Genomic DNA, 57671 nt, shown 5'->3' with positions numbered 1-57671 from the left:
AACCACGTGCGGATCCGCAGCGCGAGTCCGGGCGGCGGATCCCATACCGACAGCGTCTCGAACGCATCGGGGTCGATCACGAGGCCCGTCTCTTCGTGCGTCTCACGCGCGCCCGCGCGTCGCGCTGTCGCCTCTTCCGGCTCGTCGGGCTCGCGTCGGTCCTCGCCCTCGAGCTTGCCGCCCGGGAACACCCACGCCCCCGCGAACGAGCCGCGGTCCGGCCGCTCGATCATGAGCACCTCGAGTCCGTCGTCGGCGTCCCGCAGCAGCACGACGGTCGCGGCGACGGGGATCGACGAGTCGGCGATGTCCTCGGGCCGGCGCGGCCTCGAGCCCGTCACGGAGTCGGCGACCGCACGCAGGGCGCGGTCGGCGGGCGTCGGGTGCGGCATCCGCTCGTCCCGGTGTGCCGAGGACTCAGTTCCGGTCATTCGCTGTCCACGGGCTCGCCGGATGTCGTGTCGAATCGTCCCTGTTTCGTGCGCGGCTGCTTCGTCGCATGCGCGTCATCAGACCTCGATCCGAGCGTCGCGCGCTGCAGCTCACGTCGGAGCTTCGCGGCACGCTCCGCTGCGTGGTCGACGATGAGTGCCGCGAACGCAGCGTCATCGCCGGTGAGGCCTATCGCGGCGGCCGCATCGGAGTACGCGTCTGCGACGCCGTCGACGATCGCCGATGCTCGATCGTGTGCCCAGACCGGGTCGAACCCGAGCGCTTCAGCATCGGCGATGATGTGGCGGGCTTCGATCTCGTACTGTCGGTAGTGGCGCCCGAACGACATCGCGAGTTTTGCCGAACGAACATTGATCGCGGGATACGGCAGGGCAGTCGCCACGTCGTACAACGGAGCGAGGCGAGGTCCTTCGACCGCATCGTGCAACAGCGAATAGTTCTTGGCGTGAGCGTCCGTGCCCAGGATCGCCCAATTGAACAGGGTCGCCTCGAAGAACCTCTGGTCACTGGTGCGTTCCTTGCCGTGGGCACGACGGATGACACGCACTATCTGCTCGATGCCGGGACCGCCTTGGTTCTGGTACTTCCCCACGGGATGCACGCCGGCTGCCTGCGCCATGTCCTCCTGGTGGTGCCGTTTGACGATGCCGTCGTCCGCAATGGTGCGGTCATAGCGGGTGACGACGATGACCGTCTCGTCCTCGAATTGCTCCACTGTCGACGCCGCAGTCTTCAAGCCGAGGTTGGCCGCCGCGCTGAGCGACAGATGCTCGTTGACATCGCTGTGATCCAGGCCCCTGATTCCCGGCTTCAAGATGTGCGTCGAGGCCGCACGCCCGGTCGGCACCAGCCAGTCGCCTGCGGTGCTCCGCGCAAGAGCGAACTTCGACTGGGCACCGGCGAGGGAGAAGTAACCGTCATCGTGGCCCGGAATGAGCCAGGCTTCGGGATCTGCACGCAACTGGCGAATGTGCGCGGCGATCGCCTGCAGACTGATCGGCTCCCCTCCGGATGGGCCGGAGAGGACGGCCGCGTCCTCGGGTGACAGCTGTATCGCTCCAGCGGTGTCAAGGCCGACGTGTGCGAGCAGCGCCATGGGATTGCGCGGGCTGACCCCGAACATCGACCCCCACCGTTCGAGCACCGGCTCGCTGTCGGGCAGCAGATTCCACAAGTAGTTTGCCGGCTCCGATCCGTTGTGCGTGCGGCGCGACTTCGGCATCGACAGAGTCAGTTCCATGCGGCCCGAACTCGACCGCCAGTCGTCGTCGAACTCGAACGAGATGGGGCCTCCACCCTCCTGTGCGAACCACCCCACCCGCCTGCCGTCGAGATACGCCGTGAGCCGCGCGTTCACAGTCCTGTCACCTCGATGTCGAGGTCGAGGGCTTCCGCGATCCGAAGAATGTGATCGAAGGTCGCGGTCGCGGCATGTCCGTTCTCGAAGCGCACGATCCACTGGCGGCTCATCTCGACCCTCTCGCCGAGTTCCTTCTGCGAGAGCCCGAGGTCGTTGCGGCGGTCCCGGACGATGTTTCCGAAGTCTTCAGCCCTGATGACAAGCATCGAAGCTCCTATTCGCTGGCTCGCCGACCGCAATTGTGTCCGTCAACTCTGACACGTGATCGCATGTCCGTCAACTCTGACACACACGTCTTTGTCCGTCAACTCTGACACACTCGACCCGCATCACCGTGTCACAGCTCGTCGATCGCCGCCTCCAGGCGCTCGATCTTGGCGTCGAGCTCGCCCGAGTAGCCGGGACGGATGTCGGCCTTCAGCACGAGCGACACCCGCGACCCGTACGGGGCGACGGCGTCGGTGGCGCGCTTGACGACGTCCATGACCTCGTCCCACTCCCCCTCGATCTCGGTGAACATCGACGTCGTCCGGTGCGGCAGGCCGCTGTCGCGCACGATTTTCACGGCGGCGGCGACCGCATCGTGCACCGAGCCGTCGGCACGGCCCGTGCCGCTGGGAGCGACCGAGAACGCCACGAGCATGAGCAACCTCCGAACAGCGGAACCGATCCCGAGAGGCGAGGGATGCCGCCGCCCGAGGCTTCTACTCTGTCACGCCCCGCGGGGCGGTCGGGGCCGGCGCGTCGGGCACGCTGCGGTGCGGGCGCAACGGGACGCGCGCCAGGCGCACGAGGGTCCAGGCGAACAGCGCCACCAGCAGGACGTTGCGCAGCACGAGCAGCCCGACGGCGGCGGGCACCAGCGTGAGGATCGCGTCGTAGAAGAACGGGAAGATGAGCTGCGTCAGCGCGAGGATCAGCACCGCCAGCATCGCCGGCCGCCGCCAGTCCCGGCGCATGAGCACGAGCCCGGCGACCAGCGGCACGATGACCCACGTCATGTACTGGGGCGAGCCGACCTTGTTGAGCACGATGAAGCCGAGGACGAGCGCACCGGCGAGCGCCGGGAACAGGGCCGCGAACCCTGCGCCGCGCCACGCCTTGACCGTCCCGAAGGCGGCGATCGCCAGCATCCCGATCATGAGCACGGGCGTCATCACGGCGACCACGCCGTCGACGCCCGGCCCGGAGACCTGGAATGTGATGAGATCCTCGTCGTACTGCACCACGGCGCCGGGGACGCCGGCCGCCGCCATCAGCATGTACACCGTGCTGACCGGCGCCTCGATCTGCAGGCCGCGCGTCGTCTGGTCGCCGATGAAGCCGAACAGGTGCTCGGCACCGCCCAGTGCGACCACGATCCCGACCGCGAGGGCCGACACGATCGCCGCGCCGGCCACGATCACCAGGCGTCTGCGCACCGCGATGACGGCGGCGGCGAGGAGCGCCGCGGGCCACACCTTGATCCACGTCGCGACGGCCAGCAGCGCCGACGCGAGCCACGGGCGCCCGACGAGCCACAGCGAGCCGAGGATCGCGAGCGGCACGGTCACCGCGTCGAGCCGGAACATCCCGACGCCGCCCAGCGCGAGGATCGCGGCGAGCCAGAACCACGCCGCCGCAAGGCGCCCGCGCGAGCGGCCGCGGCCGACGAGCACGGCGAAGGCGACGGCATCCATCGCGGTCACGAGCAGTCCCCACGCGAGCGTGAAGTCGACGACCGACGTCAACGCGCCCACGAGCAGGATCGGCAGGTGCGCGAGGATCGGGTAGACCCAGCCCTCGGTGATGCCCGGGATCGCCTGCCCCGACCAGGTGCGCCACGCCCACCAGCGGTACAGCTGGTCGACATCCCACGAGGCGGCGTGGTCGCCGGCGAACCCGAGCCAGATCACCACCGCGTGGACGAGGGCGAACGCGATCCACACCCACGACCGCCGAGACACCCCACCATCCTAGGCAAGGGGGCGGCCCGGCCCCGGCGCCTCAGCCGCCGAGAGTCTCCGCCACTGCGCGCGGCAGCGCCTCGGCGGCGTCCAGCGCGGTGATCGGGCCGTTACCGAAGGGCGGCATGCTCGGCAGTCGCGCGATGCTCGCCCCGGATGCCGCGATCACGCCGGCGCGGCCGTGCAGCCAGGCGCCGGACGCCGCCAGGGCTGCGAGCGACGCGGCGTCGAGAACGCCGCCCGAGGCGGCCGCTCCCGCCACGAGTGCGCCGATCACGCCGGCGAGGACATCGCCGGTGCCGGCGGTCGCGAGCCACGGCGTGCCGGCCTCGACCGTCGCGGCCCACCCGCCGGGCGCCGCCACGACGGTCACCGCACCTTTGAGCAGCACGACGGCACCGGTCGCCTCGGCGGTGCGCGCCGCGGCGGCCACGCGGTCCGAGCCTGCGGGCCCGAGCCCGAGGGCGGCGCGCAGACGCGCATGCTCGCGGTCGTGCGGCGTCAGGATGCGGGGCGCCGTCGCCTCATCCGCCACGGCGAGGTCGAGGGCGCCGGCATCGGCCACGACCGGATCGGTGTCGCTCAGCAGGGCCCGCATCGCCGCCGTCTCGTCGAGGCCGCGGGTGGCGGCATCCTGACCCGATCCGATCACCCACGCCTGCACACGACCGTCCGCGGTCACCGTCTCGGGTCGCCGCGCGAGGACGAGGTCGGCCGCCCGCGACGGACCGAGGTAGCGGACCATGCCGAGCCCCGTCCTCCAGGCCGCCTCGACGCCGAGCACCGCCGCGCCCGGATACGCCGCCGACCCGGTCCGCATGCCCAGCACGCCTCGGGAATACTTGTCGTCGGCGGCCGTGGGCCTGCGCAGCGCGTGCGCGGTGTCCTCTCGCGTCCATTGCCGGGCCATGCCGTCACAGTACCGCCGTCCCCCTCGCGAAGGATCCCCATGAGCCGCCTGTTCACGCCCCTTACACTGCGCGACGTCACGGTGCGCAACCGACTGTGGGTGTCGCCCATGTGCCAGTACAGCGCTGTCGACGGCGTGCCGCAGGAATGGCACCACACCCACCTCGCCCAGTTCGCGTCGGGCGGCGCGGGGCTGGTCGTGGCCGAGGCCACGGCGGTCGTTCCGGAGGGGCGCATCTCGCCCGACGACACCGGGCTGTGGAGCGACGAGCAGCGCGACGCGTGGGCGCCGATCGTCGCGGCGATCCGTGCGCGCGGAGCGGTCGCGGGCGTGCAGCTCGCCCACGCCGGCCGCAAGGCCTCGACCTGGCCGCCCTTCTCAGGCCGCCGCGGCACGGTGTCGGCCGACGAGGGCGGGTGGACCACCGTCGCCCCGTCGGCGATCGCGTTCGAGGGCTTCGCCGAACCCGTCGCCCTCGACCGCGCCGGCATCGACCGCGTGGTGGACGCCTTCGCCGCCGCGGCCCGACGCGCCGTCGACGCCGGCTTCGAGGTGCTGGAGCTGCACGCCGCGCACGGCTACCTGCTGCATCAGTTCCTCTCGCCGCTGTCGAACCGCCGCGACGACGAGTACGGCGGGTCGCTCGAGAACCGCGCCCGGCTGCTGCTGCGGGTGCTGGACGCGGTGAGGGATGCCGCACCGTCTGCCGCGGTCATCGTGCGCTTCTCGGCCACCGACTGGGCGGACGGCGGCTGGAGCGCCGATGAGACGGTGACCGTCGCGCGCTGGACGGCGGAGCGCGGCGCGGACTTCTTCGACATCTCCAGCGGCGGCCTCGTCGCCCACCAGCAGATCACCACCGGCCCGGGCTACCAGGTGCACCTCGCCGAGCGGGTGCGCCGCGACGCCGGCGTGCCCGTCAACGCGGTGGGCATGATCGACGACGCGGCCCAGGCCGAGCAGGTCCTCGCCGAGGGGCGCGCCGACGCCGTCATGGCAGGACGCGAGTGGCTGCGCGACCCGCACTACGCCCTGCGCGCGTCGGTCGAGCTCGGCGCCGACATCGACTACTGGCCGGCGCAGTACCTGCGGGCCCGGCCGGCCGGCCGCTGATGCCGCGCGCGGTTCGGCGCACGTGATGAGTGGATGCCGGCGGCCGCGGCCGCCGGCATCCACCGGTCATTCAGTACCCGCGGCGACGAGTCGCGTCCTGCACCTCGCCGATGAGCTCCTCGATGATGTCCTCCAGGAACAGCACCGCGGTGGTGCGGCCGGCGTCGTCGCGCACCTGGGCGAGGTGGCGGCCGGCGCGGCGCATCACGGCCAGCGCGTCTTCGAGGTCGGTCGACTCGAGCACCGGCACCATGTGGTGGATGCGCTTGGTCGGGATCTGACGCGCGACGTCGGTCGCGGCATCCGGCCCCTCCGCGGCACGCAGGATGTCCTTCAGGTGCACGTAGCCCACCGGCTCACTCGCCTCGTCGACGATCACATACCGCGAGAAGCCGTGCTTCGCGACCGCGCGCTCGATCTCGTCGGGCGTGGTCGTCTCGGGGAGCGTGACGAGGTCCGACAGTGGCACCGCCACGTCGGCGGCCTTCTTGTCGGTGAACTCGACGGCTGCCGCGACCGTGCCGGCGGTGTCCTGCAGGACGCCCTCGATCCGCGACTGGTTGACGATCGTCGCGACCTCTTCGAGCGTGAAGGTCGAGGCGGCCTCGTTCTTCGGCTCGATGCGGAACAGGCGCACGGCGTGGTTGGCGATCCAGTTGAGCGTCACGATCACGGGGTGGAACACCTTCGAGATCCACACCAGCGGCGTCGCGAGCATGAGCACGGCGCGATCGGGCACCGAGAACGCGAGGTTCTTCGGCACCATCTCGCCGAAGACGACGTGCAGGTACGACACCAGCACGAGCGTCACGGCGAACGCCACGCCGTCCACCAGCGCCTCGGACCATCCGGTCAGGCCCAGCGGCACCGCGAGCAGGTGGTGGATCGCCGGCTCCGACACGTTCAGGATCAGCAGCGAGCAGATCGTGATGCCGAGCTGGCTCGTCGCGAGCATGAGCGTCGCGTGCTCCATGGCGTACAGCGCGGTCTTGGCCGACCGCGAGCCCTTCTCGGCCAGCGGCTCGATCTGCGAGCGGCGCGCGGAGATGACGGCGAACTCCGCCCCGACGAAGAAGGCGTTCGCGACGAGCAGCACGACCAGCCATGCGATTCCGGCCCAGTCGTTCATCGGGCGCCTCCCTCGGCGGCATCGACGTCGTGGGGCATCGGCCTCGGCAGGAAGCGGACGCGATCCACGCGGCGTGCGTCCATGCGCTGCACCTCGAGCGTGCCGTCCTCGATCTCGACGCTGTCGCCGACAACCGGGATGCGCTCGAGCACGCTCATGATGAAGCCGCCGACCGTGTCGTACACGTCCCCCTCGGGGATCCGGATGCCGGCGCGGTCGCGCACCTCGTCGGGCCGCAGCTCACCGGGGAACAGCACGGTGTCGTCGACGCGCACGATGCCGGCGCGGCGGCGATCGTGCTCGTCGAGCACCTCTCCCACGATCTCTTCCACGAGGTCTTCGAGGGTGACGACGCCGGCGGTGCCGCCGTACTCGTCGACGACGATCGCCATCTGGTAGCCGCGGGCGCGCAGCTCGGCGACCAGCGCGTCGAGGTGCACCGCCTCGGGGAAGCGCAGCGGCTCGGTGGCCAGCGCCGCCGCCGGCACGTCGGCGCGGCGCTCGCGCGGCACGCCGACCGCCGCCTTCAGATGCACGATCCCGGTGATGTCGTCCATCGACTCGTCGTAGACCGGGAACCGGCTGTGCCCGGTGCGGCGGGCGAGCTGGATGACATCCTCCGCGGAGTCCTGGGCGGCGAGCGCGTGGATGCTGGGCCTCGGGGTCATGACATCGGCCGCGGTGAGCCGGGCGAAGGTGAGGCTGCGGTCCAGGAGCGACGCGGTGTCCTCCTCCAGGACCCCGGCGCTGGCCGAGCGGCGGACGAGGCTCGACAGCTCCTCGGCCGTGCGCGCGCCCGACAGCTCTTCCTTGGGCTCGACGCCCATGGCCCGCAGCACGCCGTTGGCGCTGCCGTTGAGCACCACGATCGCCGGGCGGAACACCGTCGTGAAGGCCACCTGGAAGGGCATCACGAGCTTGGCGGTCTGCCGCGGCACCGCCAGCGCGAAGTTCTTCGGCACGAGCTCGCCGAGGATCATCGAGAACACGGTGGCGATCGCCACGCCTATGACGGCGGCGAGCGGGCGCGAGACGCCCGCAGGCACGCCCCACGCGTCGAACACGGGGGCGAGCAGGTTCGAGATCGCCGGCTCCATCGTGTAACCGGTGAGGAGCGTCGTCAGAGTGATGCCCAGCTGCGCGCTCGACAGATGGGTCGAGGTGATCCGCAGCGCGCTGATCGTCAGCGACAGGCGGGACTCTCCGGCGGCCTGGCGGGCCTCGAGGTCGGCACGGTCCAGGTTCACGAGCGCGAACTCGCTCGCGACGAACAAGCCGGTGCCGATGGTGAGCAGGAGCCCCACGCCCAGCATGACGTAATCCATCACACACTCCTCTGGCGCTGACGGGCGTCTGGCCCTGTCAGGCGGGAGTCGGGTCGGTGGGGCGAGGGTCTACAACTAGGGGGGTCGTCCATCGTGCCGAACAGTCTACGGCAGACTCTGCCCGCCCGACCTGGACCGGCGCGGATGCCGGGCGCCCGGCATCCATTCATCCGACGCCGCAGCGGTGACACCATGGCGGCATGGCACTCGACAGGATCAGCGTCGTCATCCCCCCGGTCGGCTCGTGGCGCGAGCAGGGGCGGTGGTACCGCTGGGCGGAGCAGACCGGCTACGACGTCGCCTACACCTACGACCACCTGACACACGCGACCGCGCCGGGGATGTGGCTGAGCGAGGCCTTCACGACCCTCACTGCGGCGGCAGGCACGACCGAGCGCATCCGGCTCGGCACCCTCGTCGCGTCGGCGGTGTTCCGCACACCGGTCACGCTCGCGCGCATCGCGATGACCGTGCAGGACATCTCCGGCGCGCGCCTGGTGCTCGGACTCGGAGCAGGCGCACCGACGTGCGCGCTCGCCGATCACGGGGTGCGCGAGCGGCCGCGCGACATGTCGGCGCGGTTCGCCGACGTCGTGCGCGGGTACACGGCCGTGCTCGACGGGGCCACCGAGTGGCAGGGTGCGACGCTGTCGTTCCGCGGTCTCGAAACCACCTCGGCACCCGACGGGACCCTCCGGCCCGAACTGCTGCTGGCCGCCCATGGACCCCGCGCGCTCGCACTCGCCGCCGAGTTCGCCGACACCTGGAACACGTACGGCGGACCGGGCTCGACGACACTCGACCCCGACGACTACTGGGCGCTGCTCGCACGCCAGGCGCAGGGCTTCGACCGCGCGTGCGAGGACGCCGGGCGCGCACCCGGCGCCGTCCGCCGATCGCTGCTGCTCGGCTTCGGGCAGGTGCGGCCGACGACGAGCGTCGACGACTACCTCGCGGCGGCCGAGCGCGCCGAAGCGCTCGGCTTCGACGAGCTCGTGGTCTACGCGCCCGACTCCCCCGCCGGCATGGACTCCGACCCCGTCGTGCACGAGCGGGCGCTCGCCCGCCTGCGCTGACCCGCGCGCGCGGCCCGGCCCTGCGCTGACCGCCGCGCCTTCTCCGGTGCGCGCTGCCCCGGTCTCCGGTCCGCGCTGCCCCGTCTCCAGGGTGTTGGCCGGCTCCTTCCCTCGTGCGCCGCGGCTCCTTCTCCCGAGCGCCCCGGCTCCTTCTCCCGAGCGCCCCGGCTCCTTCTCGGTTCGCGCTGTCGAAATCGGCATCCGCGCTCGAAACAAACAGCAGCGGATGCCGATTTCGACAGCGCGAAGGAAGGTCTTCGCGCCAGATCGACAGCGCATGCCGATTTCGACAGCGCGCGGATGAAGCAACGCCGGTGGCGACGACCTCGCGGCACGCGGATCGATGCGCGGCCCGGGCCCTTGCGGCGGTTCCTTCCGAGAGGCAGCGGTTCCTCCCCACTGGGCGCCCGGAGGAGTTTGCCCACAGATCGTGAGTGGACGCGCCCTGGCAGGCGGTCGGCGATGCATCGTGGCGTGATGTCGTCCACAACCGCACCGCCGGCGCCCGAGCTCGTCGTCGTGCGCCGGCGCGACCACCTCGATGTGGTCGACGATCGGCGTCTGCGCCGGAATCTCGCATCCGGCGCGTGGACGCGCGTCACGGCGGGCTCGTACGTCGTGACCGCCGACTGGCGTCGACTCCGCCCGATCCAGCAGCACCGGCTCCTGGTCGATGAGGTCGCGCAGCGGCTCGAACCGGGTGCGGTCATCTCGCACTTCGCGGCGGCCGCCGAGCACGGCATCGACATCCTCGGCGCGTGGCCGCGGCGCGTCGACGTGACGATCGAGCGCGCGACGGGCGGGCGATCCGGTGGTGCCGTGAAACGACGCGCCATCGGGCTCGAGGGAGTGCAGCGCGCGCCGTTCGGCGTGCATGAACTCACGACTCCCGCCCAGACCGCACTCGACATCGCCCGGACATCACCGTTCCTGGTGGCCGCGAGCGCCGTCGACCAAGCGATCTGGGCGGATCGTGACGGCGGGCCCCTGACGACCATCGAAGAGCTGACGTCGCTCCTGGATGCGGAACCCCGGCGGCGGGGCGACGTGCGTGCCCGTCGGATTCTCGACGCCGCCGATCCGGGCGCGGCGAATCCACGCGAGACGAAGGCCGCACACGTGCTGCGCAGTCTCGGTTTTCCGTCGTCCCGATCACAGGAACGACGGATGCTCCGCAGCGGAAGACTGGTGTTCGGCGACCGCTACTTCCCCGAGCACGACCACTGGCTCGAGATCGATGGGCGCGGCAAGTACCTCAGTCCCGACTTCGGCGACGACCGCGATCCGGCCGAGATCGTCATCGACGAGAAGAATCGCGAGAACGAGATCCGCCGCGAAGTCCGCGGGTTCTCTCGGCTCGAGGCCACCGATTTCGACGCCCCGCGGCTCGTCTACGACGTGCTCACCGCCGACGGACTGCCCAGCACGAAGCCACGGCCGTAGCCTGCGCCACGCGCCCGCCCCATCGCGCCGAGACGAGCGACGTCGCCAACGCCGGCGCATGCGGCCCGCCCGCGTCCGGCCGCTCGGCGCCCGGCGCCGCGACTAATCCCGCGCCCGACCGCTCGGCGCCCAGCGCCCAGCGCCCGCCCCATCGGCGCATGCGACCCATCCCGCGCCCGACCGCTCGGCGTCACGCGACCCATCCCGCGCCCGACCGCTCGGCGCCCCGCGCCTGCGACCCATCCCGCCTCCGGCCGCTCGGCGCCCCGTGCCCGCGACCCATCCCGCGCCCGACCGCTCGGCGCCCGGCGCCCGGGGCTGCCGTCTGGCGCCGGCGAGCGGGGCCGGACACCCGCCTCGCCCGCGCGCGCGGGCACGAGCATCCACTCGGCGTGGACCGCACGTCGCCGGCGATCGCGGGCACGGCTATCCCGTTCGCGCTGTCGAAATCGGCATCCGCGCCCAGAACAAGCAGCAGCGCACGCCGATTTCGACAGCGCAAAGGAATACGCTCGCGAAACTCCCGCAGCGGGTGCCGATGTCGACAGCGCAAAGGGATGCGCTCGCGAAGTCCCTGCAGCCCAGGCCGATGTCAGCAGCAGGAGGAGATGCGCTCGCGCACGTCCGACGACGCAGCCGGAATTCAGCGGCGGAGCGGGGGTGGATGCCGGCGGCCGCGGCCGCCGGCATCCACCCCGCATCACCAGCTGACGGGGAGCGCCTTGCCCTCTTCGTACCCGGCGGCCGACTGCAGGCCGACGCGCGCGCGCTCGTGGAACTCGGCGACCGTCGAGGCGCCCGCGTACGTGAACGAGGACCGCACGCCCGACGTGATCATGTCGAGCAGGTCCTCGAGTCCGGGGCGCAGCGGGTCGAGGTAGATCTTCGACGACGAGATCCCCTCGGCGAAGAGCTCTTTGCGGGCGAGCTCGTACGGGTCGAGCCGGCCGAAGCGCTCGTGCACGGCCTTGGTCGAGGCCATGCCCCAGGACTCCTTGTAGGCGCGGCCGGACTCGTCCACCTGCAGCTCGCCCGGCGCCTCGATGGTGCCCGCGAACCAGGATCCGATCATGACCGACGCGGCGCCTGCCGCGAGCGCGAGCGCGACGTCGCGCGGGTAGCGCACCCCGCCGTCGGCCCACACGTGGGCGCCCATCATGCGCGCAGCTTCGGCGGTCTCGAGCACCGCCGAGAACTGCGGGCGTCCCACGGCCGTCATCATGCGCGTCGTGCACATGGCGCCCGGTCCCACGCCGACCTTGAGGATCGTCGCTCCGGCGGTCACGAGGTCGTGCACACCCTCGGCGCTGACGATGTTGCCGGCGGCGATCGGGATCCCGAGGTCGAGGTCCGCGACGGCGCGCAGGGCGCGCAGCATCCCCTCCTGGTGTCCGTGGGCGGTGTCGACGACGAGGACGTCGACACCGGCGGCGGCGAGGGCCTGCGCCTTGGCGGCGACGTCGCCGTTGATGCCGACGGCGGCCGCGACGATGAGGCGTCCGGATGCGTCGACGGCGGGACGGTAGAGCGTCGAGCGCAGTGCGCTGCGACGCGACAGGGTGCCGACGAGGTGCCCGTGATGCAGCACGCATACCGTCTCGGCGTCGGCGGCGACGATGACGTCGAACGCGTGGCGCGCGCTCTCGATGTCGTCCGCATCGACGGATGCCGCCCGCCCGCGTGCGAGGTCGCCCAGTCGCGCATCGGGCAGGGCAGTGCCCAGGCGCGTGGCAGGGACGATGCCCAGGATGTCGTCGGCGTCCACGTGGCCGGAAGAGGCGTCGGCGACGACGATGGCGTGTCCCTCGGTCGGCGGCAGCAGCCTCGCGGCGTCGGCGACGGTCGCGTCGGGCGGCAGCACGAGCGGCGTGTCCCACGCGACGGGCTGCGCCTTGACCCACCGGATCGCGGCATCCAGCTCCTGCAGCGCCATGTCCTGCGGCAGCACGCCGAGGCCGCCCCGGCGGGCGAGCGTGGCGGCCAGCCGCGCGCCGGTGACGGAGTTCATGTTGGCCGAGACGAGCGGCAGCGTCGCGGTCGTGCCGTCGCCGGGCGCGAGGTCGACGTCGAGGCGGCTCGTGATCGCCGAGCGGCGTGGCACGAGGAAGACATCCGAGTACGTCAGGTCGACATCGGGGGTTTCGCCGTAGAACTCCATGACTGCCAAGGGTAGTGACAGTTGCTGTGTGGCGAATGTCCCGGGTTTTTTCAGGTTCGCGCCGCCCCGGAGCCGGGACCGGGCCCACTGACTGGGCTAGGCTTAACCGATGCGTGTCGAGGTGTCAGCACCCTGGACGCGACCCACAACATCACCGATGAAAGCAGGCGATTCAGCGTGTCGAGCCAGGTGACGGGCGTCGGGGTTTCGAACGAAGGAGAGTTCGGAGCCAACGAGTGGCTCGTCGAGGAGCTGTACGAGCAGTTCAAGATCGACCGGAACTCCGTCGACAAGGCGTGGTGGCCCGTGCTCGAGGCCTACCACCCCGCCGACGGCACAGCACCGGCGGCGGCCGCCGCGACACCGGCATCGACGCCGCCCGCGGCGCCCGTGTCGGAGGGCGCGCACCCCGCCACGACGCAGCCTGCGGCGGCCGAGCCCCGCCCGGTGACGGCGCCGATCCCGGTGATCGGCGCACAGCCCGTGGCCCGCACGACCGCGCGTCCGGCGGCACCGCAGCCGATCCCGGCGCAGGCGCCCAAGGCGCAGCCGTCGTCCGCTGCCGATGCGCCGGCACCCGAGGCCGACGTCGTCACGACGCTTCGCGGCATGCCCAAGACGCTCGCCGCCAATATGGACGAGTCGCTCACGGTGCCCACCGCGACGAGCGTGCGCACGGTGCCGGCGAAGCTGATGATCGACAACCGCATCGTCATCAACAACCACATGGCCCGCAGCCGCGGCGGCAAGGTCAGCTTCACGCATCTCATCGGGTGGGCGCTCATCCAGGCGCTCAAGGAGTTCCCGAGCCAGAACGTGTTCTACGCCGAGATCGACGGCAAGCCGTCTGTGGTGGCGCCCGCGCACGTCAACCTCGGCATCGCGATCGACCTGCCCAAGCCGGACGGCACGCGCGCCCTGCTCGTGCCGAGCATCAAGCGCGCCGAGCAGCTCACGTTCAACGAGTACCTCACCACGTACGAAGACCTGGTGACGCGCGCCCGCAACAACAAGCTGACGGCGGCGGACTTCCAGGGCACGACGCTCTCGCTCACCAACCCGGGCGGCATCGGCACGGTCCACTCGGTTCCGCGCCTGATGAAGGGCCAGGGCTGCATCGTCGGCGCCGGCGCGCTCGAGTACCCGGCCGAGTTCCAGGGCGCGAGCGACAAGACGCTCAACGAGCTCGCGATCGGCAAGACGATCACGCTGACGAGCACCTACGACCACCGCGTCATCCAGGGCGCCGGGTCGGGCGAGTTCCTCAAGAAGGTGCACGAGCTGCTCATCGGGCAGCGCGGCTTCTACGAGGACATCTTCCGCGCCCTGCGCATCCCGTACGCACCCATCCACTGGGGCGCCGACATCAACGTCGACCTGGCCGAGCGCGTCGACAAGCAGGCTCGCGTGCAGGAGCTCATCAACTCCTTCCGCGTGCGCGGCCACCTCATGGCCGACGTCGACCCGCTCGAGTACGTGCAGCGCACGCACCCCGACCTCGAGATCGAGAGCCACGGCCTGACGTTCTGGGACCTCGACCGCGAGTTCGTCACGGGCGGATTCGGCGGCAAGCGCCAGATGAAGCTGCGCGACATCCTCGGCGTGCTGCGCGACTCGTACTGCCGCACGATCGGCATCGAGTACATGCACATCCAGGATCCGGGCCAGCGCGCCTGGTTCCAGCAGAACGTCGAGGTCAAGTACCAGAAGCCGGGCCACGACGAGCAGCTGCGCATCCTCGACAAGCTCAACCAGGCCGAGGCGTTCGAGACGTTCCTGCAGACGAAGTACGTCGGCCAGAAGCGCTTCAGCCTCGAAGGCGGCGAGTCGCTCATCCCGCTGCTCGACGAGATCCTCCAGGGCGCCGCCCAGGCAGGTCTCGACGGAGCCGCGATCGGCATGGCCCACCGCGGCCGGCTGAACGTGCTGACGAACATCGCCGGCAAGACCTACAGCCAGATCTTCCGCGAGTTCGAGGGATCTGTCGCGATCGGCTCCAAGAGCGGATCGGGCGACGTCAAGTACCACCTCGGCACCGAGGGCACCTTCGTCGCCGACAACCAGTCCGAGCTGCCGGTCTACCTCGCCGCGAACCCGTCTCACCTCGAGACCGTCGACGGCGTGCTCGAAGGCATCGTCCGGGCGAAGCAGGACCGCAAGCCCATCGGCACCTTCACGTGGCTGCCGATCCTCGTCCACGGCGACGCGGCCTTCGCCGGCCAGGGCGTCGTGTTCGAGACGCTGCAGATGTCGCAGCTGCGCGGCTACCGCACCGGCGGCACCGTGCACATCGTGGTCAACAACCAGGTGGGCTTCACGACGACCCCCACCGACGCGCGCACCTCGGTGTACGCCACGGATGTCGCCAAGACCATCCAGGCGCCCATCTTCCACGTGAACGGCGACGATCCCGAGGCGGTCACGCGCGTCGCGCAGCTCGCGTTCGCGTATCGCGAGGAGTTCCACCGCGACGTCGTGGTCGACCTCGTGTGCTACCGCCGCCGCGGTCACAACGAGGGCGACGACCCGTCGATGACGCAGCCCCTGATGACGAACCTCATCGAGGCGAAGCGCTCGGTCCGCCGCCTCTACACCGAGGCACTGGTCGGTCGCGGCGACATCACCGAGGAAGAGTACGAGAAGGCTAAGCAGGACTTCCAGAACCGCCTCGAGATCGCGTTCGCCGAGACCCACGCGGCCGAGACCGGCTCGTCGCCGATCGTCGTGCCCGATGCCGCCGCCGAGCCGGTCGCCGGCGAGCCCGAGACCACGGGCGTCTCTCGCGAGGCGATCAACCTCATCGGCGACACGTTCGTGAACAAGCCCGAGGGCTTCACGGTCCACAACAAGCTGCAGCAGCTCCTCGAGAAGCGCCTCGACATGAGCCGCAACGGCTCGATCGACTGGGGGTTCGGCGAGCTGCTGGCATTCGGCTCTCTGCTGCTGGAGAAGACGAACGTGCGCCTGGCAGGTCAGGACTCGCGACGCGGCACGTTCGTGCAGCGCCACGCCGTCCTGCACGACCGCGCCAACGGCCAGGAGTGGATCCCGCTCACCAACCTCGGCGAGGACCAGGGACGGTTCTACGTCTACGACTCGCTGCTCAGCGAGTACGCGGCGATAGCGTTCGAGTACGGCTACTCGGTCGAGCGGGCGGACTCTCTCGTCTTGTGGGAGGCCCAGTTCGGCGACTTCGCCAACGGCGCGCAGTCGGTCATCGACGAGTTCATCTCGTCGGCCGACCAGAAGTGGGGCCAGCAGTCGAGCGTCGTGCTGCTGCTCCCCCACGGCTATGAGGGCCAGGGACCCGACCACTCGTCGGCCCGCATCGAGCGCTACCTGCAGCTGTGCGCGCAAGACAACATGACGGTCGCCCGCCCGTCGACGCCCGCGTCGTACTTCCACCTGCTGCGCCGTCAGGCCTACGCGCGCCCGCGGCGTCCGCTCGTCGTGTTCACGCCGAAGGCGATGCTGCGTCTGCGCGGCGCGACCAGCCCTGTCGAGGACTTCCTCACCGGCAGGTTCGAGCCCGTGCTGGACGACAACCGCGGCATCGACACCTCGGCCGTCACGCGCGTGCTGCTGCACGCCGGCAAGATCCACTGGGATCTGCGCGCCGAGCTCGACAAGAACCCGAACCCGGCCGTCGCTCTGGTGCGCCTGGAGCAGTTCTACCCGGCGCCGATCGACGAGCTCAACGCCGTCGTGGACCAGTACCCGAACGCCGAGCTGGTGTGGGTGCAGGACGAGCCCGAGAACCAGGGCGCGTGGCCGTTCATCGCCCTCGAGGTCGTGAAGCACCTGAACGGTCGCACGATCCGACGCATCTCGCGCGCCGCGGCGGCCTCGACCGCCACCGGCTCGCCGAAGGTGCACGCGGCTGAGCAGGCCGCCATCATCCAGGAGGCGCTGGCGGTCTCCTGACCTCACGTCGCGAATCGGCCCCGGTCTTCCCGTCTCGTGCGGGGGTCCGGGGCCGATCCGCGTGTGCCGGTACCGCTGTCGCCTTCACCCCGACAGGCGGCCCGGGGTCTGCCGGACGGGTCCGCTCTCGGCCGCGGCATCCATCCCCTCCGGTTCCGGCGTCGTGACCGCGGTCATCCGACGCGCGCGCCGCCACACCGTCACGGCGATCGCCGCGAGAGCGAGCAGTGCAGCAGGAAGCAGATTCGCCCCGGCCAGCAGCAGCAGTCCGATCGAGAGCGCCGCGGCGACGACAGCCATGAACCAGCCCGCGGTGAACCGGGGCAGGATGAGGGTCGCGGCGATCATGCCGGCCGCATAGATCGACACCATGTTGCTGGTGTGGATCAGGATGAACGTCTGCAGGTCGCCGCCGGTGAGCAGCGCGATCGTCGAGTAGATCAGCGCGATCCCGAGCGTCACCAGCAGGGCGCGTCGCGGCACGCCGCCGGCCTCGGCGCCCGGCGCCAGAACGCGGGGCAGGTCGCCGTTCGCGGCGAGCGAGGCGCCGAGCTTGCCGAACGCGGCGAGATACGAGTTCATGACGCCCAGCACGACGATGGCGGCGACCGCGCCGACCGCGGTGGGCCCGTACCCCGGCGCGACCGCGTCGGCCAGCGACAGCAGCGGCACCGCACCCGCACCGGCGTCCTCGCCGAGCACGCCGACCGTGACGATCTGCAGCAGCAGGTACGCGAGGCCGGTGACGACGAGCGCGATCGCGGTCGCGACGGGGATGCTGCGCCGCGGGTCCCGGAACTCCCCCGAGATGTGCGTGCCGACCTCCCACCCCGCGAATGCCCAGACGAACAGGCTCACGGCGGTGCCGACGCCCGCCCAGCCGTGGGGCAGGAACGGCTCGAACCGGGATGCCGTCACGTGCGGGAACGCGGCCGCCACGACGAACACCACGATGGCCACGAGCAGCCCGGTGAGCACGAACTGCACCCACCCGGCCACCCGGACGCCCAGCATGTTCACGAGGAACGGCGGCACGAGGATGGCGAACACCAGCACGGTCACGGCGGCGCGGTCGATGTGGAGGATCGCGGTGAGGTACTCGCTGCCGAGGATCGCGAGCACCGGGAATCCGGCAGCGACGCCGAAGTAGAACCAATAGCCGGTGGCGCGAGCGGCGGTGGGCCCGAGGGCGCGACGCACGTAGCTCGCGACGCCGCCCGGATCGGGGTAGCGCGCGGCGAGCGCCGCGAAGGTGCCCGCCAGCGGAACGGTCAGCACGATCACGGCGAGCACCGACACGATCGAGGCCGGGCCGGCGACATCGGCGGCCAACCCCGGCAGCACGAGCAGACCGGTGCCGAGCACCGACGCGATGTAGAGCGCCGTGCCCTGCACGATGCCGAGTCCGCCGCGGGCGTGGGTCGAGGTCACCGTCCCAGTGTGACGGGGGGCCGCGACGCGCGCAGCCCGCACACCGGACGTTCCGGAGCGCTTTCCTGCCATCCGCCCTAAGGAGAATCGCCAGTATCACGCAGGCGGCGCGCGGCTCTACGATCACAGGGGTTCGCCACAGCGCCACCGGGGATCATCGCGACACCGATCCACGAACCCCGGGGGGGGAACACATGTCCATCAAGCGCATCTCGATCGCCCTGGCTGCCGCCGCCGGCGTCGTCCTGCTCGCCGCGTCGCCGGCGTTCGCCGGCAACGCGCACTTCATCGACCACCACACCGGTGCGTCGCTGAGTGGCACCAGCCTCGTCGTGTCGTTCAAGGAGGCGGGCCTGGAGTCCGGCTCGGTCGAGACCGTGACGGCCTCGGCGCACCTCATGGCGATGTACCAGTGCATCAACAACGGCGGATCGAACCCCGCCGATCCGAAGAAGACGACGGTCGACAGCGAGGTCTCGCAGAGCGGCCAGTTCACCGCGAACAAGAACGGGCAGCTCGTCGGGTCGCTCATGCTGGCGACGCCCGCCGCCGCGTCGGTGCTCGACTGCCCGAACGGGCAGAAGGCGATGCTCACGGCCGGCACGTGGTCGAGCATCGAGCTCACCGACGAGACCAGCGGCGCGTGGACCGCGATCGACGGCACGTTCTCGTTCGGCGCGCCCGTCGGCCACGGCCACAAGTGACCCGCGCGCTCGTCTTCTGAACATGTTCACTTGCGCTGTTCGTACGCAGAATCGCGGTTCTCGCGTACGTTCAGCGCAAGTGAAACCATTCAGGGGGAGCATGGAGGGGGATGCCGGCGGCCGCGGCGGGGCGCCGGGTCAGACGTCGATGGGGTCGACCCCGGCGCGGGCGAAGGCGGCGGTGGCGGCATCCCTCGACTCTGCGGCATCGGCGGGCACCAGCCCGAGCCGCGTACGACGGTCGAGCAGGTCGTCGATGCTGAGGGCGCCCTCGGCGCGCACGCCCCACTCCAGCTCCTGCGCGGTGACCCCGTGCGCGGCGGCCGGACCGGCGGCGAGCCGGGCGACGTACGGCGCCTCGGCCCCGTAGCGACGCACCAGTCGCGGGGCGGCCGCGATCTCGCCCAGCCGCCTCCGCGGCCACGCGCCCACCAGCGGCAGCGTGCCTGTCGGCGACGGGTGGGACGGGAACGACGGGTCGCGGCGGATGACGGCGTCGACGGCGTCCTCGGCCATGCGGCGGTAGGTCGTGAGCTTGCCGCCGACGACGCTCAGCACGCCGGCCTCGGACTCCAGGATCGCGTGGCGGCGCGACAGGTCGCTCGTCTCGTCGTCGTCCTCGGCGGCCAGCAGCGGCCGCAGGCCGGCGTAGGTCGCGAGGACGTCGCCGCGCGTGAGGGGTTTCTCCAGCACCGTGTTGACCACGTCGAGCAGCTGATCGACCTCGTCGTCGCTCGCATGGGCGACATCGGGCACCGGTCCGTCGACCGGCACGTCGGTGAGGCCGATGTAGGTGCGTCCGTGCAGCGCGGGCAGCGTGAACACGAACCGGCTCGACGAGCCCGGGATCGGCACCGTGAGCGAGACGTCCGACCCACCGAGACGCGCCGTCGACACGACCAGATGCGTGCCCCGGCTCGGCCGCAGCCGCACGTCCGGATCGAGCTCTCCCGCCCACACCCCTGTCGCGTTCACCACGGCGCGCGCCTGCACGCCGAGCGTCTCGCCCGAGACGAGATCGTTCAGCCGGGCGCCGCGGCCGGTGACCGACACCGCCTCGACCCGGGTGAGGATGGATGCTCCGTGCCCGGCCGCCGTGCGCGCCACCGCGACGACCAGCCGGGCGTCGTCGATGAGCTGCCCGTCCCAGCCGCGCACGCCGCCGCGCAGCTGCTCATGGCGGATGGACGGCGCGAGCCCGCGCGTCGCCTCGGGGCCGATCAGCCCCGGTGGCGGCAGCACCCGGCCGGGTGTGCGGACCGCGCGGCGCAGGCCGTCGCCCAGCTCGTAGCCGAACCCGATGTAGGCGCCGCGACCGAGCGCACCGGGGTCGTAGAGCGGCACGACCTGCGCGAGCGCGCGTGTCAGGTGCGGTGCGGTGCGGGTCAGCAGGATGTGCCGTTCCACCGCGCTCTCGCGGGCGATCCCGATCTGCCGCGACGCGAGGTAGCGCAGACCGCCGTGCACGAGCTTCGAGCTGAACCGGCTGGTGCCGTGGGCGAGGTCGTGACGCTCGACCAGCACCGTCCGCAGGCCGCGGGCCGCGGCATCCAGCGCGATCCCGACGCCGGTGATCCCGCCGCCGACGACCAGCACATCGACCTCGGCGTCGTCGCCCAGGACCTCCAGTTCGCGGGCGCGCCGCGCGGCCGACAGCGCCGACGACCGCGGCGTCCGTCCGATGATGCGGGTGGGCACGTCCCCATGATGCCGGAAACCCCCTTCGTTCGTCCGGCACCTCAGCACGCCCCCGGGATCGCGTTCACACATGACGGACGAACGAGAACGCCGGTGCGATACTGGCCGGATGCCGACGACGTCCGCCTCCGACCCCTTGCCCGCGTCGCCCGCTCCCCGCGAGCGCGGACCGTGGGACGGGTGGGATCCCGAGCCTGCGCGACTGCCTGCGGCGGCGAAGGCGATCGTCGCGACCGTGGTGCCGGGCAAGGCGCATCCGGTGCCCCGCCGCGCGCGACCGACGCTCACGCCGTCGCTGCTCGCCGACGACGATCTCACGGCCCTCGCGGCCATCGTCGGGACGGACCACGCGACCCGCGACGACGATGTGCGCGCCCTGCACCTCGGCGGCAAGAGCACACCGGATCTGCTGCGCCGGCGCCTCGACGATCCGCAGGAGGCACCCGACGCGGTGGTGGCGCCGGCCGGCCACGCCGAGGTCGCCGCCGTGCTGCGCGCGTGCGACGAGCGACGCATCGCAGTCGTGCCGTTCGGCGGCGGGACGTCGGTCGTCGGGGGCGTCGACCCCGTCCGCGGCTCGCAGCGCGCGGTGATCGCCCTCGACCTCGCCCGGACGGCGTCGCTGCGCGCGCTCGACGAGGTGTCGCTGCTCGCGACCTTCGGAGCCGGCACCACCGGCCCGCAGGCCGAAGAGATGCTCGGCGCCCGCGGCTACACGCTGGGCCACTTCCCGCAGAGCTACCTCTACGCGTCCCTCGGCGGCTTCGCGGCGACGCGGTCGAGCGGCCAGGCCTCGCGCGGCTACGGCCGCTTCGACGACCTCGTGCACGCGCTGCGGGTCGCGACGCCCCGCGGCGACCTGGACCTCGGCCGGGCGCCGGCGAGCGCCGCGGGCCCCGACCTGCGCGAGCTGTTCCTCGGCTCGGAAGGCGCGTTCGGCGTGCTCACCGAGGTCACCGTGCGGATCCGGCCCCTGCCCGCCGCGACGGCCTATCGGGCATGGACGTTCCCCGACTTCGCGTCGGGGGCGGCGGCGTTCCGCGAAGCGACGCAGCGCGGGATCCGCCCCACCGTGCTGCGGCTGAGCGACGAGACCGAGACCCGCGTGAACGCCGCGATGGGCGGTCACCTGACACGGCTGCGCGGTTGCCTGGCGGTGGCGACGTTCGAGGGCGCGTCGCCTGCCGAGGCCGAGCACACCCGCGACGCGCTCGAGGCGGTGTTCGCCGCGCACGGCGCCAAGTCCCGCGGCGAGGACCCGGCCCGGTCGTGGGAGCGTGGCCGCTTCGCGTCCCCGGGGCTGCGCGACACGCTCCTGGACATCGGCGTGCTCGCCGAGACGCTCGAGACCGCGGCCACCTGGGCGAACCTGCAGGCTCTCAAGACGGCGGTGACCGAGGCGCTCAGCGCGAGCCTCACGGCGGCCGGCACCAAGCCCATCGTCATGTGCCACATCTCGCACGTCTACCCCGCCGGCGCCTCGCTGTACTTCACGGTCGTGGCCGCGTTGACCGAGGATCCCCGGGCCCAGTGGGCGGGGGCGAAGGATGCCGCCTCCCGGGCGATCGGCGAGGCCCACGGCACGATCACGCACCACCATGCGGTGGGGCGCGACCATCGCGCCTATCTCGAGACCGAGATCGGCCCGCTCGGCGTCGAGGTGCTGCGTGCCGTCAAGGCGACGCTCGATCCGAACGGGATCATGAACCCCGGCGCGCTGGTGACGCCGGCAGCGCCGGCCACCCCTCCCGCCGCAACCGGCGCCCCCGCATGAGAGTGGCGCTGCTCGTCAATCCGGCCGCGCGTGCCGGCGCCCACACCGGCGCGGCGACGCACGCGGCCGAGCGTCTGCGCGCCCACGGCGTGCAGACGTCGATCCTGAGCGGCGGCAGCGCCGCGGAGTCCTCCGAGCTGCTGCGCGCGGCCCTCGAGGTCGGCGTCGACGCGGTGGCGGTGGCCGGCGGCGACGGCACCGTGAACCTCGCGCTGCAGGAGCTCGCGGGCACCGGCATCCCGCTCGGCATCGTCCCCGCCGGAACCGGCAACGACTTCGCGGCGACCCTCGGTCTGCGCGAGCTCGACGTCGCGGCGGCCGCCGACGCGATCGCCGCCGGGGTCACGCGCACCATCGACCTCGCCCGTGTCACCCGCGACGACGGCTCGACCCGGTACTTCGGGTCGGTGCTCGCGAGCGGCTTCGACTCGAAGGTGAACGACCGCGCCAACGGCATGCGCTGGCCGCGCGGCGGCTCGCGGTACAACATCGCGATCCTCGTCGAGTTCCTGCGGCTGGCCGGCATCCCGTACGACGTCGAGTTCGAGCTCGCCGACGGCACGCGCGACCGCGTCGCCGGCGAGCTGGTGATGGCGACCGTGGGCAACGGGCGCAGCTATGGCGGCGGCATCCCGATCGCGCCCGACGCGGATCCCGCCGACGGACTGCTCGATCTCGTGCTGGTGCGCCCCGCCGGCCGGCTGCGACTGCTGAGCCTGCTGCCGAAGGTGTACCGCGGCACGCACGCGAGCGTCGGCGAGGTGTCGATGCGGCGCGTGCGCTCGGTACGACTGTCTTCGCCCGGCGTGACCGCGTACGCCGACGGCGACCCGATCGGCGCGCTTCCGCTCACCGTCGACGTCGTTCCCGGCGCCCTGACGATCTTCACGCCGGCCTGATCTGGGGACGCGTCGCCGCGAACATGGGGAACTGCTCCCGATGCCGCGGCCGCGCGGGCTGCCGACCATGGAGTCATCCCGGATCGACCGGGGGCCTCACAGATCGGAAGACCCATGAACACCTTCATCATCGAGCGGAACGTCCCCGGAGCCTCGGCCATGAGCCGCGAGGACCTCGTCGAGATCGCCCGCACCTCGAACCGCGCCGTCGAGTCGCTCGGCGTACCTTACGAGTGGGTGACGACCTACGTCGCCGGCGACAAGCTCTACTGCATCCACCGCACCGACGCGCCCGAGACCGTGCGCGAGCACGCCCGCCGCGGCGGGTTCCCGGCCGACGTCGTGTCGGAGGTCGTCGCCGAGTTCGGCCCGCAGACGGCGGACGAGGGCACGCCCTCGGATGAGGGGATGCCGCCGGCCGAGGTCGCGGCATGACCGCCGTCTATGTCACGCCGGCCGCGATGGCCGAGCACGGCGCGGCACTGCGCACGCTGGCGCTCGGAGTGCGACGAGGGATGCTGCGGCTCACTGCCGCGCTCACCGCCGGCGTGACGGCATCCCGACATCGCCGCACCGTCGGCCACGCGGAGATGACGCGGATGCGCGCGGTCGCCCACGCTCTCGAAGCGATGCGCGCCGGCGCCTACGCCGACGTGGCGCTCGGCGGACCGATGCCGCGGTGACCGCTCACCCGTTCGGGCAGCCCCCTGACGCCTCGCCCCGAGACCGCCCGCGCGGCGGCGTCGGAGCCTACGATGGCGCCATGGGGCTGTTCGAGCGCGCGCCGCAGCTGGACGCGCTGGCAGGAGCGATCGCGCGCGGCACGGCGGGCGAGGGCACGGTGGTGACCGTGGCGGGCGACGCCGGAGCGGGCAAGACGAGCCTCGTCACCGCCGCCCTCGCCGGGGTGCCCGAAGACGTTCGGGTGCTGCGCGCCGCCTGCGACCCGCTGTCGACGCCGCGGCCCCTCGGACCCGTGCGCGACGTGCAGGCCGCGCTCGGCGATGCGGTCGAGGCCGAGACGCTGCTCGGCGCCGAGGCCCGGTTCGCCGCCCAGGTGTCGAGTACTCCGACGGTGCTCGTGATCGACGACGCGCAATGGGTCGACGCCGCATCCGTCGAGGTGCTGCGCTTCCTCGTGCGCCGTATCGAGGCGCTGCCGGTGGTGCTGGTGCTCGCCCACCGCGACGTGCCGCTCGGCCACGCGCTACTGTCGCTCGTCGGGGATGTCGCGCGCATGGACTCCGCGACCCGGGTGGCCGCTCCCCCGCTCTCGGTCGGTGCGGTGCGCGAACTGCTCGGCGAGCGCGGTGCCGACGCGGCCCGCGTGCATGCCCTCACCGGCGGCAACCCCTTCTTCGTGGCCGAGATCGCCCGCAGCCCCGACGACGACCTGCCTCCGACGGTGCGCGACGCGGTGATCGCGAGCACGACCGGCCTCGCGGCGGACGAGCTCGAGGCGCTGCAGCTCATCGCGACCGCACCCGATGCGTTCGACGACCGTCTGCTGCCGTTCGCCGCTGCCGGCGGCGGGGGCATCGACGTGCCGACCCTCCGCCGGCTGGAGGCCAGCGGGCTGCTGGTGCGCACGCCCCACGGCATCGGATTCCGCCATGAGCTGGCGCGGCTCGCCGTCGTCGCGAGCGCCGAACCGGGCGTCGAGGCGCTGCTGCATCGCCGCATCCTCGACGCGTGGGAACGGGTGGGCGGCGCGGATGACGCCGTCCTCACTCATCATGCCGCCGCCGCCGGCGACCGCGGACGCACGCTGCGCTACGCGGTCCGTGCCGCCGAAGACGCCACGCGCACCGGGTCGCACACCGAGGCGGTCGCGTTCCTGACGCTCGCGCTCGACCGACTGGACGGCGACACGGCCGAGCGCGCCAGACTCCTCGAGCTGCTGAGCACCGAGCAGTACATGGTCAGCCGGCTGCCGGCATCCCTCTCCTCCATCGACGCCGCGCTGCGGATCCGTGAACGCCTCGGCGACCACGACGGCATGAGCACCGCCCACGATCGCCGGGCGGTCGTCGAGTACTACTCGGCCCGCCGGCGCGAGGCCGAGCGGCACGCGGAGGCCGCCGCCGACGCCGATGCCGGTGCCGCGGCTCGGGCATCCGCGCAGGCGACCCGCGCCTACCTGGCCTACCGCCGGCTCGATCTCGATGCCGCCCGAAGGATCGCCGCCGCGCAGCGCGCGACGACGACACCGGAGGCCGCCGGGCTGCGCCTGTCGATCACCGAAGCCGCCGCGAGACTCGTCGACGGCGACACGTCGGCCCGCGAGCTGCTGCGGCAGCACGCGACGACCGCACTGGCGGGGTCGCTCGACGAGATCGGCACCACCGCGTACTCGAACCTGTCGGCGCTGGACGTCGAACATCGACGCCTCGCCGACGCCGAGTCGCTGCTGGCCGAGTCGATCCCGCTCACCGTCGACCGCGACATCGCGGTGTGCCGTCAGTGGCAGACCGGCATGCGGTCACGACTGCATCTGTTCCGCGGTCGCTGGGCCGCCTCGGCCGAGGACGCGTCGGCCGTCCTCGACGGCAGCGGACCCCCGCTGGCCGAGATCTGGCCGCACGTCGTGGCGGCGCTGCTCGGTGTCCGTCGCGGGGACGAGCCCGACGTCGTCGACGCGCACCTGACAGCGGCGACCGCGCTGGCCGCGGACCTCGACGAAGCTCTCACCTCGCTCGCCGTGCTGAGCGCGATCGCGGAGCGGTCCTGGACCTCTGGCGTCGCGGATGCACGGCTCGACGGAGCGGCCGCGGCCCTCGACGCCGCCGCGGGCCTTCCCGGCACGCAATGGGCGGTGGGCGAGCTGCGGGTGTGGCTCACGCGCCTGGGCCGCCCCGTCGCGGGTGGGCTCGACGGGCTCCCCGAGCCGCACCGACGGGAGCTCGCGGGCTGCCACCCCGAGGCCGCACAGGCGTGGCGCGACCTCGGCGCACCGTTCGACGCCGCGATGTCCGCCGTCCACGCGACGGAGGCGACCACCGCCGTGGCCGGGCTCGCGAGCCTCGACGCCCTCGACGTGCCGGCGACCGCCGCCCGGGCGCGCCGCATGCTCACCCAGCGCGGCATCCGATCGCTTCCCGCCCGGCCGCGCACCGCGACGCGCGCCAACCCGTCCGGCCTGACCAACCGACAGCTCGACGTGGCCCGGCTCGTCGCACGCGGGCTCACGAACGCCGAGCTCGCGCAGCAGCTGTACATCTCGCCCAAGACCGCCGATCACCACGTGTCGGCCGTGCTGAGCAAGCTCGGCCTGAGCAGCCGGCGCGACATCGTCCGCGCGGCCGCGAGCCTCGGGCTGGACTGAGCGGCCGGGTCAGCCGGTGACGGTCTGAGCGGCTCGCAGCTTGGCGAGCACCTGATCGCGCAGCTCTTCTGGAGCGCTCTCTTTGCACGCCCGCGCCAGCACCTCGGTCAGCGTCCGGGCGACAAGCGCCTCGTCCTGGCATCCCTCGCAGTGCTCCAGGTGCTCGGCGATGTCGGTCTGGGAGGTCTTGCAGACCTCGTGACGCAGGTACTCCTCCAGGTCGCGCCGCGCCTTCTCACAGCCGCAGTCGGTCATTTCGTGCTCCTCGTGGCGGCGGCACTCTGGATGCCGCGCTCCTTTGCGTAATCGGCGAGCAGTTCACGCAGCATCCGCCTGCCACGGTGCAGACGACTCATGACCGTGCCGATGGGGGTCTTCATGATGTCGGCGATCTCCTGGTAGGCGAAGCCCTCGACGTCCGCGAGGTACACCGCCAGCCGGAAGTCCTCCGGGATCGACTGCAGCGCGTCCTTCACCACAGACGCCGGCATGTGGTCGATCGCCTCCGCCTCGGCCGACCGGGTGCTGGTCGCGGTGGTCGACTCGGCACCGCCCAGCTGCCAGTCCTCGAGGTCGTCGATCGTGCCCTGATACGGCTCGCGCTGCTTCTTGCGGTACGTGTTGATGTACGTGTTCGTGAGGATGCGATACAGCCACGCCTTGAGATTCGTGCCCTGCGTGAAGGTCCTCCACGACGCGAACGCCTTGACGAAGGTCTCCTGCACGAGGTCTGCCGCATCGGCGGGATTGCGCGTCATGCGCATGGCCGCGGCGTACAGCTGATCCATGAAGGGCAGCGCCTGCTCTTCGAACTGCGCGCGCGGATCCTGCTCCGCGTCGGTGGCGGGGACCTGGTCGATCGAGTCGCTCATCACGCGCCAGTCTACGGCGGCCGCCTCCAGGCCTGTGGGCGCGGCCTGCCGCGACCCGAGGCTCAGCGACGGTGCGTCGGTCTCGACGCGGTCAAGTGTGGCGAACATCCGGCTCCGCTCGTGGGTGTCTCCCGGTCCTGTCCGACCGGTTCAGTAGGGTAGAACCCGATGACAGCCGACGGGTATTCCCCCACTTCCGCGCCGATCGCGCGCGGCCATTGGCGCGCCCCGCTCGCCGACGGCGCGCTGCACGCGACGGTGACCGTCCCGGGCTCCAAGTCCCTGACGAATCGCGAGCTCATCCTCGCGGCTCTCGCCGACGGTCCCAGCCGCCTGATCGCGCCGCTGCACTCCGACGACTCGGCCCGCATGATCGACGCGCTGCGGTCGCTCGGGGTGGGCATCGAACTTGTGCCGGGCACAGGGCTCTACGGCGACGACGTCGAGGTGACCCCGGTGTGGCCGCTCGGCGGCGAGACGGTCGTCGACTGCGGCCAGGCCGGCACCGTGATGCGGTTCGTCGCCGCGCTGAGCGGGTTCGCGCGCGGCGACGTCACGCTGACGGCGCACGAGAGCGCGCTGCACCGCCCGATGGGCGCGATGATCACCGCCCTGCGCGACGTCGGCGTCGACATCGACGACGGCGGCCGGTGGGCGCTCCCCTTCATCGTGCGCGGCCACGGCCACGTGCGCGGCGGCGAGGTCACGATCGACGCGAGCGCGTCGAGCCAGTTCGTCTCGGGGCTGCTGCTGGCGGCCCCCCGCTTCGACGTGGGGCTCCACCTGGTGCACGCCGGCGAGCGGCTCCCCAGCATCCCCCACATCGACATGACGGTCGAATCCCTCGCGCACCGGGGCGTGCACGTCGAACGCCCCGCGATCGGCGAGTGGATCGTTCCGGCGGGCGCTCTCCGCGGCAAAGACGTCGCGATCGAACCCGACCTGTCCAACGCGGCGCCGTTCCTCGCAGCCGCCATGGTCGCGGGCGGCTCCGTGTCCGTGACCGGCTGGCCCGCCCACTCCACACAGCCCGGCGCCATGCTCACCGACATCCTGTCGCTCATGGGCGCGCGCGTCGTGCGCCGCGGCGGTGCGCTCACCGTCACCGCGGGCGCCGGCATCCAGGGCGTCGATCTCGACCTCTCCGCCGCCGGCGAACTCGCCCCGACGATCTTCGCCCTCGCGGCGTTCGCCGAATCGCCCTCGACCCTGCACGGCATCGGGCACATCCGCGGCCACGAGACCGACCGCATCGCGGCGCTCGTCGCCGAGCTGCGCGGCCTCGGCGGTGAGGCGCACGAGCTCGCCGACGGCATCCGCATCGTCCCGCGGCCGCTGCACGGCGGCACATGGCACGCCCACCACGACCACCGCATGGCCACGACCGGCGCCCTCATCGGACTCGTCGTGCCGGACGTCGAGATCGACGACATCGGCACCACGGCGAAGACGATGCCGGAGTTCCCGCAGATCTGGCAGCGCATGCTCGACGGCGACAGCGCCGAGGGCGGCGAGGGCGGCGGCCTTGCCGAGGAGACGATGCGCGCCTCGTGACGCGGCATCCGACAGCACCGTGAGAGAGGCGACGGCATGAGCTGGCTGGACGACCTCGACGACGAAGACGAACCGGAGTTCGACGAGACCGACGTGCGTGTCCGGCCGAATCCCAAGGCCAACCGTCCGCGCACCAAGCGGCGACCGGCCCACAGCGACGCCCGGATCGCACGGGTCCTCGGCGTCGACCGCGGACGGTACACGGTGCTCGTCGACGAGGACCTCCCCGACGAGCGCACCGTGCTCGCCGCCCGGGCGCGCGAACTGCGCAAGACGCCGATCGTCACAGGCGACCGCGCCCGCATCGTGGGCGACGCCACGGGTGACGAGGGCACGCTCGCACGGATCGTCGGCATCGAGGACCGCACCTCGCTGCTGCGCCGCAGCGCCGACGACACCGACCAGGTCGAGCGCGTCATCGTGGCCAACGCCGACCAGATGCTCGTCGTCGTCGCGGCCGCCGACCCCGAGCCCCGGCCACGTCTCGTCGACCGGTACCTGGTGGCGGCCTTGGACGCCGGCATCCGTCCCCTCCTCGTCGTGACCAAGACCGACCTCGCCGACCCGGCCGAGTTCCTCGCGCACTTCGACGGCCTCGACCTCGAGGTGTTCACCAGCGGACGCGAAGAGATGCCGCTCGAGCGCATCGGTCGCGCGCTCATCGGGCACTCGACCGTCTTCGTCGGGCACTCCGGCGTCGGCAAGTCGACGCTCGTCAACGCGCTCGTGCCCGACGCGAAGCGGGCGACCGGTCATGTCAACGAAGTCACCGGCCGGGGACGGCACACGTCGAGCTCGACGGTCTCGCTTCGCTACCGCGGTCAGGGCGGCAACGGCTGGGTCATCGACACGCCCGGCGTACGCTCGTTCGGCCTCGGGCACGTCGACCCGGCGAACATCCTGCGCGCGTTCACCGACCTTGCCGAGATCGCCGAGGACTGCCCCCGCGGCTGCACGCACCTGCCCGATGCCCCCGACTGCGCGATCGTCGAGGCGGTCGAAGCGGGCCGGCTCGGCCCGGGCGGCGCCGCACGCCTGGACTCGCTGCAGCGCCTGCTCGAGACGTTCGCGAAGAAGGCGCAGGAGCCCGGCGCCTGAGCCTGCGGACTCCACCCGCCCTCGGCGCACCGACCTAAGCTGGAGCGGTGACCACGCAGCGCCTCGAACCCGGTTCCCTCGCCCCCGCCTTCACGCTCCCCGACCAGGACGAGCGCGCGGTGACGCTGAAAGACCTGCGCGGCGGTCCGGTCATCCTGTTCTTCTACCCGGCCGCGATGACGCCGGGCTGCACCAAAGAGGCGTGCGACTTCCGTGACAGCCTCGCGCCCCTGCAGGCCGCCGGCTACACCGTGCTGGGCATCTCGCCCGACGAGCCCGAGAAGCTGCGCCGCTTCCGAGAGCGCGACGGACTGACGTACGACCTGCTGAGCGACCCCGACCACAAGGTGCTCGAGAAGTACGCCGCGTGGGGCGAGAAGGTCAACTACGGCAAGACCTATCTCGGCGTGATCCGCTCGACGATCGTGATCGACGCGAAGGGCCGCATCACGCACGCGCTGTACAATGTGCGCGCGACGGGCCACGTCGCCCGCGTGCGGTCGCTGCTGGGCGTCTGAGCGGGCTCCGCAGACATCTGCTCCGCGGACGCCTGCTCCGCAGTCAGATTCTGCGGCGCGCGGGGCCTCCGCACCCGCAGAACGCGACTGCGGAGCAGGAGTGAGTGCAGGATGCCGGCGGCCGGGGCGGCGCGGCGGGCGCAGGGGGCGCGGGCGGCCAGGGGCGCGGCGGCCAGAGGCGCGGCGAGCAGGGGTGCGGCGGGAAGGGGCGCGGCGAGCAGGGGCGCGGCGGGAAGGGGCGCGGCGGGCGCGGCCTCAGCCCTCGCGGCGGGCGGCGCGTCCCGCGTCGCGCACGGCCAGGATGAGGAGCACGAGCGTCACGACCGCCGGGACTGCGAGAGCGAGCGCGATGCCCGGAGCGGCGAACGCACCGGTCGCAGCGCCGAGAGCGACGGCGAGGATCAGCAGCTGCGTGACGATGCCGCCTGAGCGGCCCCACGACTGACCGCGCCAGATCGCGACGGCGAAGGCGATGACCGCCGCCGCGCCCACGACGCTCAGCACGATCAGCGCGAGTGCGCTGGCGATCGAGTCGGTGTCACCGCGCAGGATCTCGACGATCTGCCAGACCACCAGCGCGACGATGCCCACTCCTTCGAGGCCGACCAGCACCGCGGCGACCCTTCCGGACACGTTTGTCCGCATTCTCCGTCGACTCCCTCACACTTCGGCGATCGATTTGTGCGAACCCTCCAGACGACTGGGGGAACACCCAGCAAGTCCTACACAAACCCGCCGATGAACCCTTGATTCAGGTAAACCGCTATGGGACGATTGGTGAAGCCGTGTGCTCCCACAGCGACGTGGGGCGAGTTCTCTCGCACATCCCACAGGGTATCGGACCCGAACCGGCACTCTTCCCCACCCCCTCTGTAACAAGGAGCACCACCATGGACTGGCGCGACAAGGCCGCCTGCCTGACCGTCGACCCCGAACTGTTCTTCCCCGTGGGGAACACCGGACCGGCCGTCGATCAGATCGAGAAGGCCAAGTCGGTGTGCGCACGCTGCACCGTCACCGAGATCTGCCTGCAGTACGCCCTCGAGACCGGCCAGGACTCGGGCGTGTGGGGCGGACTCTCCGAGGACGAGCGCCGCGCACTCAAGCGCCGCGCCGCCCGCGCCCGCCGCGCCTCCTGAGACCGGCCGCCTGAAGCTCTGAGAGAGCGGATGCCGCAGCACGCGGCATCCGCTCTCTCTTTGTCGTCTCCCCCGCACGCGCACTCGGCGAGATCAGGAGATCTCGCCGGCACAGGACGCGACGGCGACAACCGACCTGTCTTCGCCAGATCTCCTGATCTCGCGAACCCGGTCAGCCCTTGCTGCGGTCGATGTAGCGCAGCGGGATGTCGATGGTCACCTCGGTGCCGCTGCCCATGATCGTGTGCCAGTCGATCGTGCCGCCCAGTTCGCCCTGGATGAGGGTACGCACGATCTGCGTACCCAGGCCCCGGCCGACCTGGCCCTCGGGAAGCCCTGATCCGGTGTCGCGCACGCGCACCTCGAGCCGGTCGTCGGTGCGGTCGGCGATGATCTCGACATCGCCCTCCTGGCCGGCGAGGCCATGCTCGACGGCGTTCGTCACGAGCTCGGTGAGGGCCAGTGCGAGCGGAGTCGCGTACTCGCTGGGGAGCGTCCCGAAGCGTCCGGTGGAGTGCGTGCGCGCGCGGGTGTTCGGCGCGGCGGCCACCTCGGCGACGAGCTTGAGCACCCGCGCGAACACCTCGTCGAAGTCGACGTTCTGCGCGAGGCCCTCGGACAGTGTGTCGTGCACGACCGCGATCGCCGAGACCCGCCGCATCGCCTGGGTCAGCGCATCGCGCGCCTCGTCGGAATGCGAACGACGCGCCTGGATGCGCAGCAGCGACGCCACCGTCTGCAGGTTGTTCTTGACGCGGTGGTGGATCTCGCGGATCGTCGCGTCCTTGGTGATGAGCTCCTGCTCCTGATGGCGGATCTCGGTCACGTCGCGGCAGAGCAGGATCGCACCGATCCGCGTGCCGTGATCGCGCAGCGGGATCGTGCGCAGCGACACCGTCACGCCACGTGCTTCGAGGTCGGCGCGCCACGGGGCGCGGCCCGTCACGACGACCGGGAGCGACTCGTCGAACTGGCGCTTGACCGGGAGGATCTGCGTCACCACCTCGACGAGGGACTCGCCCTCGAGCTCGTCCTCGAAGCCGAGCCGGTTGAACGCCGACAGCGCGTTGGGGCTCGCGAACGTCGTGATGCCGTCGACGTCGAGGCGCACCAGGCCGTCCGACGCGCGAGGCGCCCCACGGCGCGGCGAGGTGGGGGCGGTGAGATCGGGGAAGTCCCCGGATGCGATCATGCCGAACAGGTCGTCCGCGCACTCGTTGAACGTGATCTGCTGCCGTGACGGCGTGCGGGCCTCGCCGAGGTTCGTGTGGCGGGTCACGACGCCGATCGTCTGGAGAACGCCGCCCTGCTTGCGCGCGACCGGAACCGCGCGCACGCGCGTCGGGGTCTCTTCGAACCAGTCCGGCGACGCGGAATCGACGATGGTCCCCGTCTGGAACGCTTCGCGCACCTGGGTGCGCCACTGCGGCCGCACCCGGTCGCCGACGATGTCGCGGTAGAACAGCGTCGCGGCTCCGCTCGGCCGCGTGTGCGCGACCGCGACGAAGGAGTCGTCGGAGGTGGGCACCCACAGCACGATGTCGGCCGAGGCCAGATCGGCGAGGAGCTGACCGTCACCTGCGAGTCGGTGGAGCCACTCCACATCCTCTTCGCTGGAGCGGCCCTGGGCGTAGACGAGATCGCTGAGGGTCGACACGCTCTAAGCCTAGGGCTCGCGCCTCACGCGGCCGGTGCGCCGGCGCGCGAAGGCGCCCGCGCGTCGCCCGGCGCGTGACGCCACGGACGGCGCCGGGCGCGCTCGGGCTGGGCGGACGCGACGCCCGGCTGAGGAGCGGGGACGACCGCTTCTCCGGCGAACCGGCGAACCGCGAGAGTGAGCGGCGACTTGGGGGCGACCTCCGCGACCGTCTGCGACGAGAGCAGCGCGGCGTCCGCCGAACGCGGGTCCTGCGGGAGGAACCACACGTCCTCGATGCCGCCGAACCGGTCGAGGGTGCGGCGGACCTGACCCCGGGCGTCGATGCCGAGAGCCCCGGGTCGCAGGCGGTTCGCGACGACGGCGATCCGCGTCGCACCGACCGTCGCCCGCAGTTCGGCATGCGCGCGAAGGAACCGGGCGACTCCGAGCGGATCGGCCGACGCGACGGCCACGACGAGGTCAGCCGCATGCAGGGCCGCGATCGTCGCCGCGTTCCGGCGGGGGCCGTCGAGGTCGCTCATGATCTCTTCGTCGCGCTCGAGCGACGAAGAGACGTCGACGACGGTGTAGTCCGCCCAGTCCCGGCACGCCGCGAGGGCGCCCGACACGCGACGCTCGCTCAACTCCGGCCACCGTGACGGACGATTGATGCCTGTGAGCACGTCGACACCCGTGCGACCGAGGGGAACGGCGATGCGAGTGAGCTCGCGCCCGTCCAGCCCGCCGAGCTCCGCCTGCCGACAGGCGGCCGCGAACCCCGGCCCCTCGTCTGCGAGCCCGAGAGCGAGCGCGATGGACGGCGCGTGACTGTCCGCGTCGACCAGCGCGACGTGACGCCCGCCGCGTGCCAGCTCCACGGCGAGCTCGGTCGCCACCGTCGAGCGACCCGGTGCGCCCGCCGGCCCCCAGACCACGATCACGCGCGGGCGCGGAGGCTGCTCGACGGCCGCCGCGGGTGCCGGAGCCGCGACCGGCCCCGCGACCAGCGCGTCCGCGATGCGCCACGGCTCGGTGCTGCGCGGCAACGGCGTCTCCAGCCCGCACGCGGCCGCCAGCCGCTCCCCCGCAGCATCCGCCACGAGCGGGACGACGCGGGTCCCGGCGCGGTCGCACAGCGCGACGACCGTCGGCGAGAGCGTGTCGCGGGCCACCTCGAGCACGAGCACATCGGCGTCGGCGAGCGCCCTCAGCAGCGCTTCGGCCTCGGCCGCCGGCATCCCGTCGGACGCGGCGTAGGCGGGCGCAGACGCCGCGTGCGTCGCGATCACGTCGATGCCCTCGCGCCGCAGCCCCTCGACGAGCACGTCGCAATCGTCGACGGCGACGACGGCCCTCACGATCCCGCCCCGGTCGTCGGCACGATGGACAGCGCGGACTCGTCCGCCATCGCCGACAGCGTGGCCGACACGTCATCGCGCGGGATCACGAGTTCGAGCGCCGCAGCCCCGCCCCCGATCATCGAGTCGTCGCGCGTGACCGAGACGACGGTCGCATCGGCGACGAGGATGCGGGGCTTGTCGTATACGCCGCGCTCGAGCAGCGGCGCAGCCCAGACCTCGACGACCGTGCCCGCCTCGACGGAAGCGGGCACGTCGACCGCGCTGCGCACCACGACGCTCGTGGTGCGGGCGGCATCGGCATCGCCGACCGCTGCGGCGGGGACGAGTTCGCCCTCCTCGATCGTCCGGGTCGCGACGACCGCCCCGCCGAGGTGGCCCTCGCCGAGATAGGTGTCGGCGACCGAGCCGAGCGCCACGTCGACGACCGTGACGTCGTCGGCGGCGATGGGCTCGCCGGGCACGATCGTGTGCGCCGCGGCATAGACGGGCACCGTCTGCCGCGCGGCGGCGACGACCAGCCACACGCCTGCGACGGAGGCGACGATGAGGAGCAGGCCGAGGAAGAAGCGCGCATCGCCCCAGAAGGCGCGACGCGGAGTGCGGACGGGGTCGCTGGCGACGGTCATGGCACCATCGTCGCCGACTCGCCGAAATCGTGTCGCGCGTTATCCACAGGGTGGTGGGCACCCGGCCGGGGCGGGGACGGCCGCGCCATAATGGGGGCATGTCAGATGACCCGACGTCCGACGTGCGTCTTCTCGCCCCCGCCCAGGTGGGCGAGGTGCTCGGCGTCTCGGTCGACGAGGTGATGACGCTCGTGCTCGACGGCCGACTGCGCGGCGTGCGCGTCGGCTCGCCCGCGCGCTGGCGCATCGACGCCGCCAGCATCACCGACTACCTCGACGACCAGGCCGAAGAGGCCCGTCGCATGGCGCTGTGGCAGCAGTCCCAGACCGCGAGCTTCCCCGAGCTGTGGGGCAGCGGCATCATCCGCAACGGCGACTGACCACGACCGCGGTGCGCGCCGGCATCACGGCAGCACAGTTCTCACGGCAGAACAGGCGCTTCGTCGGCCCGCAGCCACGCGATCGCCGCGAACGGCACCAGGCGGTAGCCGCTGACCGCATCCGTGCGGCGCGGCGCGCCCGGGTCGTGCAGCGCGAGGTCGAGGTGATCCGCGCCGGCCCGGTCGATCGTGCCGGTGAGGATCCGCCCGGTGACCAGCTGCACCGACACGCCCGCGCGGCGGCGCACGAGGTCGCGCAGCACGAAGCCGAACGTGAGGCGTTCGGTCAGCGGCGAGCGCGGCGGCGCGGGCCGCGCGGTGCGCAGCAGATCCGCATGCGGCATCCCCATCGACACGATCCCGGCGAACGGTGCGAGGACCGCACCCGCGGGCCCCTCGGCCGGCGCGAGGGCGACCCAGTCCGCACCGACCCCCGTCACCGTCGCCCGCATCGTGGTGCCGTCGACGAGATCGAAGGATGCCGCCGTCACGGCGGCGCCGTCGCGCCCGGCGAGCAGGGTCAGGCGCTCCGACATCAGGACCCGCGAGAGCCGCAGGCACTCGGCCTCGGTGTCGAGCGCGGCGCGTTCGGCCTCCCATTCGGAGGCGAGCTGATCCTCGAGGTCGTCGAAGAAGCGGTCCCAGCGCACGTGGCGAGCGTAGGGCAAATCGCCTCTGACCGGCCTCGAGTTATCCACATACCCAGGTCTCGGGATTTTCCTGAGAGTTGCCCGTGTGTTCTACTAGCCCCAAGACATCCCCCACTGTCGAGATAGGCACCCATGGCAACGACGCCCGCGGGCACCGCCCGCACATTCCCCCACGCTCCTGCATCGCGCAGCGCGCAGCTCTCCGAGTTCTTCGCGCCGCAGCGCACGCCCTCCACCGAGCTTCCACCGCCCGAGCACTTCCTGCACAACCTCGCCTTGGGAGTGCTTGAAGTCTTCGCGGGGGTGCGCGAGGTCGAACAGCTGGCACGGTGGCTGACGGAGGACGCCTATCGCAAGCTCGTCGTGCGCACGAACCTCGCGACGCGCGCCCGCAACGCGCGCGGCATGGCCGCCCGGCGACCCGTGCACACCATCGTGTCGGTGCACCAGTCGTCGCCCGCCGACGGCATCGTCGAAGCCGTGGTCGTGGTGCGCGGCCCCGCACGCACCCGTGCGCTCGCGGTGCGACTCGAAGGTCGCGACAGGCGCTGGCGCGCCACCTCGCTCGCGCTGCTCTGAGCGGGCACCGCTGTCGGGCAGCACGGCGGCTGAACCAGCGCTGCCGGGCGGGCCGGTCCCGACGATGTGACCGGCCCGCCCGTCAGTGCTCGTCGTCGATCAGATCCAGCAGCGACTTCAGGGCATCGCGGATCTCGTCGTGGCCGTACTGGCCGGCCCGGCTCTCGCCCGAGATGACGCCGGAGCGGTGCACGCGGCGGAAGTCGCCGAACGGGAACGAGTAGGCCTGCTTCGTCTCGCGGTCTTCGCCACGGTCCACACCGAGGTGCCAATGCGAGAACTCGGTCCACCCGTCGCGCTCGATGAACGCGTTCTCCTCGTCGGCGGTGGGGGCCGCCTCCGACCAGTCGTCCCTTTCGTCTCGGACGACCTTGCCGTCTCGGATCAGCGCCCGCGCGTGGCGGAGCGCCGGCTGATTCAGTTCGATGGACATGCCTCGACGCTACGTCGCCCGGCTCGCGGACACGGAGGGGGTTGACGGATGCCGCGGCCTGTGACCGCGGCATCCATCCGTCACTGCTTGTACGACGACAGGAAGTTGCCCAGTCGCTCGATCGCCTCGGTCAGCACGCGCGCCTCGGGAAGCGTGACGATGCGCAGATGGTCGGGCGTCGGCCAGTTGAATCCGGTGCCCTGAACGAGCAGCACGTGCTCCGCGACGAGGAAGTCGTACACGAGCCTGCTGTCGTCGTGGATCTCGTACACCTCGGGGTCGAGGCGCGGGAACGCGTACAGCGCGCCCTGCGGCTTGAGGCAGCTGACACCCGGGATGCGCTCGAGGCTCTCCCATGCGGCATCCCTCTGCTCGAGGAGGCGCCCCTCAGGAGCGATGAGCGCGTCGATCGACTGCACCCCCGACAGCGCCGCCTGCACCGCGTGCTGCGCCGGCACGTTCGGGCACAGGCGGGTCGACGCCAGCAGCTGGATGCCCTCGAGGAAGCCCGAGGCGTGCGACTTGGGACCGGTGATCACGAGCCAGCCGGACCGGTAGCCGGCGACGCGGTACGTCTTCGACAGGCCGTTGAACGTCAGGCACAGCAGGTCGGGCGCGAGGGTCGCGAGGGGGATGTGCTTCGCGTCGTCGTAGAGGATGCGGTCGTAGATCTCGTCCGAGAGCAGCAGCAGCGAGTTCTCGCGGGCGATCTCGACGATTCCTTCGAGCACCTCGCGCGAGTACACCGCGCCGGTCGGGTTGTTCGGGTTGATCACGACGATCGCCTTCGTGCGCGGCGTGACCTTCGCGCGGATGTCGTCGAGGCTCGGCTGCCACCCGTCGTCGGGATCGCAGCGGTAGTGCACGGGAGTCCCGCCGGCGAGGCTCGTCATGGCCGTCCACAGCGGGTAGTCCGGGGCGGGGATCAGCACCTCGTCGCCCTCGTCGAGGAGGGCCTGCATCGTCATGGTGATGAGCTCGGACACCCCGTTGCCCAGATACACGTCATCGGGGTCGAACTGCGGGAAGCCCGGGACCTCTTCGTAGCGCGACACCACCGCGCGACGCGCCGACATGATGCCCTTGCTGTCGCTGTAGCCGTGCGCGTTCGGCACCGCTTCGATCATGTCGCGCACGATCTGGAACGGCGCCTCGAAGCCGAACACCGCGGGGTTGCCGGTGTTGAGCTTGAGGATCGTGTGCCCCTCGTCCTCCAGCCGGTCGGCCTCGGCGAGGGCTGCTCCGCGGATCTCGTAGAGAACGTTCTGGAGCTTGCTCGACTGGTCGAGAGGGCGGAGGCGATTCATCGCATCAGGATATCCGCGGCCGCGTGGGGCCAATGACCGCACGGTGGCCCGGCCACCCGCCAGGCGAAGAGGGGAGGAGGGAGTGGATGCCTCGACCCGGCGCCGACCGCGGGTCGCGGCATCCGCTCCCCTACTTCTTGCGCTGCTCGGCCGCGCGGCGCTGCGCGCGGTTGAGCGGAGCCTGCTCGGGGGCGGGGGCATCGGTCTTCTGCCCGAAGGCGCCGCGCGGAGCCTCGGCAGCCGGCTGCGCCTGCGGCTGCGCGGGCGTCGCCGCAGCGGCCGCAGCCGCCTGACGCAGCCGCGTCGCCGCCTGCTGCACCTGACCGCGCTCGTTGCGCACCTCGACCTCGCCGGCGTCGTTCGAGGCCGTGTACTGCAGCCGCTGTGCGTCGACGGCCGGCGCGGACGACAGGCCCTTCGCCTCGACCTGGGTGACCTGCTCGGCGTCGCCCTCGCCCTGACGGCGCACCTCGACCTCGAGGTTGTAGAGGTAGCCGACGGACTCCTCCTTGATCTGCCCCATCATCGCCTGGAACATCTGGTACCCCTCGCGCTGGTACTCGATGAGCGGGTCGCGCTGGGCCATCGCGCGAAGGCCGATGCCGTCCTTCAGGTAGTCCATCTCGTAGAGGTGGTCGCGCCAGCGGCGGTCGAGCACCTGCAGCACGACACGGCGCTCCAGTTCGCGCGTCGCCGCCTCGCCGAGCGTCGCCTGACGCTTCTCGTACGCGATGCGGGCGTCCGACAGGATCTCGCGCTTCAGACCGTCTGCGGTGATTCCGCCCTTGCGACCGGATGCCTCGGCCACGACCTCGTCGATCGTGACGCCCACCGGGTACAGCGTCTTCAGTTCGGTCCAGAGCGAGTCGAAGTCCCAGCTCTCGTTGTGCCCCGAGCCGGTGTGGTCGTCGATGACGGCGCCGATCGCGTCCTCGATGAAGTGCTGCACGCGGTCGGCGATGTCGTCGCCCTGCAGGATGTGACGGCGGTCGGAGTAGATCGCCTCGCGCTGGCGGTTGAGCACGTCGTCGTACTTGAGGACGTTCTTGCGGATCTCGGCGTTGCGCGCCTCGACCTGGCTCTGCGCCGACTTGATCGCGCGCGTGACCATGCCGGATTCGATCGCGACGTCGTCGGGGAAGTTCGTGCGCGCGATGATCGCCTCTGCCGCACCGGACTGGAACAGGCGCATCAGGTCGTCGGTGAGCGACAGGTAGAAGCGGCTCTCGCCCGGGTCGCCCTGACGGCCCGAGCGGCCGCGCAGCTGGTTGTCGATGCGGCGCGACTCGTGTCGCTCGGTGCCGAGCACGTACAGGCCGCCGGCCTCGACGACCTGCGTCGCCTCGCCCGCGACGCGGTCGCGCATCTCCTGGTAGACCGCGTCCCACTCGGCCTCGTACTCCTCGGGCGTCTCGACCGGGTCGAGGCCCTTCGCCTTCAGCTCCTGCACGGCGAGGAACTCGGCGTTTCCGCCGAGCATGATGTCGGTGCCGCGACCGGCCATGTTGGTGGCGACGGTGACGGCGCCGAGGCGCCCGGCGCGGGCGACGATCTCGGCCTCGCGCGCGTGGTTCTTCGCGTTGAGGACCTCGTGCTTGATGCCCTTCTTCGCGAGCAGACGCGACAGGTACTCGCTCTTCTCGACGCTCACCGTGCCGACGAGCACCGGCTGGCCGGTCTCGTGACGACGGGCGATGTCTTCGACGACCTGTGCGAACTTCGCCGTCTCGTTCTTGTAGACGAGGTCGGCCTGATCCTTGCGGATCATCGGCTTGTTCGTCGGGATCGGCACGACGCCCAGCTGGTACGTCGACATGAACTCCGCCGCCTCGGTCTCGGCGGTACCGGTCATGCCGGCGAGCTTGTCGTACAGACGGAAGTAGTTCTGGAGCGTGACGGTGGCGAGCGTCTGGTTCTCGGCCTTGACCGGCACGGCCTCCTTGGCCTCGATGGCCTGGTGGATGCCCTCGTTGTAGCGGCGCCCGACCAGGATGCGGCCGGTGTGCTCGTCGACGATCATGACCTCGTCGTTCATGACGACGTAGTCGGTGTCGCGCTTGAAGAGCGCGAGAGCCTTGATCGAGTTGTTGAGGAACGAGATGAGCGGCGTGTTGGCCGACTCGTAGAGGTTGTCGATGCCGAGGTAGTCCTCGACCTTCTCGATGCCGGGCTCGAGCACGCCGATGGTGCGCTTCTTCTCGTCGACCTCGTAGTCGACGCCCGCCTCGAGCGTCTTGGCGATCTTGGCGAACTCGACGAACCAGCGGTTCGCCTCGCCCGACGACGGACCCGAGATGATGAGCGGCGTCCGGGCCTCGTCGATGAGGATCGAGTCGACCTCGTCGACGATCGCGTAGAAGTGACCGCGCTGCACGAGGTCTTCCTTGCGCCAGGCCATGTTGTCGCGCAGGTAGTCGAAGCCGAACTCGTTGTTCGTGCCGTACGTGATGTCGGCGTTGTACTGCTCGCGGCGCACCTCGGGCGTCTGTCCGGCGACGATCGTGCCGGTCGTCATGCCGAGGGCACGGTAGATGCGGCCCATCAGCTCGGACTGGTACGACGCCAGGAAGTCGTTGACCGTGACGACGTGCACGCCTTCGCCGGCGATGGCGTTGAGGTACACGGGGAACGCGCCGGTGAGCGTCTTGCCCTCACCGGTCTTCATCTCGGCGATGTTGCCGAGGTGAAGTGCCGCGCCGCCCATGATCTGCACGTCGTACGCCCGCTGGCCGAGCGTGCGCTTGGCCGCCTCGCGCACCGCGGCGAACGCCTCGGGCATCAGCTGGTCCAGCGTCTCGCCGGCCTGGTACCGAGCGCGGAGCTCTGCGGTCTCGCCTCGCAGCTCCTCGTCCGTGAGGTGGGCGTAGTCCTCTTCGAGGGCGCCGACGGCCTTGACGACCTGCTGGAGCCGGCGGAGGACGCGACCCTCACCGGCACGAAGCAGTTTCTCGAGGGGGTTGGCCACGGAGTGTCTCCATCTTCAGGGGAAGTCGGGTGCGGCGCGCTGGCGCCGGTGCCACCCGGGCCCCCAGGGCCCAGGCATACCTGCCTATGTTATCCACCCGTGACCTTGGTGTGCGCTGGGTGTGCGTACCGGCGGCTCGGGGGGTGAGACGATGCTCTTCCCGTGGATTCCCCCCGGATCCACCGACACGATGGAGTGTTCATGCGCGGGCTTCGCCGTCCCATCGTCGCCGTGGTGGCGGCTTGCGTCCTCATCGTCCTTCAAGCGGTCGCGGATCCGACGGGGCTGCTCGCGCTCGTCGGCTGGCCCGGAGGCGGACTGCAGGCGGCACTGGTGTGGCCGCTCGCGCCGTATGCGGTGTTCATCCCGGTACTGCTGGGCGTCGTGTGGTGGTCCGCGGTGCGTGCCGGCGAGCGGTTCTGGACGATGTTCGCGGGTGTCGTGCTGGCGGTGCTGCTCGCGCAGGCTGCCACGGCTTTCGTGATGGTTCTGGATGCCGCCACCGCCGCGTGGGCTGCCGGCTACGTGACCGCGAAGGCGCTGCCGGCCGCGGCGATCGTGGCGGCGGCGACCCGCTGGCTCGGCGGCAGGACGAGCCGCCCGACGTTCGAACGCGGCAGCGTGTGGCCCGCGGCGATCGCGTTCGGAGCCCTGGCCCCGATCGCCGCCGGCTCGTGGTGGACGGGTGCCGCCTATGCCCCGATGGTGCCGGCGCCTCGCCCGGAAGGCGGTCTGCTCGCCATGATCGTCGCGGTCGCCCTCATGATCGGCGCCGCCTGGCTGTCTCTGCGGTGGATGCGGACGCGCGTGCCCGGTGTGCTGGGTGCGTGGCTCGGCGTGCTCGTCGGCGGTGCGCTGTTCGGGATCGCGCAGGCGATCATCGGCGTCGTCGTCGACGACGGCCTCGCCGGCGACCTGTGGCCGCTCATGGCCGCGTACGTCCATGTCGCGGACGGGCTCTCTTTCGCCGCGTTTCTCGGGTGGGTCCCCGCGGTGGTCGCCGTCGTCGTCGATCGGGTACGCCGGGCTCGTTCCGTCGCGGAAGCGGCCCCGGATGCCTCACCCCGGCGTTCCTGGTCGCTCGCGGCGATCGCCGTGGCCGTCGCCGTCGTGGCCGCTCTCATCGTCACGCCGGTCGCCGTGGCCGGCGGCGGCGTATCGGAGGCCCGCGCTGCCGCGCAGGTCGAGGCATCCCGAACCATCCCCGAAGGGTTCCTGCGGGCGGACGGCGAGCGCATCACCGATGGCGAGGGCCACGACGTGCTGCTGCGCGGCGTGAACGTCAATCAGCTCGTCGACTTCTACCAGCCGCGTGCCGAGGTGCCCGCGACGCGCCCGCTCACCGAGGACGACTTCGCCGGCATGGCCGAGTACGGGTTCGACGTCGTTCGCCTCGGAATCTCGTGGTCGGCGCTCGAACCGACGCGAGGCGAGCTCGACGCCGGCTATCTCGAGCGGATCGACCAGGCGGTCGAGTGGGCGAAGGGCCACGGCATCCGCACGGTGATCGACCTTCATCAGGACGGCTGGTCGAACGCGGCCACACCCGAGGGCACCGTGTGCCGTCCCGGAACGGACCCGATGTGGGGCTACGACGGAGCGCCCGAGTGGGCGACCATCACCGACGGCGCGCCGCGATGCGCGTTCACCGGGCGCGACATCTCTCCCGCCGGCGACCGGGCGTTCCAGCACTTCTGGTTCGACACCGACGGCATCCAGACGGCGCTCGTGCGCACGTGGGGCGAGCTCGCCGCGCGCTACGCCGACGAGCCGGCGGTGGCGGGCTTCGACCTCATGAACGAGCCGGGGTTCGGCGAGACCGCGCCGGTCACCACCTCACTGCTGCTCGGCCGGTACTACGACCGTGCGATCCGGGCGATCCGCGAGGCCGGCGCCCCGCAGATCGTGTTCATCGAGCCCAGCATCCTGTGGTCAGGGCTCGGGTTCGACAGCGGGCCGTCCCTCGCCTTCACCGACGACGCGAACATCGTGTTCTCGCCGCACCTGTATGCCGAGTCGATCACGATGGACCATTCGCTGGGCCTGCCGACCATCGTGGGAACCGCACGCCAGCTCGACCTCGCCGCCCGCGTCGCCGACGAGTACGGCGTGCCGCTGTGGTCCGGAGAGTACGGGTACTGGGGCGACGAGGCGTCCATCGCCGAGCACATCGGCCGGTACGCCGACGCGGAGGACGCGCACCTGCTGGGGAGCGCCTACTGGGTCTGGAAGCAGTCGTGCGGGGACCCGCAGAACGGCATCGGCGACGTGGGTCTCGGGCTCGTGCCCGAGGATTGCGCGACCGGCGAGGACGGTGCGCGCAACGAGCCGCTGCTCGCGGCGCTGAGCCGGGCGTACCCGCAGGCCTCCCCCGGGCGCCTCACGGGACTCCGTGCGGAGGGCGCCGCCCTCGCGATGACCGGGACGGTCGACGGCGCGACGTGCGGCCTCGACGTGTGGATCCCGGGCGAGGAAGAGCCCGACCCGCAGACCGAGGGCCTCACGAAGGTCGTCGTGCGCGAGGTCGACGGCGGCTGGCGCGTGACCGCGTGCGCCGAGGGCGATTACGCCTTGACGACGGGCTGATCCTCGATCACGAGCTGAGGCTTCGGTCCGCCGCGACACGCGGACCGGCAGCATCCCTCCGCTGTTTTCTGAGTATGTATATACTCGGCGACTACATACTCGGTATATACCCCGACGGAGAGGTACAGCACATGGTGGTCTGGCGTCGATGGATCTTCCCGATCCTCATGGTGCTCATTCTGGGGGCGGCCTCGCTCGCGCTGGTGAAGATCGCGTTCTTCCCGGATCAGGCGCCCGCGGCGGCTCTCGAGCCGAGCGCCCAGATCGCCGACCCGGTCGTCCCCGTCGAACGCGGCGAGGTCGTCAACGCCCTGAGCCTCACCGGGACGATCGCGAGGGATGCCGCGTACCCGGTGCGCTCCGGCGTCGACGGCGTCGTCACCTCGGTGGACGTCGGAGAGGGGCAGTCCGTCGCGGCCGGTCAGAAGCTGTTCACGATCAAGCAGACCGACCCCGTCAAGAACATCGACGTCCTCGCGCCCGAGGCGGGCGACGTCACCGAGATCGCAGTCGTGAAGGGCCAGCCCGCATCCCTCGGCGGCGAGCTGGTGACGCTGACCCCGGCGCGCTACCACGTGCAGGCGACCGTCGATCCCGTGCAGCTGTACCGGCTGCAAGGCGCCCCCACCGAGGCCGCCGTCACGATCCAGGGGGGACCTGCGCCGTTCACGTGCACCGGCCTCAAGGTCGCTGTCGCCGAGGACGGCACCACGACCGTCACCTGCGCGGTCCCCGCCGACCAGACGGTGTTCGCGGGACTGCAGGCGCAGCTCGACATCGACCTCGGCACCGTCAGCGACGTGCTCGTCGTGCCGACCACCGCCGTCAAGGGCGGGTCCGGCACGGGCGTCGTATGGGTGGTCCCCACCCCCTCTCCAGACGCCGCTGACGCGTCGTCCGGAGCCTCGGGGGGCGTGGGCCCAGCCGGCACCGGCGAGCTCGAGGAGCGCGATGTGACCCTCGGGGTCAGCGACGGCAGCATCGTCGAGGTCACCGCGGGCGTCGAGGAGGGCGAGCAGGTGCGCCAGTACGTGCCCGGCATCGCCGCCGGCAACGAGCCGCAGTGCTACGACGACGGCATGGGCGGCGAGTACTGCGAGCCGGCGGGGTGGAACTGGTGAGCCTGGTCCGCCTCGAAGGGGTCGCGAAGCACGTGATCCTGCCCGATGACTCGCGCTTGGACATCCTGCGCGACATCGACCTCGCCATCGCCGCGGGCGACCACGTCGCGATCGTCGGGCGCAGCGGCTCGGGCAAGTCGACGCTGCTGAACCTCATGGGCATGCTCGACCGTCCGTCCGACGGCGCCGTGTGGTTCCGCGGCGAGCCGGTCCGCAAGATGCGGGCCGGCAAGCTCGACAAGCTGCGCGGCCGCAACGTCGGCTTCGTGTTCCAGCAGTTCAACCTGCTGGCCGGTCGCACCGCGCTCGAGAACGTCGCGATGCCGCTCGGCTACGCGTCAGGACGCGCCTTCTGGAACCGCAACCGCACCGCCGCCGCGATGCTCGAGCGCGTCGGCCTCGGTCACCGCATCGAGTCGACGCCCGAGCAGCTGTCGGGCGGCGAGCAGCAGCGCGTCGCGATCGCCCGCGCCCTCGTGCGGCGGCCGGCGCTGATCCTCGCCGACGAGCCCACCGGCGCCCTCGACGTCGAGACGGGCGGCAGCGTCATGGAGCTGCTCGACGAGATCGCGTCCGAGGCCGAGGCTGCGCTCGTCACGATCACGCACGACCTGCACGTGGCCGCCCGTGCGCGGCGCCACTACCGGCTCGAGGCGGGCGTCCTGACGCCGTTCGACCTGACGGCGCCCGACGCGGGCGCGGCGGCGGCAGCGGCATACGACCGCGTGGAGCTCGCCCCCGAGCTCGCCGAGAGCGTCGCGCCTGCCGAATCCATGGAAGATCCGGATGCCGCACCGCAGCCGGACGGAGCGCCGGAGGCCGCGGCATCCCTCTCTGACGCGCCGGCCGGAGACCGCGCGACCGAGGACACCGTGGAGGTGGCCTCGTGACCGGCTTCATCGGCGCACTCGGCGAGGCGTGGTCGGAGCTGCGCCACCACAAGCTGCGCGTGCTGCTGAGCCTCATCGGCATCGCGGTGTCGGTGGGTGCGCTCACGGCGGTGGTAGCGCTGAGCGAGTACCAGCAGCAGCAGATGGCCGAGCAGTCCGACCAGAGCGGCGGACGCCCGGCGACGGTGTCGGTCAATGCGATGCGCACCGACGGCTCGCCGATGGACTGGGCGGGATTCGACGCGCACGTGCAGGACGTGTCGGAGCGGTACTCGTTCTCGTACCTGACGCGCATCGTCAACCCGGTGATGGTGCAGGTGCAGACGCCCGAGCAGGTGCAGACGCTCAACGTGCGCCTGGTCGATCCCGCCTACCCGGTCATCCACCGCACTCCCTTGCTCGAGGGCCGGTGGTTCCAGGATTCCGACGCCGAGCTGCTCGCGCCGCCCGTCGTCATCACCGAGGCGCTGTGGGACGTGTACGGCCGGCCCGACCTCTCCACCGGGTTCTCGCTGCCGCTGCTGGGCGACGTCGCCGGTTCGTACCCCGTGATCGGCGTCACTCCGCGCACGTACGACGGCGACACCGAGAAGCTCGCGACGATGCTCTTCGACGCCTATGCCACGCGTGTCGACCGGCTCCCGGCCGACGCGATGATGACGTGGGAGGTCTGGGTGCCCGAGGACGGCGTGAGCGACATCGGCCCGGTGCTCGCGATGGACCTGCGCGCCGGGGTCGACAAGGGCGTCGAGATCAACGTCGCCCGCACCGACTGGGCCTCGCGCCCCGAGGCGAAGAGCTCGGCCGCCATGTTCGAGATGATCACCGGTGCGATCGCCGGCCTGGTGCTGCTGCTCGGCGGCCTGGGGCTCGTCAACATCCAGCTCGTCGCCATGCGCCAGCGCATCCGCGAGATCGGCGTGCGACGCAGCTTCGGCGCCACCGGCGGCCGCGTCTTCACGTCCGTGCTGCTGGAGAGCGTGGTCGCGACCGCGGTGGCGGGAGTCATCGGCATCGCGCTCGCGGTGGCCATCCTGAAGGCGCCGTTCGTGCTCACCATGTTCCAGGGGATGCAGGACATCCCGCCGTTCCCCATGCGCGCCGCCGTGACGGGGCTCGTCGCCGCCGTCGCGATCGGCGCCCTCGCGGGCTTCATCCCGGCACTGATGGCGGTGAGGTCCAACGTCATAGACGCGCTGCGCTTCTGAACCCCGCGCCCCAGCCCGAGCGCGGTCACCCTCCACCCCGAAGGAGATCCCATGTCCGTCCGTCAGAGCCTGCTGGCGATCCTCGACCAGGGCCCGTGCTACGGGTACCAGCTGCGTGCCGAGTTCGACCGGCGCACCGGTTCCACCTGGCCGCTCAACGTCGGCCAGATCTACAACACCCTCGACCGCCTGGAGCGCGACGGTCTCGTCGAGAAAGGCGATGTCGACGAGCAGGGTCACGTGTACTGGCAGATCACCGACGCCGGCAGCGACGAGGTCCGTTCGTGGCTGCGGTCGCCGGTCGAGCGCGGCCACGGCACGCGCGACGAGCTCGCCATCAAGCTGGCGGTCGCGGCGACCCTGCCGGGGGTGGAGGTGTCGGACATCATCCAGTCGCAGCGCCGATCATCGCTCGCACAGCTGCAGGCGCTCAACCGCGCGAAGTACGCCGGCGAGAACCCGGACGGCCCCGAAGAGCTCGCGTGGTCGCTCGTGGTGGACTCGATGATCTTCGCCGCCGAGGCCGAGGTGCGCTGGCTCGACCACTCCGAGCAGCGCCTGGCGATGCATCCCGACCACGCCATGGCCCTCGCGCTGTCGACGGAGAAGCCCAAGCGGGGCCGGCCCGCCCGGGTCGAGGCGAGCGCATGACCGACGCCGTGCTGCGGCTCATCGGGGTGACGCAGCAGTACGGCATCGGCGAGACGTCGGTCTCGGCGCTGTCGGGCGTCGACCTCGAGGTGCGCCGCGGCGAGCTCGTGGCGATCATGGGCGCCTCCGGTTCCGGCAAGTCGACCCTGCTGTCGATCGCCGGCGGCCTGCAGAAGCCCACCACCGGCGAAGTGGTCATCGAGGGCCGCCACCTGTCCACGGCGTCGCCGCGCGAGCTGGCGCAGCTGCGCCGGCGCTCGCTGGGCTTCGTGTTCCAGGACTTCAACCTGATCCCGACCCTCACGGCCCTCGAGAACGTCACCCTGCCGCTGGAGCTCGACGGGTTCCGCTCCCGGGTGGCGAGCCGCGCCGGCAAGGATGCGCTGGCTTCGGTGGGCCTTGCCGACAAGCTGCGCGCCTACCCCGACGACCTGTCGGGCGGCCAGCAGCAGCGTGTGGCCATCGCGCGCGCCGTGGTGGGCGGGCGCCGTCTGATCCTCGCCGACGAGCCGACCGGCGCGCTCGACTCGGTCACCGGCGAACTCGTGCTGCGCATGCTTCGGACGAGAGTGGATGCCGGTGCCGCCGGCATCCTCGTCACCCACGAGGCGCGCCACGCCGCCTTCGCCGACCGCATCGTCTTCTTGAGGGACGGCCGCATGGTCGACGAGACCCGCCGCGACGGCGCCGACTCCCTGCTGTCGGGCGCGCGATGACGAGCCTGCTGGACGCGCCCGCCGCGTCGTCTGCGCGCGAGCCGGGAGCGATGGATGCCGCGCCCCGGCGCCGCGCGTCGGCCTGGGCGCGCTGGCGGGTGGCGCTGCGCCTCGCACGCCGCCAGGCGTGGCACGCGCGCGGCTCCAGCACGCTGGTGATGCTGCTGATCGCGCTTCCGGTGCTCGGCATGACCGGGGGCGCGGTGTTCTGGCAGAGCCACGTGCCGTCACCCCAGCAGAGCGCGACACTGGAACTCGGGCGGAACGAGACCTGGCTCACGGTCGTCGGCGGACCCGACCCGAGCCGCACGCAGTCCGTCGACCAGCCGTGGGACAACTCCGTCTCGACCGACGGAGCAGGGCAGCCGATCAATCCGCAGCTGCCGGCACCGGATGACGCCGGTGCGGTGCTCCCCGCGGGCGCCTCCACGATCGAAGTCCGCGAGCAGGGGTCGCTGTTCGTCGACACCGCCGGAGGCACCGGTCGCGTCCCGGTGACCGTCGGCTCGGTGTGGGACCCCGTGTTCGCCGGGAGATATGCGGTGATCGACGGCGCCGCACCCGCAGCGGACGACGAGGCGATGGTGAGCCCGGGGCTGCTCGACCGGCTCGGCGCGCGCATCGGGCAGCGCCTCACGCTCAGCGACTCGGGCCGGTCGTTCACGATCGCCGGCACGATGCGCCAGCTCGACCAGCGTCCACAGGACGACATGCTGTTCCTCCCCGCCGGTGCCGCCGCGCTCGCCCCCGAAGGCTTCACCCGGTGGTTCGTCGCGGACTGGCAGCCCGACCTCGACGAGCTCACCGAGCTGAACCACGCCGGATTCATCGCGTACGCAAGAGATCTCGTCATCGAGCCGCCCGGGGGTGCGGCGACATACGTCCCGTCGTCATCCGCGCTGTGGTGGCAGATGCTCGCCGTCGGCTCGATCGTCGCGGTGTTCTGCGGCTACCTCGTGGTGCTGCTGGCCGGGGCCGCATTCGCCGTCGCCACGCGGCGACAGCAGCGCGCGCTCGCGGTCGCCGCCAGCGTCGGCGCCGCCCGCGGCGACGTCTTCCGCATCGTCGTGCTGCAGGGCACGGTGCTGGGCACCGTGGGCGGGGTGCTCGGCGTCGCGCTCGGCATCGGCGCCGCCGGTCTGACGCTGTGGCTCACGGACGACGGCGTGAAGGGCTCGTTCTGGGGCAACTGGGGACTCCAGATCCCGTGGCCGATCGTGTGCGGCATCCTTCTCTTCGCCGTCGTGATCGGCACGCTCTCCGCGCTCGCACCCGCCCGCGGCGCCACCCGCGGCGACGTCCTGGCAGCGCTCCGCGGGTCACGCCGACCGTCGCGGCTGAACGCCAAGCGTCCTCTCTGGGGTCTCGGTCTCATGATCCTCGGCGTCGTGGCCACCGTCGCGGGCGCACTGACCATTGCGGCGCTCAACCTCGCCGAGTCGATCGACTACTCCTCCCCGCTGCGCGTCATCGCGCTGTACGGCATCGTCTTCGGCCCGGTCGCGTTCCAGATCGGCATCCTCCTCGCCGGCCACTGGACCCTGACCATGATCTCGCGCGCGCTCTCGCACCTCGGGATCGCCCCGCGTCTGGCTGGACGGGATGCCGCCGCCAACCCCTCGCGCGTCGTGCCGGCGTTCGCCGCGATCGCGGCGTGCGTGTTCCTCGCTTCGTTCACGCTGTCGGCGACCGCGCTCACCGCGAGCGCGAGTTCGCGCCACTACGCCTGGAACGGTCCGAAGGACGCCGTCTCGGTCACGATCTGGTCGCCCGACGGCGGCGACGACCTCCGTGCCGGCGAGCAGGCGGCACGCGGCTTGATCGACCCGACGCATCCATTGCAGACGGCGCTCGTGTCGATGCCTCCCGACGCGCCGTACGACCCTGAGACCGGCGCAAACGCCGACCCCGACGCGGTGGTGTGGCGCGTCGCCTCCACCCCCGGCACCTGCGGCACCGACTGTCCCGCCCAGACGCTGCTCGCGAGCGCCACGCTGTCTGTCATCGCCGCGGACGAGGTCGAGACCGTGCTCGGCGAGAAGCTCCCGGCCGACGCTCTGACGCTGCTGCGCGACGGCGGACTGCTGTCGGTCGCGGGCTGGGCGTCGCACGAAGAGGACGGGACCGCCCGCATCACGCGGTGGACCGGCAAGAGCCTCGACGCGTACAACGCCGCGTTGAACGGCTACTGGAGCGCCGCGGACGATCCCGAGGCGCGGTCCGATCCCGCCGAGCTGCCCGGCCCCGACGCAGTGCGCACCCTCGCGGCCTCGACCGTCGAACTGCAGCACGCCCCGGGCGGCATGATCGGCGCGATCATCACCCCAGAGACGGCGACCGCACTCGGCATCGGCGTGGCGCCGTGGGCGCTGTTCGCCGTGTACGCGCAGCCTCCGAGCGACGAGGACGTCGACGCGATCACGCTGGCGGCGCAGAACGTGCGCCTGGGCGACTCCGGCGCACTGTCGGTGATGATCGAGCGCGGACCGGAGCCGGTGTACCCCTGGCTGTGGCTCATCTGCGGCGTCGCCATCGTGCTGGTCATCGCGGCGGGTGCGATCTGCCTCGGCCTCGCGCGGTTCGAACGCCGCCCGGATGATGCGACGCTCACCGCCGTCGGGGCCGGACGCGGCATCCGCCGGCGGGTGAACGCGTGGCAGGCCGCGATCCTCGTCGGCATCGGCACCGTCGTCGGCACCGTCGCGGGTCTCATCCCCACGTGGGGCATCTCGCTGTCCAGTCAGGACTATCTGCGCATCTCGGACGCGCCCTGGCTGTGGCTGGCGATCCTCGCGGTGGGTCTCCCCCTGATCATGACCGTGGCGGCGTGGCTGGTGCCCCCACGGCGTCCTGACCTCACCCGTCGTACCGCGATCACCTGACCGCCACGCGAGCTCGGCCGGCGGCATCCTGTCGCCTCACAGGCGCGCCCCGCTACGCTTAACTGTGCACACCAACGCCGACCAGATCGAAGACGAGGCTCAGACCGAGCCCGCAGCGATGACCTTCTCAGACCTCGGGCTCAGCGCGCCCGTCCTCAAGGCGCTGAAGGACATCGGCTACGAGACGCCTTCGGCGATCCAGGCGGCGACCATTCCGACGCTTCTCGCGGGACGCGACGTCGTCGGCATGGCGCAGACCGGGACGGGCAAGACCGCCGCGTTCGCGCTGCCGATCATCGACCGCCTCGACCTGTCGCAGAAGACCCCGCAGGCCCTCGTCCTCGCGCCCACCCGCGAGCTCGCGCTGCAGGTGTGCGAGGCGTTCGAGAAGTACGCGGCCCACCTGAAGGACGTGCACATCCTTCCCGTCTACGGCGGTCAGGGCTACGGCGTGCAGCTGTCGGCGCTGCGTCGCGGCGTGCACATCGTCGTCGGCACCCCGGGTCGCATCATCGACCACCTCGAGAAGGGCACGCTCGACCTGTCGGAGCTGCAGTACCTCGTGCTCGACGAGGCCGACGAGATGCTCAAGATGGGCTTCGCCGAGGACGTCGAGACGATCCTCGCGGACACTCCCGACACGAAGCAGGTCGCGCTGTTCTCGGCGACGATGCCCGCGACGATCCGCCGCATGTCGAAGCAGTACCTCAACGACCCCGAAGAGATCACCGTCAAGGCCAAGACGCAGACGTCGGCCAACATCTCGCAGCGCTACCTCATCAGCGCCTGGCAGCAGAAGATGGATGCGCTCACCCGCATCCTCGAAGTCGAGAACTTCGACGGCATGATCGTGTTCGGCCGCACCCGCAGCGTCACCGAAGAGATCGCCGAGAAGCTGCGCGCCCGCGGCTACTCCGCCGCCGCCATCAACGGCGACATCGCTCAGCCGCAGCGTGAGAAGACGGTCAACCAGTTGAAGTCGGGCAAGCTCGACATCCTGGTCGCGACCGACGTCGCCGCGCGCGGACTCGACGTCGAGCGCGTCTCGCACGTCGTGAACTACGACATCCCGACCGACGCCGAGTCGTACGTGCACCGCATCGGCCGCACCGGTCGCGCCGGCCGCTCGGGCGACGCCATCAGCTTCGTGACGCCCCGCGAGCGCGGACTCGTCAAGATGATCGAGCGCGCCACCCGCCAGGAGCTCACCGAGATGTCGCTGCCGAGCGTCGACGAGGTCAACGTGACCCGTCTGTCGCGCTTCGACGACCGCATCACCGCGGCCCTCGACGAGACGGCGCGCATCGACGCCTTCCGCGACATCGTCGCCCACTACGTGCGCAACCACGATGTGCCCGAGGCCGATGTCGCCGCTGCTCTCGCCGTCGTCGCACAGGGCGACACGCCGCTGCTGCTGGAGCCGGACCCCGAGCCGGCGCCGCGCCGCGAACGCACCGACCGCGGCGAGCGTCCGGACCGCGGCGACCGTTTCGACCGTGGCGAGCGAGGCGACCGCCCCGAGCGCCGCACGCCCCGCGAGGGCTTCGCGACCTACCGCATCAACGTCGGCAAGCGCCAGCGTGTCGAGCCGCGCCAGATCGTCGGCGCCCTCGCCAACGAGGGGGGCCTGCGCCGCGACGACTTCGGCGCGATCAAGATCATGCCCGACTTCTCGCTCGTCGAGCTGCCCGCCGACCTGCCCCACGGCACGCTCGACCGCCTCGCCGACACCCGCATCTCGGGCCAGCTCATCGAGCTGCGTCCCGACAGCGGACGCCCGCAGCGCCGGACGGACGCCACCTCGCGCGGCCGTCGCGACGACCGCGGCTCCGGCGACCGCGGCGGCTACGGCGACCGCGGCAGCCGCGGGTCGTACCGCGACTCCGGTGACCGCGGCGGCTACGGCGACCGCAAGCCTCGGCACAAGCGCGACGCCGACTGAGGCATCCGCCCGCGCGGCACCCGCCTCCCGAGTGAGTCCCGTCATCGGCGTGCACAGAATCGGATCCGCGGGTGCGGATGCTCGGTGCGACACGCCGCTGCGCCGCAGCGCGACCCGGCGTGTCGTTGAGCCGGCCCGCAAGTGCGGATCCGATTCTGTGCGGCATGATGGATGGATGCTGCCGATCCGGGCCCACGGTACGGCCCGAGGTGGCGGCATCCACTCTTCGAAGCGGCCGGATCCGGACGCTCTGGGCGAACAATCCACAGTGGCGGGGGTCCGCCTCAGCCTGCTCCCAGGCGCGCCCGTAGGATCGATTCATGGCCGGATTCTGGGGCAGACGCAAGCGTGAGCAAGAAGAGCTGACGGCACAGGACGCGGATCTCGCGCGCCGCGCGCAGCAGGCGCTCGTGGCCGCCGACGAGCGCATCCGCACCACGACCGACGAGCTCGCGTTCGCCGAGGCCGAGCTCGGCCCGAGCGCCACGAAAGACCTCCGCGAGGCGCTGGACTCGGTGCGCACGCACCTGCAGGAGGCGTTCCAGCTCCACCAGCTGAACCACGACGACATCCCCGACACCGCCGAAGAGCTGCGCACGCGCAACGCCCGCATCGCGCAGCTGTGCGAATGGGCCGAGGACCTGCTCGACGACCGCACCGAGGCGCTCGCGGCGCCGATCGAGCGGGCTCGTCGCGCTCCCGAGATCATCGCGAAGATCCGGACGGATGCCGCACGCCTGCGCGCCCAGCTCCCCGATGCCCGCGCGACCGTCGACCGCCTGTCGGCCCGCTACTCGGCGAACGCGCTCGCGCAGATCGACGCCAATCCTGCCGAGGCCGAGCAGCTGCTCGGGTTCGCCGAGCACAGCGCGGGCGTCGCCGAGCGGCGCCGCGAGGCCGGCCAGCGCGAGCAGGCGAGCATGGCGCTCGAAGCCTCGATCGAGTCGGTGCGTCGGGCCGAGAAGCTGATCGAGGCCGTCGAGACGTTCGAAGTCGAGGCGCTGCGGGCCGAGTCGACCCTGGCGGCGATCGTCGAGGACTCCCGCGACGATCTCGTCGTCGCCCTCAAAGAGCCCGCGTCGCCGGCGGTGAGCGCCGCCATCGTCGAGCTCCAGAACGCGCTCGCGGCCCTGCCCGGCGCCGGGGTCAACACCGACCCGTTCGAACTCCTCACCCGCCTGCGCGAGGCGAACGCCGGGCTCGACGCCGCGATCGCCACCGCGCGCGAGCGCGCGGCCCGCCCGATCCCCCCGCTGGAGCACGTGCGCCACGCGATCGACGACGCCGACCGGCAGCTCGCCGTGACGCGTGACGTGATCGCGGGCCACCGCGGCTGGATCGGCGCCGACGCCCGCACCCGTCTCGCCGAAGCCGAGCGGGTGCGCACCGACCTCGACCGCTACCTGGGCTCGTCGGCCGCCGCGGTCACCTCGATCGACGAAGACCACCGCGAAGAGGCGTTCGCGATGGCGCGTCGCGCGGCGTTCCTCGCGAGCGAGGCGCTGCAGCTGGCTCAGCGCGACATCGACAACGCCCGGCCGCAGCCCGACCAGTGGGGCGGCCCCGGCTACGGTCAGCGCGGCGGTTACGGCGGTCGCGGCAACGGCGGCTCCGATGTCATGGGCGGCATCCTCGGCGGTCTGGTCATCGGCAGCCTGCTCGACGGCTTCTTCGACTGACGCGCGCCGCCGGCCGGCGGCATCCCTTCGCTCTTCGCCGCGCACCCTCAGTTGAGGGAGGACGCCGAGTTGAGGAGCCGACCCGCCTTGAGGCTCAGCAACTCGGCGGTGCTCCTCAGCTGAGGGCGGTGGACGCAGCCTCGGCGGGACGATCCGACGCGCGCGTGCGGGTGAGAACACGACGAGTGGATGCCTCGGCCCACCGCATGCGCGGGAGCCGCGGCATCCACTCGCAGACGAGTCAGCCGAAGAGGATCGTGGCGCACAGCAGCAGGATCGACAGGCCGAGGAGCACGGCGCGCAGCGGGATGATCGACTCCCAGCGGGCCTGGAGCGCACGGGCGTCCGCGGGCACCTCGTCGTCGAACGCGGCCTTCGTCAGCTGCTTGTTGATGGGCGCCGAGATGCGGGCGAAGAGGATCAGCCACACGACCAGCAGCAGAAGGGCGAGTCCGGCGGCCACGGCGGTGCCGGGCGTGCCCCACACCAGCGAGAGCGCCACGGTCGCGGCCGTGAGCACCGTGCCGAGGATGCCGACGACCGGGAGCCGCCGGTCGCCGTAGTAGTGGCCGCGGCCGGTGACCTGCACGAGGCTGCGGTCGTCGATCTCGGCGTAGACCGGCCGGAACACCACCGCCGAGACCACGTCGGTGCCGAAGATGACCGCGAGCGCCAGGATCGCGAAAGTGGCGCTCGCGCCGATGATGAGGTCCATGTCTGTCTCCTGAGTCTTGTGTTATCACTGCTAACAGTTAGCGGTGCTAACATAGTTGCATGGCACGGACCCCGCAAGAGGCAGAGCGATTCCGCGATCGCGAGATCCGCATCGTCGAGACAGCGCGAGAGATCGCTGAACAGGACGGCTGGTCCGCCGTCACCGTGCGCCGCCTGTCGGACGCGATCGGCGCGAGCCAGCCGATCCTGTACCGCATCTTCCCGGGCGGCCGCGATGAGATCGTGGCCCGCGTCGTCGTGCAGGGCTACGCCGACCTCGCCGACGTGATGCGCTCCCCCGGGCCGGGCGACGACCGGTCTGCCGCGCTGCGCCGGCTGATCACCGGGTACCTGCGCTTCGCGCGTGAGCACCCCGCCGTATACGAGGCCATGTCGACCGCGCACACCAGCGTCGTCTTCGCCTCGACGGAGACGCCCGCGGCATTGCGCGAAGGATTCGCGATGCTCGAACAGGCGGTCGGGGGCGAGGACGCGCGCGACCGTGCGGTTCGCGCCGAGCTCCTCTGGAGTCTGCTGCACGGCGCGAGCCAGTTCGCCGCGCACGACCGCCTCGACCCGGCGCTGGACGATGTGCGCGAGGCGGCGATCGCAGAGCTGTTCCTGCGGGGCTGACGGCAGCCGTCGACGCACCGCGGCCGGGGCCGCCGGCATCCATCATCCTGTCGACCACGCGGTTTCTCGCCGAGCGCGCATGTCCTCGACGTGGATGTCGTGCGTTCTCGGCGAGAGTCCGCGTCGTCGACGAGGGCGAGGGATGCCGCGCGCCGGCGCCGGCGCGCGGTCAGGGCGCGCGCACGACGAGGTCGACGGGGCTGCGGCGGGTGACGGCCCAGATGGCGAGGCTCAGGGACAGCGCGACGCCCGCCATGACGGTGAAGCTCGCGATCCAGGCGCCGGTGGCGTCGTGGAGCAGGCCGATGAGGAGGGACCCGACGCCGGCCACGGCGAAGCCGACGCCCTGCGCGACCGCCGAGACGAGGCCGGCCGACGGGGGATTGGCCGAGAGGCTCACGATGAGGCTGATCCCGAGCGCGAAGGCGGCGCTCTGAAAGACGCCGAGCAGGCCCACGACCCACACGTACTGCGCCGGGTCGGCGACGAGCAGCCACACCTGTCCGGCGGCGACCGACACGCCGATCGCCGGCCCGAACCACGCCAGGACGCGCGGGCGGCGGGCGAGGATCGGGGTGACGAGCGTCGGCAGCAGCCCGATGAGGCTGAACCATGCCAGCAGCGCACCCGCCGTCGTCGTGGACTCGCCGCGGTCGATCACGAGCCTCGGCAGCCACGCGGTGACGGCGAAGTACAGGAGCGCCTGCAGCGAGAACACCGCCGTCACGAGCGCGATCGTGCGCCCCGCGCCGCGAGGGACCGCCAGACGCGGGCGCGCGGCCGCTCCGCCGTCGCTGCGGCCGGAGCCGCGTGCCGCCGCGGCCATCGCGAGCGCGGCCGCCGCGGCCAGGGCCGCCCAG

General features: G+C 71.7%; 48 protein-coding genes and 1 pseudogene (1 of these 49 running past the window's edge). 26 read left to right on the top strand and 23 right to left on the bottom strand.

The window, feature by feature from the left end; all coding sequences use genetic code 11:
- The 6 genes from IF188_RS16605 to IF188_RS16580 all read right to left on the bottom strand — a co-directional run.
- Positions 1-431: the 5' portion of an NUDIX hydrolase gene (locus tag IF188_RS16605; RefSeq protein WP_224752032.1), read on the bottom strand. Its footprint begins 379 nt before the window's first position; only the first 431 of its 810 coding nucleotides appear in the window; its start codon is at positions 429-431; the stop codon falls past the left edge of the window.
- On the bottom strand, positions 428-1810 hold the full coding sequence (locus tag IF188_RS16600) for a type II toxin-antitoxin system HipA family toxin (RefSeq protein WP_191172921.1): 1383 nt from the start codon (positions 1808-1810) through the stop codon (positions 428-430). The genes IF188_RS16605 and IF188_RS16600 overlap by 4 nt, the downstream gene beginning before the upstream one ends.
- The gene (locus IF188_RS16595; RefSeq protein ID WP_191172920.1) at positions 1807-2019 is read right to left on the bottom strand and encodes a helix-turn-helix domain-containing protein; all 213 of its coding nucleotides are present in this window, start codon (positions 2017-2019) and stop codon (positions 1807-1809) included. The genes IF188_RS16600 and IF188_RS16595 overlap by 4 nt, the downstream gene beginning before the upstream one ends.
- A gap of 131 nt (positions 2020-2150) precedes the next feature.
- Positions 2151-2456 carry a thiamine-binding protein gene (locus IF188_RS16590; protein ID WP_191172919.1) on the bottom strand — a complete coding sequence of 102 codons (306 nt, stop codon included), beginning with the start codon at positions 2454-2456 and terminating at the stop codon, positions 2151-2153.
- A 61-nt stretch (positions 2457-2517) separates the two neighbouring features.
- Entirely contained in the window at positions 2518-3759 is a 1242-nt protein-coding gene (locus IF188_RS16585; protein WP_191172918.1) for a glycosyltransferase 87 family protein, read from the bottom strand.
- 40 nt (positions 3760-3799) lie between these two features.
- Positions 3800-4669 carry an ADP-dependent NAD(P)H-hydrate dehydratase gene (locus IF188_RS16580; protein ID WP_191172917.1) on the bottom strand — a complete coding sequence of 290 codons (870 nt, stop codon included), beginning with the start codon at positions 4667-4669 and terminating at the stop codon, positions 3800-3802.
- 39 nt (positions 4670-4708) lie between these two features.
- Here IF188_RS16580 and IF188_RS16575 point away from each other — a divergent pair, with 39 nt between their 5' ends.
- Complete coding sequence (locus IF188_RS16575) at positions 4709-5782, top strand: NADH:flavin oxidoreductase/NADH oxidase (RefSeq protein ID WP_191172916.1); 1074 nt, start codon at positions 4709-4711, stop codon at positions 5780-5782.
- Between the two features lie 70 nt (positions 5783-5852).
- Here IF188_RS16575 and IF188_RS16570 read toward each other — a convergent pair whose 3' ends face one another.
- Positions 5853-6911, bottom strand: coding sequence for a hemolysin family protein (locus IF188_RS16570; protein WP_191172915.1), 1059 nt, complete (start codon positions 6909-6911; stop codon positions 5853-5855).
- Positions 6908-8236, bottom strand: a complete 1329-nt coding sequence (locus IF188_RS16565) for a hemolysin family protein (protein ID WP_191172914.1) — start codon at positions 8234-8236, stop codon at positions 6908-6910. Before IF188_RS16565 ends, IF188_RS16570 begins: the two co-directional genes overlap by 4 nt.
- Positions 8237-8436: 200 nt before the next feature.
- Between IF188_RS16565 and IF188_RS16560 the strand changes: the two genes are divergently transcribed.
- The gene (locus tag IF188_RS16560; RefSeq protein ID WP_191172913.1) at positions 8437-9312 is read left to right on the top strand and encodes an LLM class flavin-dependent oxidoreductase; all 876 of its coding nucleotides are present in this window, start codon (positions 8437-8439) and stop codon (positions 9310-9312) included.
- Between the two features lie 477 nt (positions 9313-9789).
- Positions 9790-10755 carry a hypothetical protein gene (locus IF188_RS20260; protein WP_224752031.1) on the top strand — a complete coding sequence of 322 codons (966 nt, stop codon included), beginning with the start codon at positions 9790-9792 and terminating at the stop codon, positions 10753-10755.
- Between the two features lie 700 nt (positions 10756-11455).
- On the opposite strand, the gene guaB1 is transcribed toward IF188_RS20260, so the two are convergent.
- Positions 11456-12913 carry a GMP reductase gene (gene guaB1 / locus IF188_RS16550; protein ID WP_191172912.1) on the bottom strand — a complete coding sequence of 486 codons (1458 nt, stop codon included), beginning with the start codon at positions 12911-12913 and terminating at the stop codon, positions 11456-11458.
- 177 nt (positions 12914-13090) lie between these two features.
- Here guaB1 and IF188_RS16545 point away from each other — a divergent pair, with 177 nt between their 5' ends.
- Positions 13091-16837, top strand: coding sequence for a multifunctional oxoglutarate decarboxylase/oxoglutarate dehydrogenase thiamine pyrophosphate-binding subunit/dihydrolipoyllysine-residue succinyltransferase subunit (locus IF188_RS16545; protein ID WP_191172911.1), 3747 nt, complete (start codon positions 13091-13093; stop codon positions 16835-16837).
- A gap of 84 nt (positions 16838-16921) precedes the next feature.
- Here IF188_RS16545 and IF188_RS16540 read toward each other — a convergent pair whose 3' ends face one another.
- Positions 16922-18268: an APC family permease gene (locus IF188_RS16540; protein ID WP_318152913.1), complete on the bottom strand. Its 1347-nt coding sequence runs from the start codon at positions 18266-18268 to the stop codon at positions 16922-16924.
- Between the two features lie 194 nt (positions 18269-18462).
- Between IF188_RS16540 and IF188_RS16535 the strand changes: the two genes are divergently transcribed.
- Positions 18463-18972: a hypothetical protein gene (locus tag IF188_RS16535; RefSeq protein WP_191172910.1), complete on the top strand. Its 510-nt coding sequence runs from the start codon at positions 18463-18465 to the stop codon at positions 18970-18972.
- Positions 18973-19110: 138 nt separating this feature from the next.
- Here the strand turns inward: IF188_RS16535 and IF188_RS16530 are convergent, their stop codons facing one another.
- Complete coding sequence (locus IF188_RS16530) at positions 19111-20670, bottom strand: glycerol-3-phosphate dehydrogenase/oxidase (protein WP_318152912.1); 1560 nt, start codon at positions 20668-20670, stop codon at positions 19111-19113.
- Positions 20671-20779: 109 nt separating this feature from the next.
- On the opposite strand from IF188_RS16530, the gene IF188_RS16525 reads away from it, so the two are divergent.
- The 5 genes from IF188_RS16525 to IF188_RS16505 all read left to right on the top strand — a co-directional run bounded on the left by IF188_RS16525 (position 20780) and on the right by IF188_RS16505 (position 26668).
- The gene (locus IF188_RS16525) at positions 20780-22444 is read left to right on the top strand and encodes an FAD-binding oxidoreductase (protein WP_191172908.1); all 1665 of its coding nucleotides are present in this window, start codon (positions 20780-20782) and stop codon (positions 22442-22444) included.
- Positions 22441-23343: a diacylglycerol kinase gene (locus IF188_RS16520; RefSeq protein ID WP_191172907.1), complete on the top strand. Its 903-nt coding sequence runs from the start codon at positions 22441-22443 to the stop codon at positions 23341-23343. The genes IF188_RS16525 and IF188_RS16520 overlap by 4 nt, the downstream gene beginning before the upstream one ends.
- A 114-nt stretch (positions 23344-23457) precedes the next feature.
- Positions 23458-23778: a DUF4242 domain-containing protein gene (locus IF188_RS16515; protein ID WP_191172906.1), complete on the top strand. Its 321-nt coding sequence runs from the start codon at positions 23458-23460 to the stop codon at positions 23776-23778.
- Positions 23775-24026: a hypothetical protein gene (locus IF188_RS16510; RefSeq protein WP_191172905.1), complete on the top strand. Its 252-nt coding sequence runs from the start codon at positions 23775-23777 to the stop codon at positions 24024-24026. Before IF188_RS16515 ends, IF188_RS16510 begins: the two co-directional genes overlap by 4 nt.
- Positions 24027-24106: 80 nt before the next feature.
- The gene (locus IF188_RS16505; RefSeq protein WP_191172904.1) at positions 24107-26668 is read left to right on the top strand and encodes an ATP-binding protein; all 2562 of its coding nucleotides are present in this window, start codon (positions 24107-24109) and stop codon (positions 26666-26668) included.
- A 9-nt stretch (positions 26669-26677) separates the two neighbouring features.
- Here the strand turns inward: IF188_RS16505 and IF188_RS16500 are convergent, their stop codons facing one another.
- Together IF188_RS16500 and IF188_RS16495 are read right to left on the bottom strand one after the other, a co-directional pair.
- A complete protein-coding gene (locus IF188_RS16500; RefSeq protein WP_191172903.1) occupies positions 26678-26923 on the bottom strand; it encodes an alpha-ketoglutarate decarboxylase in 246 nt (81 codons plus the stop codon).
- Entirely contained in the window at positions 26920-27648 is a 729-nt protein-coding gene (locus tag IF188_RS16495) for a sigma-70 family RNA polymerase sigma factor (RefSeq protein ID WP_396652819.1), read from the bottom strand. Before IF188_RS16495 ends, IF188_RS16500 begins: the two co-directional genes overlap by 4 nt.
- A 60-nt stretch (positions 27649-27708) precedes the next feature.
- Between IF188_RS16495 and aroA the strand changes: the two genes are divergently transcribed.
- Genes aroA through bcp form a run of 3 tightly spaced genes read left to right on the top strand, consistent with a single transcriptional unit; the run spans position 27709 to position 30710 of the window.
- Positions 27709-29094, top strand: a complete 1386-nt coding sequence (gene aroA, locus IF188_RS16490; RefSeq protein ID WP_191172902.1) for a 3-phosphoshikimate 1-carboxyvinyltransferase — start codon at positions 27709-27711, stop codon at positions 29092-29094.
- A gap of 36 nt (positions 29095-29130) precedes the next feature.
- Complete coding sequence (rsgA, locus tag IF188_RS16485; RefSeq protein WP_191172901.1) at positions 29131-30192, top strand: ribosome small subunit-dependent GTPase A; 1062 nt, start codon at positions 29131-29133, stop codon at positions 30190-30192.
- Between the two features lie 47 nt (positions 30193-30239).
- Complete coding sequence (gene bcp, locus IF188_RS16480; protein WP_191172900.1) at positions 30240-30710, top strand: thioredoxin-dependent thiol peroxidase; 471 nt, start codon at positions 30240-30242, stop codon at positions 30708-30710.
- Positions 30711-30965: 255 nt separating this feature from the next.
- Here bcp and IF188_RS16475 read toward each other — a convergent pair whose 3' ends face one another.
- On the bottom strand, positions 30966-31343 hold the full coding sequence (locus IF188_RS16475; protein WP_318152911.1) for a histidine kinase: 378 nt from the start codon (positions 31341-31343) through the stop codon (positions 30966-30968).
- 257 nt (positions 31344-31600) lie between these two features.
- Here IF188_RS16475 and IF188_RS16470 point away from each other — a divergent pair, with 257 nt between their 5' ends.
- Entirely contained in the window at positions 31601-31849 is a 249-nt protein-coding gene (locus IF188_RS16470) for a WhiB family transcriptional regulator (RefSeq protein WP_018171995.1), read from the top strand.
- A gap of 172 nt (positions 31850-32021) precedes the next feature.
- On the opposite strand, the gene IF188_RS16465 is transcribed toward IF188_RS16470, so the two are convergent.
- From IF188_RS16465 to IF188_RS16455, 3 genes are read right to left on the bottom strand one after another with little or no spacing between them, the layout of a single operon-like run.
- A complete protein-coding gene (locus IF188_RS16465) occupies positions 32022-33506 on the bottom strand; it encodes a sensor histidine kinase (RefSeq protein WP_191172898.1) in 1485 nt (494 codons plus the stop codon).
- 23 nt (positions 33507-33529) lie between these two features.
- Positions 33530-34846, bottom strand: a complete 1317-nt coding sequence (locus tag IF188_RS16460; protein WP_191172897.1) for an AAA family ATPase — start codon at positions 34844-34846, stop codon at positions 33530-33532.
- Positions 34843-35475 carry an SAF domain-containing protein gene (locus IF188_RS16455; protein WP_191172896.1) on the bottom strand — a complete coding sequence of 211 codons (633 nt, stop codon included), beginning with the start codon at positions 35473-35475 and terminating at the stop codon, positions 34843-34845. The genes IF188_RS16460 and IF188_RS16455 overlap by 4 nt, the downstream gene beginning before the upstream one ends.
- Positions 35476-35573: 98 nt before the next feature.
- Between IF188_RS16455 and IF188_RS16450 the strand changes: the two genes are divergently transcribed.
- Positions 35574-35855: a helix-turn-helix domain-containing protein gene (locus tag IF188_RS16450; RefSeq protein ID WP_191172895.1), complete on the top strand. Its 282-nt coding sequence runs from the start codon at positions 35574-35576 to the stop codon at positions 35853-35855.
- Positions 35856-35896: 41 nt separating this feature from the next.
- Here the strand turns inward: IF188_RS16450 and IF188_RS16445 are convergent, their stop codons facing one another.
- A complete protein-coding gene (locus IF188_RS16445) occupies positions 35897-36505 on the bottom strand; it encodes a hypothetical protein (protein WP_191172894.1) in 609 nt (202 codons plus the stop codon).
- 132 nt (positions 36506-36637) lie between these two features.
- Between IF188_RS16445 and IF188_RS16440 the strand changes: the two genes are divergently transcribed.
- Positions 36638-37084, top strand: a complete 447-nt coding sequence (locus tag IF188_RS16440) for an Rv3235 family protein (RefSeq protein ID WP_191172893.1) — start codon at positions 36638-36640, stop codon at positions 37082-37084.
- 82 nt (positions 37085-37166) lie between these two features.
- Here the strand turns inward: IF188_RS16440 and IF188_RS16435 are convergent, their stop codons facing one another.
- The 3 genes from IF188_RS16435 to secA form a co-directional block, all read right to left on the bottom strand.
- The gene (locus tag IF188_RS16435) at positions 37167-37517 is read right to left on the bottom strand and encodes a hypothetical protein (RefSeq protein ID WP_191172892.1); all 351 of its coding nucleotides are present in this window, start codon (positions 37515-37517) and stop codon (positions 37167-37169) included.
- Between the two features lie 80 nt (positions 37518-37597).
- Positions 37598-38824 carry a pyridoxal phosphate-dependent aminotransferase gene (locus IF188_RS16430; RefSeq protein WP_191172891.1) on the bottom strand — a complete coding sequence of 409 codons (1227 nt, stop codon included), beginning with the start codon at positions 38822-38824 and terminating at the stop codon, positions 37598-37600.
- A 130-nt stretch (positions 38825-38954) separates the two neighbouring features.
- Complete coding sequence (secA, locus tag IF188_RS16425; RefSeq protein ID WP_191172890.1) at positions 38955-41789, bottom strand: preprotein translocase subunit SecA; 2835 nt, start codon at positions 41787-41789, stop codon at positions 38955-38957.
- Between the two features lie 201 nt (positions 41790-41990).
- Here secA and IF188_RS16420 point away from each other — a divergent pair, with 201 nt between their 5' ends.
- From IF188_RS16420 to IF188_RS16380, 9 genes are all read left to right on the top strand, one after another.
- Complete coding sequence (locus IF188_RS16420) at positions 41991-44375, top strand: cellulase family glycosylhydrolase (RefSeq protein ID WP_191172889.1); 2385 nt, start codon at positions 41991-41993, stop codon at positions 44373-44375.
- A 131-nt stretch (positions 44376-44506) separates the two neighbouring features.
- On the top strand, positions 44507-45496 hold the full coding sequence (locus IF188_RS16415) for an efflux RND transporter periplasmic adaptor subunit (protein ID WP_191172888.1): 990 nt from the start codon (positions 44507-44509) through the stop codon (positions 45494-45496).
- On the top strand, positions 45493-46386 hold the full coding sequence (locus tag IF188_RS16410; protein WP_191172887.1) for an ABC transporter ATP-binding protein: 894 nt from the start codon (positions 45493-45495) through the stop codon (positions 46384-46386). Before IF188_RS16415 ends, IF188_RS16410 begins: the two co-directional genes overlap by 4 nt.
- Positions 46383-47594 carry an ABC transporter permease gene (locus IF188_RS16405; protein WP_191172886.1) on the top strand — a complete coding sequence of 404 codons (1212 nt, stop codon included), beginning with the start codon at positions 46383-46385 and terminating at the stop codon, positions 47592-47594. Before IF188_RS16410 ends, IF188_RS16405 begins: the two co-directional genes overlap by 4 nt.
- A 51-nt stretch (positions 47595-47645) precedes the next feature.
- On the top strand, positions 47646-48245 hold the full coding sequence (locus IF188_RS16400) for a PadR family transcriptional regulator (protein ID WP_191172885.1): 600 nt from the start codon (positions 47646-47648) through the stop codon (positions 48243-48245).
- On the top strand, positions 48242-48961 hold the full coding sequence (locus tag IF188_RS16395) for an ABC transporter ATP-binding protein (protein WP_191172884.1): 720 nt from the start codon (positions 48242-48244) through the stop codon (positions 48959-48961). The genes IF188_RS16400 and IF188_RS16395 overlap by 4 nt, the downstream gene beginning before the upstream one ends.
- Positions 48958-51843: an FtsX-like permease family protein gene (locus IF188_RS16390; RefSeq protein WP_191172883.1), complete on the top strand. Its 2886-nt coding sequence runs from the start codon at positions 48958-48960 to the stop codon at positions 51841-51843. Before IF188_RS16395 ends, IF188_RS16390 begins: the two co-directional genes overlap by 4 nt.
- A gap of 118 nt (positions 51844-51961) precedes the next feature.
- The gene (locus tag IF188_RS16385; protein WP_191173005.1) at positions 51962-53785 is read left to right on the top strand and encodes a DEAD/DEAH box helicase; all 1824 of its coding nucleotides are present in this window, start codon (positions 51962-51964) and stop codon (positions 53783-53785) included.
- Positions 53786-54105: 320 nt separating this feature from the next.
- Complete coding sequence (locus tag IF188_RS16380; protein ID WP_191172882.1) at positions 54106-55464, top strand: coiled-coil domain-containing protein; 1359 nt, start codon at positions 54106-54108, stop codon at positions 55462-55464.
- Between the two features lie 241 nt (positions 55465-55705).
- Here IF188_RS16380 and IF188_RS16375 read toward each other — a convergent pair whose 3' ends face one another.
- Positions 55706-56179, bottom strand: coding sequence for a DUF1772 domain-containing protein (locus tag IF188_RS16375; protein ID WP_191172881.1), 474 nt, complete (start codon positions 56177-56179; stop codon positions 55706-55708).
- Between the two features lie 59 nt (positions 56180-56238).
- On the opposite strand from IF188_RS16375, the gene IF188_RS16370 reads away from it, so the two are divergent.
- On the top strand, positions 56239-56811 hold the full coding sequence (locus IF188_RS16370; RefSeq protein WP_191172880.1) for a TetR/AcrR family transcriptional regulator: 573 nt from the start codon (positions 56239-56241) through the stop codon (positions 56809-56811).
- A gap of 169 nt (positions 56812-56980) precedes the next feature.
- Here the strand turns inward: IF188_RS16370 and IF188_RS16365 are convergent.
- A pseudogene (locus IF188_RS16365) lies at positions 56981-57671 on the bottom strand (MFS transporter); the annotation flags it as partial.

Source organism: Microbacterium helvum, from assembly GCF_014779795.1.
Taxonomy (GTDB): Bacteria; Actinomycetota; Actinomycetes; order Actinomycetales; family Microbacteriaceae; genus Microbacterium; species Microbacterium helvum.
Note: the sequence above shows the minus strand (reverse complement) of the source record. Positions and strands in the feature narration are given on the sequence as shown.

Excerpts from the sequence above, each read along its gene's own strand:
- IF188_RS16595 (WP_191172920.1), bottom strand. The coding sequence starts at position 2,019 with ATGCTTGTCATCAGGGCTGAAGACTTCGGAAACATCGTCCGGGACCGC.
- IF188_RS16590 (WP_191172919.1), bottom strand. The coding sequence starts at position 2,456 with ATGCTCGTGGCGTTCTCGGTCGCTCCCAGCGGCACGGGCCGTGCCGAC.
- IF188_RS16580 (WP_191172917.1), bottom strand. The coding sequence starts at position 4,669 with ATGGCCCGGCAATGGACGCGAGAGGACACCGCGCACGCGCTGCGCAGG.
- IF188_RS16575 (WP_191172916.1), top strand. The coding sequence starts at position 4,709 with ATGAGCCGCCTGTTCACGCCCCTTACACTGCGCGACGTCACGGTGCGC.
- IF188_RS16570 (WP_191172915.1), bottom strand. The coding sequence starts at position 6,911 with ATGAACGACTGGGCCGGAATCGCATGGCTGGTCGTGCTGCTCGTCGCG.
- IF188_RS16565 (WP_191172914.1), bottom strand. The coding sequence starts at position 8,236 with ATGGATTACGTCATGCTGGGCGTGGGGCTCCTGCTCACCATCGGCACC.
- IF188_RS16560 (WP_191172913.1), top strand. The coding sequence starts at position 8,437 with ATGGCACTCGACAGGATCAGCGTCGTCATCCCCCCGGTCGGCTCGTGG.
- IF188_RS20260 (WP_224752031.1), top strand. The coding sequence starts at position 9,790 with ATGTCGTCCACAACCGCACCGCCGGCGCCCGAGCTCGTCGTCGTGCGC.
- guaB1 (WP_191172912.1), bottom strand. The coding sequence starts at position 12,913 with ATGGAGTTCTACGGCGAAACCCCCGATGTCGACCTGACGTACTCGGAT.
- IF188_RS16535 (WP_191172910.1), top strand. The coding sequence starts at position 18,463 with ATGTCCATCAAGCGCATCTCGATCGCCCTGGCTGCCGCCGCCGGCGTC.
- IF188_RS16525 (WP_191172908.1), top strand. The coding sequence starts at position 20,780 with ATGCCGACGACGTCCGCCTCCGACCCCTTGCCCGCGTCGCCCGCTCCC.
- IF188_RS16520 (WP_191172907.1), top strand. The coding sequence starts at position 22,441 with ATGAGAGTGGCGCTGCTCGTCAATCCGGCCGCGCGTGCCGGCGCCCAC.
- IF188_RS16515 (WP_191172906.1), top strand. The coding sequence starts at position 23,458 with ATGAACACCTTCATCATCGAGCGGAACGTCCCCGGAGCCTCGGCCATG.
- IF188_RS16510 (WP_191172905.1), top strand. The coding sequence starts at position 23,775 with ATGACCGCCGTCTATGTCACGCCGGCCGCGATGGCCGAGCACGGCGCG.
- IF188_RS16505 (WP_191172904.1), top strand. The coding sequence starts at position 24,107 with ATGGGGCTGTTCGAGCGCGCGCCGCAGCTGGACGCGCTGGCAGGAGCG.
- IF188_RS16500 (WP_191172903.1), bottom strand. The coding sequence starts at position 26,923 with ATGACCGACTGCGGCTGTGAGAAGGCGCGGCGCGACCTGGAGGAGTAC.
- IF188_RS16495 (WP_396652819.1), bottom strand. The coding sequence starts at position 27,648 with ATGTTCGCCACACTTGACCGCGTCGAGACCGACGCACCGTCGCTGAGC.
- aroA (WP_191172902.1), top strand. The coding sequence starts at position 27,709 with ATGACAGCCGACGGGTATTCCCCCACTTCCGCGCCGATCGCGCGCGGC.
- rsgA (WP_191172901.1), top strand. The coding sequence starts at position 29,131 with ATGAGCTGGCTGGACGACCTCGACGACGAAGACGAACCGGAGTTCGAC.
- IF188_RS16470 (WP_018171995.1), top strand. The coding sequence starts at position 31,601 with ATGGACTGGCGCGACAAGGCCGCCTGCCTGACCGTCGACCCCGAACTG.
- IF188_RS16455 (WP_191172896.1), bottom strand. The coding sequence starts at position 35,475 with ATGACCGTCGCCAGCGACCCCGTCCGCACTCCGCGTCGCGCCTTCTGG.
- IF188_RS16450 (WP_191172895.1), top strand. The coding sequence starts at position 35,574 with ATGTCAGATGACCCGACGTCCGACGTGCGTCTTCTCGCCCCCGCCCAG.
- IF188_RS16440 (WP_191172893.1), top strand. The coding sequence starts at position 36,638 with ATGGCAACGACGCCCGCGGGCACCGCCCGCACATTCCCCCACGCTCCT.
- IF188_RS16435 (WP_191172892.1), bottom strand. The coding sequence starts at position 37,517 with ATGTCCATCGAACTGAATCAGCCGGCGCTCCGCCACGCGCGGGCGCTG.
- IF188_RS16430 (WP_191172891.1), bottom strand. The coding sequence starts at position 38,824 with ATGAATCGCCTCCGCCCTCTCGACCAGTCGAGCAAGCTCCAGAACGTT.
- IF188_RS16420 (WP_191172889.1), top strand. The coding sequence starts at position 41,991 with ATGCGCGGGCTTCGCCGTCCCATCGTCGCCGTGGTGGCGGCTTGCGTC.
- IF188_RS16415 (WP_191172888.1), top strand. The coding sequence starts at position 44,507 with ATGGTGGTCTGGCGTCGATGGATCTTCCCGATCCTCATGGTGCTCATT.
- IF188_RS16400 (WP_191172885.1), top strand. The coding sequence starts at position 47,646 with ATGTCCGTCCGTCAGAGCCTGCTGGCGATCCTCGACCAGGGCCCGTGC.
- IF188_RS16395 (WP_191172884.1), top strand. The coding sequence starts at position 48,242 with ATGACCGACGCCGTGCTGCGGCTCATCGGGGTGACGCAGCAGTACGGC.
- IF188_RS16390 (WP_191172883.1), top strand. The coding sequence starts at position 48,958 with ATGACGAGCCTGCTGGACGCGCCCGCCGCGTCGTCTGCGCGCGAGCCG.
- IF188_RS16385 (WP_191173005.1), top strand. The coding sequence starts at position 51,962 with ATGACCTTCTCAGACCTCGGGCTCAGCGCGCCCGTCCTCAAGGCGCTG.
- IF188_RS16380 (WP_191172882.1), top strand. The coding sequence starts at position 54,106 with ATGGCCGGATTCTGGGGCAGACGCAAGCGTGAGCAAGAAGAGCTGACG.
- IF188_RS16375 (WP_191172881.1), bottom strand. The coding sequence starts at position 56,179 with ATGGACCTCATCATCGGCGCGAGCGCCACTTTCGCGATCCTGGCGCTC.
- IF188_RS16370 (WP_191172880.1), top strand. The coding sequence starts at position 56,239 with ATGGCACGGACCCCGCAAGAGGCAGAGCGATTCCGCGATCGCGAGATC.